Source organism: Pseudomonas putida, assembly GCF_028682475.1.
GTDB classification, from domain to species: Bacteria; Pseudomonadota; Gammaproteobacteria; order Pseudomonadales; family Pseudomonadaceae; genus Aquipseudomonas; species Aquipseudomonas putida_AG.
Genome location: NZ_JANHLE010000027.1, coordinates 1 through 55,797, shown reverse-complemented (window position 1 = coordinate 55,797; position 55,797 = coordinate 1). Strand labels below are relative to the sequence as shown.

The following is a 55,797-nucleotide window of genomic DNA, read 5'->3' as shown; positions in this document are numbered from 1 at the left end:
TCCTGATCCTGCTGGTAGTGCTCGGCCCGATGCTGCTGGCCACCGCCATGTACAAGTTGCAGTTCTGGGTGCCCGACAGCCGCAGCTATCACGGGGAAATGATCGGTAACGGTCAGAGCCGTGCCGATCTTGGCGTCAGTGCCGATGAGCAGCGCTGGCAGTTGCTGGTCAGCACGCCCAAGGACTGTGGGCTGGACTGTCAGCAACTGGTGTACCTGGCGCGGCAGATCCAGATCGGCCTGGGGCGTGATGCCAGCCGCGCCAGCCATGCCCTGGCCAGCGCGCAAGCGCTGGGGGCCGACTACCAGGCCCGGCTCGATCGTGAATACCCACAACTGCAGCGCTACCCGCTGGACCTGAGCAAGTACGCTGAGGTGAGCCAGGGCAAGCAGGATGCGCAACTGTGGATCGTCGACCCTCACGGCAATCTGGTGCTGCGCTACGACGCCAGGGTCAAGGGCAAGGATTTGCTCAATGACCTGCGCCACCTGCTGAAGCTGTCCAACATCGGCTAGGACATGACCATGGCCAGACCCGGATTTCGCCTTGCTGTGTTTGCCACCCTGCTGGCACTGGTGGTAGTCCTGCTCGGTGCCTACACCCGCCTGACCCATGCCGGCCTGGGCTGTCCGGACTGGCCGGGCTGCTACGGCTTCATCAGCGTGCCGAAGACCGAAGCGCAACTGGCGCATGCCGAGCGGCACTTCCCTGAGACACCGGTGGAGGCACACAAGGGCCGCAACGAGATGGTCCATCGTTACTTTGCCGGCACCCTGGCCTTGGTGATCACCCTGCTCGCCTGGCAGGCCTGGCGCCGCCATGGTCGTGACGGTCAGCCTTATCGCCTGCCCTTGCTGCTGCTCGGCGTGGTCTTCGCCCAGGCGGCCTTTGGCATGTGGACGGTGACCCTCAAGCTGTGGCCGCAGGTGGTCACTGCACATTTACTAGGCGGCTTTGCCACCTTGAGCCTGTTGTTCCTGCTGAGCCTGCGCCTGTCGCGGGCATTCGCGCCGTTGCCCAAGCTACCGCTGAGCGTGCGGCGGCTAGCGGCGCTGGCGTTGCTGGTGGTGATCGGCCAGATCGCCCTGGGCGGCTGGGTCAGTGCCAACTACGCAGCGGTGGCTTGTGTCGATCTCCCCACCTGTCATGGGCAGTGGTGGCCACAGGCGGATTTTGCCAATGGCTTTCACCTCACCCAGCACATCGGCCCCAACTACCTGGGCGGGCACCTGGACAGTGATGCCCGTACTGCAATTCATCTCAGCCACCGCATGGGCGCGTTGCTGGTGAGCGGTGTGCTGCTGATGCTGAGCTGGAAGCTGCATCGTCATGGATTAAGCCCACTCGCCCGCCTGGTGCTGCTGGCACTGGCCGTGCAGATAGGTCTGGGCATCAGCAATGTGCTGTTCCACCTGCCCTTGCCGGTGGCCGTGGCCCATAACGCCGGGGGCGCCATGCTGTTGCTGAGCATGGTGCTGGTCAATTACCGCATTCGCCTGGTGGCCAAGGCGAAGGCGCGTCGGGTCAGCCAGGGCTGGCGCCTGACACCGCTGGGCAGTGGCGGTGTCGTTCATTATCTGGGAGATAACTCATGGCGACGCTTTTAAGCGGACGCAGGCTGCAGGCGGGCTGGCGCGACTATCTCGAGCTGACCAAGCCCAAGGTCGTGGTGCTGATGCTGATCACATCCCTGGTCGGCATGTTTCTCGCCACCCGTGCGGGTGTGCCCTGGGCTGTGCTGCTGTTCGGCAACCTGGGTATTGCCTGCTGCGCCGGAGCCGCGGCGGTGGTCAACCATGTGGTGGACCGGCGTATCGATGCCTTGATGGCCCGCACGCACAAACGCCCCCTCGCCGAAGGCCGGGTAGCGCCTGCTGCCGCTTTGATCTTTGCCCTTCTGCTGGCGCTGCTGGGCATGGCCCTGCTGCTGGTCTTCACCAACGCCCTCACCGCCTGGCTGACCTTGGCCTCGCTGCTCGGTTATGCGGTGATCTATACCGGCTTTCTCAAGCGGGCCACGCCGCAGAACATCGTGATTGGCGGGCTGGCCGGCGCGGCACCGCCGTTGCTGGGCTGGGTGGCGGTCAGTGGTCATATCAGCGCCGAGCCGCTGCTGCTGGTGCTGATCATTTTCGCCTGGACCCCGCCGCACTTCTGGGCCCTGGCCATTCACCGCAAGGAAGAGTACGCCAAGGCGGATATTCCGATGCTGCCGGTGACTCACGGCGAGCCTTACACCAAGCTGCACATCCTGCTTTACACCCTGGTATTGCTCGCAGTCAGCCTGCTGCCCTACGTCATTCACATGAGCGGGGCGCTCTACCTGGCCTGTGCCGTGGCATTGGGTGCGCGCTTCCTGCAATGGGCCTGGGTGTTGTACCGTGGCAGTCGGCCGCACGCGGCGATCAAGACCTTCAAGTACTCTGTCTGGTACCTGTTGTTGTTGTTCATCGCCCTGCTTGTTGATCACTACCTACTGTTGAACCTATGACTCGAACCCAGAAAACCGTCTTCATCCTCGTTGCCGTGGTCGCCGTGATCCTCGGGCTTACTGTCAACAAGGTGCTCAATGGCCGCAGTGCCGGCAACCCGACCGAGCTGATCGATGCCGGCATCATCCTGCTGCCGCAGAGCCGCACGGTGCCGGCGCTGGAAATGACCGACGAGAACGGCCAGCCGGTCATGATGGATGAGCTCAAGGGCAAGTGGTCGCTGCTGTTTTTCGGCTACACCTTCTGCCCGGACATCTGCCCGACCACGCTGGCGCAATTGCGTCAGGTGAAAAGCGAGCTGCCTAAAGAGGCCGTGGAGCGGCTGCAGGTGGTGCTGGTCAGCGTCGACCCGAATCGGGATACACCGACGCAGCTCAAACAGTATCTGGGCTATTTCGACAAGGACTTCCGCGGCGTGACCGGTTCACTGGAGAACCTGCAGAAGCTGGCCAATGCGGTAAGCATTCCGTTCATTCCGGCCGATACCAGCAAGCCGAACTATACGGTGGATCACAGTGGCAACCTGGCGCTGCTGGGGCCGGATGGCAAGCAGCGTGGCTTTATTCGTGCGCCGTTCAACAACCAGAAGCTGGTGGCGCAACTGCCGGGATTGGTTAAACGCGATTGAAAGCATCGCGGGGCAAGCCCGCTCCCACCGGTTGTGCATAAACCTGGTGGGAGCGGGCTTGCCCCGCGATAGAGTATTGAATCAGAACGCCGGCTTGACCGCGCCCTTGTACTTCTCTTCGATGAACTTCTTCACTTCCGGGGTGTGCAGGGCTGCTACCAGCTTCTTCACCGCTTCGGCATCCTTGTTGTCTTCACGGGTGACCAGGATGTTCACGTAAGGCGAATCCGCACCTTCGATGACCAGCGCATCAGATTCAGGGTTCAGCTTGGCTTCCAGCGCGTAGTTGGTGTTGATCAGTGCCAGGTCGACCTGGGTCAGCACACGCGGGATGGTCGCCGCTTCCAGTTCACGGAACTTCAGGTTCTTTGGATTCTCGGTGATGTCTTTGACGGTCGAGAGGATGTTGGTGTTGTCTTTCAGCTTGATCACACCGGCCTTGTCCAGCAGCAGCAAGGCACGACCACCGTTGGTGGCGTCGTTGGGAATGACCACGGTAGCGGTCGAAGGCAGTTCTGCAAGCGCCTTGAACTTGCTCGAGTAGGCGCCCAGTGGCTCCAGGTGCACACCGGCAACGCTGACCAGTTTGGTGCCCTTGGCCTTGTTGAATTCATCCAGGTACGGCTGGTGCTGGAAGAAGTTGGCGTCCAGGCGCTTTTCGGCAACCTGTACGTTCGGCTGGATGTAGTCGGTGAAGACCTTCACCTTCAGGTCCACGCCTTCTTTGGCCAGGGCCGGTTTGACGAACTCGAGGATCTCGGCGTGTGGCACCGGGGTGGCAGCAACGGTCAGGGTCTCGGCCTGAGCGGAGAAGGCCGCGACGGCGGCGACAACAGCAAGCAGCTTTTTCATCAAATCACTCCTTGTGAGGGCCGGTCCGGCCCCCGGTGCGTCGGCAGCGCCGACCCATGGGGTTACTTACGGGAAAAATGCACAACCAGTTTGTCGCCCACGCTCTGCAGTACTTGAACCAGTATCAGCAGCAGGACCACGGTGACCACCATCACGTCGGTCTGGAAACGTTGGTAGCCAAAGCGGATCGCCAGGTCACCGAGACCGCCCGCTCCGACCACACCCGCCATGGCGGTGTAGGACACCAGGGTAATGGCAGTGACGGTGATCGCTGCGAAGATGCCCGGACGGGCTTCAGGCAGCAAGGCATTGATGATGATCTGTCGGGTCGTGGCGCCCATCGACTGGGTCGCCTCGATAATGCCGCGGTCGACTTCACGCAAGGCGGTTTCCACCAGGCGCGCGAAGAACGGCGTAGCACCCACCACCAGCGGTGGAATAGCCCCGGCGACGCCCAGCGAGGTGCCGGTGATCAGCACGGTGAACGGAATCATCACGATCAGCAGGATGATGAACGGCAGCGAACGCAGCACGTTGACCACAAACGACAGCAGCGCATACACGCCCTTCTGTTCGAACAGCTGGCGCGGGCCGCAGAGGAACAGCAGCACGCCCAACGGCAGGCCAAGCAGCACGGTGAACAGCAGCGAGCCGAACAGCATGATCATGGTGTCGATGGTCGCCAGCCAGATTTCGGCCCAGTCGACGTTGGCGAAGAAACTCAAGGCGTCCATTAACGCAGTACCTCCATATGTACATCAGCCGCCGTGAAGCGGGCGAAGGCCGCTTCCATGTCGCCGCCAGTCACGGCCAGGGTCAGCTGCCCATACGGGGTGTCTTTGATACGGTCGATGCGGCCGGCGAGGATGCTGTAGTCCACGCCGGTTTCGCGCGCAACGGTGCCCAGCAGCGGCGCGTAGGTGGAATCGCCCTGGAAGGTCAGGCGCACGATGCGGCCTGGTACATGGGCGAAGTCGTCGCGCTGTTCGTTCTCGTCGATCTGCTCGTCTTCCTGGACGAAGCGCTTGGTGGTCGGGTGCTGCGGATGCAGGAACACATCGGCCACCGGGCCGTGCTCGACGATCTGCCCGGCATCCATCACCGCCACCCGGTCACAGACCCGGCGGATCACGTCCATTTCATGGGTGATCAGCACGATGGTCAGCTTCAGCTCGCGGTTGATCTCCGCCAGCAGTTGCAGGACCGAAGCGGTGGTCTGCGGATCGAGCGCGCTGGTGGCTTCGTCGCAGAGCAGGATTTTCGGCTTGGTCGACAACGCGCGGGCAATGCCGACGCGTTGCTTCTGGCCGCCGGACAACTGCGCCGGGTATTTTTTCGCGTGCTCGGACAGGCCGACACGGGCCAGCAGTTCGCTGACGCGGAGGTTGATCTCCTTGCGCGACAGCTCGCCGGCCAGGGTCAGCGGCAACGCAACGTTGTCGGCCACGGTCTTGGACGCCAGCAGGTTGAAGTGCTGGAAGATCATCCCGACTTGCTGGCGGAAGCGCCGCAGGTCATTGGCGTTGAACGCGGTGACATCTTCACCGTCAACAATGATCTTGCCGCCGCTTGGGGCTTCCAGGCGGTTGATCAGGCGCAGCAGGGTACTCTTGCCGGCACCGGAGTGGCCGATCAGTCCGAACACCTGGCCGTTTTCGACACTCAGGTTGGTCGGGTGCAGCGCGGGGATGTCCCTACCGGCGACGCGGTAGGTTTTATGCACATTTTCAAACTCGATCACGTAGCGAACCTTGTGGGGCGCATGGAATTTGGGTCAGCGGTTAGCCGGGGCGCGCATTTTAGCCTGTTCGTATAGAGGTTCTTAGCATTTATTTCGCAATTGACCAATGCTACGGGAATAACGCGATCAGTGGTCGATCCGATTGAACGCTCGTGCAACCCGGCCAGTCCCTACTGAAAGGGCCCGCCGTGGGGCCGAACCGAGACTGATCGAGGAGAGCGTTCCAATGCCCAGCAAGAAGAATCCGCCCAAGGAAAGTCAACTGGCCGGCACCCAGACCCCCGACCGGGCCAATACCAATGCCAAGCTGCAAAGCCTGGAGGCCTTTCGCAGCGATGCCAGCGGCCAGGCCTTGCGTACCAACCAGGGCGTCAAGGTCGCCGACAACCAGAACACGCTGCGGGCTGGAGACCGCGGGCCGTCGCTGCTGGAAGACTTCATCATGCGTGAGAAAATCACGCATTTTGACCACGAGCGGATCCCCGAGCGCATCGTCCATGCCCGTGGCAGCGGCGCTCATGGTTACTTCCAGACTTATAAATCCCATGCAGCGCTGACCAAGGCCGGGTTCCTTCAGGAGCCGGAGAAGATCACCCCGGTGTTCGTGCGCTTTTCCACCGTGCAAGGACCACGAGGCTCGGGTGACACGGTACGTGACGTGCGCGGCTTTGCCGTCAAGTTTTTCACCGATGAGGGCAATTTCGACCTGGTTGGCAACAACATGCCGGTCTTTTTCATTCAGGACGCCATCAAGTTTCCCGACTTCGTTCACGCGGTAAAACCCGAGCCGCACAACGAAATGCCCACCGGTGGTTCAGCCCATGACACCTTCTGGGACTTTGTCTCGCTGGTGCCGGAGTCGGCGCACATGGTGATCTGGGCGATGTCTGACCGGGCCATTCCGAAGAGCCTGCGCACCATGCAGGGCTTTGGCGTGCATACCTTCAGACTGATCAACGCCGAAGGTAAGTCGAGCTTGGTCAAATTCCACTGGAAACCCAAAGCGGGCGTCTGCTCGCTGCTCTGGGACGAAGCGCAAAAGCTTGCCGGCAAGGACACCGACTACCACCGCCGTGACCTCTGGGAAGCGATCGAAACCGGCAATTACCCGGAGTGGGAGTTCGGTGTGCAGATCGTCGCCGAAGAAGACGAACACACATTCGACTTCGACCTGCTCGACCCGACCAAGCTCATCCCCGAAGAACTGGTGCCGGTGACGCCCTTGGGCAAGATGGTGCTCAACCGTAACCCGGACAACTTCTTCGCCGAAACCGAGCAGGTCGCGTTCTGCCCCGGGCATATCGTCCCGGGTATCGATTTCTCCAATGATCCGTTGCTGCAGGGCCGGCTGTTTTCCTACACCGATACCCAGATCAGCCGTCTCGGCGGGCCGAATTTTCACGAGATTCCGATCAACCGGCCGCTGGCACCGAACCACAATGGCCAGCGCGACGCACAGCATCGGGTCACCCTGGACAAGGGCCGGGCCTCGTACGAGCCCAACTCGATCGATGGCGGATGGCCGCAGGAAACCCCGGCGGCGGCCAGCGACGGTGGCTTCGAATCCTATCCAGAGCGGATCGAGGCACACAAGGTGCGGCAGCGCAGCCCGTCCTTTGCCGATCACTTCTCCCAGGCGCGGCTGTTCTTCCACAGCATGAGTGCGACCGAGCAGGAGCACATCATCAGCGCTTACAGCTTTGAGCTGGGCAAGGTCGAGCGGGCGTACATCCGCGAGCGCGAGGTGAACGAGATTCTCGCCAATATCGACCTGAAGCTGGCGGCACGGGTGGCGGCGAATCTCGGGCTGCCTGCGCCGAAAAAAGGCACGGTCGATGTGCCTGAGCCAGGCCTGAAGCAGTCGCCCGCCTTGAGTCAGATGAACCTGCTGGGTGAAGGCATCAAGGGGCGCAAGGTGGCGGTACTGGTGGCTGACGGTGTGGATGGCGACAGCGTCGACAGGCTGGTAAAGGCACTGCACGCCGAGAGTGCGCAGATTAAGCTGCTGGGGCCTGACTCGGCGCCGGTGAAGACTGCCCAAGGCCAGAGGTTGGCCGTGGATGCGTCGATGGAAGGCATGCCTTCGGTGGTGTTTGATGCGGTCTGGGTGCCGGCTGGCAAGCCCGCGCTGCAGACGCTGGCGGGTAACGGAGTTGCCCTGCACTTTCTGCTCGAAGCCTATAAACACCTGAAACCCATCGGCCTGGCCAGTGAAGCGCAGCCGCTGCTCGATAAGCTGGGGCTCAAGACCGATAGCGGCTTGCTGCTGGGTAACGATGACAAAGCCCACAAGGCTTTTATCACGGCGATTGCCAAGCATCGGGTATGGGAGCGTGAGGGTGCTGCGAAAGCCATTCCGGCTTGACGCAGGAGCCGGGTGCCCAGTTGGGCACCCGGTCACTCAAGGGCGGCGCGGAACCAGCACCGCCTGGGCAGGCTGGTTGCGATGGATCTCATGGGATTGCTGCAGGGCGAATTCACTGTCGAGCTTCTGTACGCGCTTGCTCAGCAAGGTCTTGAGCCACGGGGCGTCATCCTTGCGCGGTACCTGGAACACCACGTCGCACTGGAAATTCACCACATCAGCGGCGATATCATCCAGTTGCCGGCGCATTTCACGAATATTGCTGGTTTTCAATGCCACGACGGTGTTCGGCGCGGTCGGATCGATCAGCTTGGCCTTGGGACGTGCTTCGGCCGCCTTGAGGGCCGCTTCGGCTTTCTCCAGCTCAGCCTTGCGCGCCTGGGCGATGGCGCCGTTGACGCCGCCGGTCAATGCCGGAGCTTTGGGCATCAGCGCACGGGCGCGGCTCAGGGCAGTGGCGGCGGCATTGACGTCGCCCTTTTGCAGGACGATCTGACTGCGTTGCAGGTAGGCTTCGGCCAATTGCCGCTGGTGCTGCTCGACCCGGCTGTCATCGGGATATTGAGCCTGCAGGGCGGCCAGCTGATCTTCGGCGGTGGCCAGCTCACTGCTGGCGATACTTTGCTCCAACTGCTGCCAGGCATCGGCCTGGGCAGGTGTGCTGGCGTTATCGGCCGGGGTGCTGGAGCACGCAGCCAGGATCAGCGAAAACGCGGCAAGGAGCAGATAACGGGAGGAAAACGGCTTCATTCCTGCAACTCTCTATTTGCGCAAAAAGCGGCCAAGTCTACACCCAGTCCGCAGGCTCGAAAATAAATCTTCAGGGCCCTGCGAGATTTAACTGTCGCAGGGTGCAACCGCCTTGGCTGCACCCTGCGGCTCAGCGCCGGGGCCAGGCCAGGCTCAGCAAGAATAGCACTGCGGCGCAGACCACGATCGACGGGCCGGCCGGGGTGTCTTTGAACCACGACAACGCCAGGCCCCCGCACACTGCGGTAACCCCCAGCAGGCTGGCGCCCAGCGCCATCTGTTCGGGCGAGCGGGCGTGACGTTGCGCCGCAGCGGCCGGGATGATCAGCAGCGAGGTAATCAGCAGCACGCCGACGATCTTCATCGCCACGGCAATCACCACCGCGATCAGCAGCATCAATGCCAAGCGCAACGCCGCCACCGGCAGGCCTTCGACCATCGCCAGTTCTTCATGCACGGTCACCGCCAGCAACGGGCGCCACAGCGCCACCAGCAACAGCAACACCGCTGCGCTGCCGCCAAGGATCCAGGCCAGGTCGCCAGGGCTGATCGCCAGCAGGTCACCGAACAGGTAAGCCATCAGGTCGATGCGCACATCGTGCATGAAACTCAGCACCACCAGGCCGAGCGACAGGGTGCTCGGGGCGAGGATGCCCAGCAGGGTGTCGGAAGCCAGCGGCTGGCGCTGCTGCAGGGTAACCAGCAACAGCGCCAGCAACAGGCAGCCGACCGTTACCGCCAGCGCCGGGCTGATATCCAGCACGAAGCCGAGGGCCACGCCCAGCAGTGCGGCATGCGAAAGGGTGTCACCAAAATAGGCCATGCGCCGCCAGACCACGAAGGACCCCAAGGGGCCGGCGACCAGGGCCAGGGCCAGGCCTGCGAGCAGGGCGTAAAGCAGAAAATCAGCCATGCTTGCAGTGTTCTCCGTGTACGTGACCGCCTTGGGCCGGGGTAACCACCGAACCATGCAGGTCGTGGGCGTGGTCGTGATGGTGATGGTAGATCGCCAGGCTTGGCGCATTGCTGCCGAACAGTTCGACGAAGGCCGGATCGCCGCTGACCTGTTCCGGGTGGCCGGAGCAGCAGACGTGACGGTTCAGACAGACCACCTGGTCGGTGGTGCTCATCACCAGGTGCAGGTCGTGGGAGACCATCAGCACGCCGCAGCCGTGGCGGTCGCGCAAACGGGTGATCAGGCTGTACAGCTCGGCCTGGCCGGCCACGTCGACGCCTTGTACCGGCTCATCCAGCACCAGCAGTTCAGGCTCGCGCAGCAGCGCCCGGGCCAGCAGCACGCGCTGCATTTCGCCACCGGAAATACCCTGGATCGGGCTGTCGATCACCTGCTCGGCACCGACTTCCTGCAACGCACTGAGGGCGGCGGCGCGGTCGACACCGGGCACCAGGCGCAGAAAGCGCAGCACCGACAGCGGCAAGGTGGCATCCACGTGCAGTTTTTGCGGCATGTAGCCGATGCGCAGGCGCGGCTTGCGCCAGACCTTGCCGGTGTGGGGCTTGAGCAAGCCAAGCACGGCACGCACCAGGGTGGTTTTGCCAGCACCGTTGGGGCCGATCAGGGTAACGATCTGTCCGGGCTCGACGGCCAGGTCGATGCTGTCGAGCACGGGCTGTCCGGAGAAAGCCACGCCGACCTGTTCAAGGCGAATCAGCGCATTGCTCATCAGGCGCTCCGGCAGTTGCCGCACAAGCCGACCACTTCGACGGTTTGCGCTTCGACGCTGAAGCCGACGTCCTTGGCGCTGGCGACAATGGCGTTGCTGATGCTGGTCTGCTCCAGCTCGATCGCCACATGGCACTCCCGGCAGATCAGGAACTGCCCCTGGTGGGCATGCTCCGGGTGGCTGCAGCCGATGAAGGCGTTGAGCGAGGCGATGCGGTGCACCAGGCTGTTTTCCAGGAGAAAATCCAGCGCCCGGTAGACGGTTGGTGGCGCTGCGCGACGGCCGTCCTGCTCGCTCAGCACTGCGAGTATGTCGTAGGCGCCCAGGGGTTTATGGCTCTGCCACACCAGCTCCAGCACACGTCGGCGCAGGGCGGTCAGGCGCAAGCCTTTGCGCGCGCACAGCACATCGGCCTCGGCCAGGGCGCTGTGGACGCAATGGGAGTGGTCGTGGGGACGGTTGGCCAGCGGGGTTTTAGGCATGGGCGGCGACGGTTCTGAATAGAGACGTTATTATGTTACCTGTTCCTGCCCCTTTGAGTGGTCATCGTGTCCCGATTTTTTGCCCTTTTTGTCGCTTTTATCACCACCCTGGTGATGGCCCAGGCACAGGCCGAAGTCCGTGTCCTGACCAGTATCAAGCCCCTGCAACAGATCGCTGCGGCGGTGCAGGACGGCGTCGGCAGCCCTGAAGTGCTGCTGCCACCGGGCGCTTCACCGCATCACTATGCCCTGCGTCCCTCCGACGTACGGCGAGTCGGTGATGTCGAGCTGCTGTACTGGATCGGCCCGGACATGGAAGGTTTTCTGCCGCGGGTACTGAAAAGCCGCAGCAAACCCAGTGTCGCCGTGCAAGACCTGCCTGGCCTGCACTTGCGTCACTTTGGCGAAGATAGCCACTCACATGACGAAGAAGGCGACGAGCATGACCACGATCACCGCCCAGGCAGCCTCGATGCCCACCTGTGGCTGTCGTCGGTCAATGCCCGGGTGATCGCGGCGAAGATGGCCAGTGACCTGAGCGCTGCAGATCCAGCCAACGCGGCACGCTATCAGAGCAACCTCAAAGCCTTCGGCGAACGCCTGGATGCCCTGGATGCACGTCTGAAAAAGCGCCTGGCCGGTATCAGCGGCAAACCGTTCTTCGTGTTCCATGAGGCGTTCGATTACTTCGAGTCGGCTTATGGCCTCAAGCACGCCGGGGTGTTCAGCGTGGCGGCCGAAGTGCAGCCGGGCGCCCAGCATGTGGCGGCGATGCGCAAGCGCCTGCAGGACGTGGGCAAGACCTGTGTGTTCAGTGAGCCGCCGTTGCGTCCGCGCCTAGCTGAAACGCTGACGGCGGGTTTGCCGGTGACCCTGGCTGAGCTTGATGCGTTAGGTGGGACGGCGCCGGCCAGTGCTCAGGGGTATGAGCAGTTACTGGAGACGCTGGGGAATGATCTGGCGGGTTGCCTGGAGAAACTCTAGCGCCTGCAATCGCCGGCAAGGCCGGCTCCCACAGGATCTCACCGTGTGGGAGCCGGCTTTGCCGGCGATGCTTTTCCAGAATTACAAAGCAAACGGCAAAGCAATCTCCACCTGCTGACGCGCCGCCAGGCGCACTTCAAAATCGGCCGGATCGTGAATCAGCACGTCCATCCCGGCAAACGACTCGGCGGCGATCAGGCGCGACAGCCAGAAGCGCACGCAAGCAATGCGCAACATCACCGGCCACAGCTGCGCCTCAGCTGAAGTGAACGGCCGCAGCGCTGCATAGGCACCCAACAAGGCCCGCGCGCGCGCTCCATTGATCTGCCCGACATCGTCACAGCACCAGTCGTTGAGGGTGATCGCCAGGTCATACAGCATCGGCCCCGAGCAGGCGTTGTAGAAGTCGATCAGACCGGTCAGGTGGGTGCCTTCGAACAGCACGTTGTCGCGGAACAGGTCGGCATGCAGGTTGGCGCGTGGCAGCGCCATGATCTGCGCATGGTGTTCAGCGATCTCGTCCAGGCAAGCCTGCAGTAGCTGGCGTTGCGCGGCGTTCAGGCGCGGCATCAGCTCGGCGCCGGTTTCCAGCATCCAGTCCAGGCCGCGGTCGGTCTTGCGCTCCAGAACCTTGTCACGGGTGGCCAGGTGCAGGTGGCCGAGCAGCTCGCCGATCTGCACGCAGTGCTGGTTGTTGACGTCCTTGATGTGCTTGCCGGGCAGGCGCGGCTGCAGCAGCGCCGGTTTGCCGGCCAGCTCGCGCAGGGCCACGCCGTCCTTGCCACGCAAGGCGTAGGGCACCGGCAGATCGGCTTCGTGCAGCACATCGAGCAACTCGATGAAGAATGGCAGGTCCTGGATCGGCCCGCGTTCGACCAGCGTCAGCACGTACTCTCCCTGTTCCAGACTGACAAAGAAGTTGCTGTTCTCGGTGCCGGCGGCAATGCCCTGGAAGTCCCGCAGACGGCCCAGGCCGTAGGGCGCCAGAAAGGTTTCCAGCTCAGGCCGGGTCAGGGGGGTGAAGACTGACATGATCAAAAATTGCCCATACGGGCACTTCTGCAGGGAAGTGCCAGGTTGATGTAAAGGGTACGCCTTACCACTCGAAGATTTTCCACGACGGGATCAGCATGTCCGGATAGTCGGAGCGAATGAAATTGCCTTCCGAGCCATCAGCGCGTACCAGGAAATAAGGTTTTCCGCCTTTCGGGGTGACCTTGATTGCATACAGGAAACCATTTTGCCGGTATTCCTGGATGGTTTTGTCGCCTTCCGTGCGAATGGTTACTTCCGGATCAGCCGAGGGCGCGTCTTCCGCGGCCAGGGTGACGACCGGAGTGACTGCCAACAGACTGAGCAGCAACAGGCGATTTAGTGTACGCATGATAACCTTGTCCCTTTGTCGTCAATGTTCCGGACATTCTAGCGCCGGGCCCGCCGAAAAGGTTGATTCTGCTCATGAGCCAAGCTCCCCTCGTCCTGGTGGACGGTTCCTCATACCTCTACCGCGCCTTTCACGCGCTGCCGCCGCTGACCACCTCCAAGGGCCTGCCGACCGGTGCGGTCAAAGGCGTGCTGAACATGCTCAAGAGCCTGCGCCGGCAATACCCGGACAGCCTGTTCGCGGTGGTCTTTGACGCCAAGGGCGGGACCTTTCGCGACGAAATGTTCGCCGAGTACAAGGCCAACCGCCCAAGCATGCCGGACGATCTGCGCGTACAGATCGAGCCGCTGCATGCCAGCGTCCGCGCCCTGGGCTATCCCCTGCTGTGTGTTGAAGGCGTCGAAGCCGACGACGTGATCGGCACCCTGGCGCGCAGCAGCGCCGCCGCCGGCCGTCCGGTGATCATCTCCACTGGCGACAAGGACATGGCGCAGTTGGTCGACGGCCACATTACGCTGGTCAACACCATGACCGGTACGGTCCTCGATGTGCCTGGCGTGCACGAGAAATTCGGCGTCGGTCCTGAGCACATCATCGATTTTCTTGCGCTGATGGGCGACAAGGTCGACAACATCCCGGGTGTGCCTGGCGTCGGTGAAAAAACTGCCGTGGGCCTGCTGACCGGTATTGGTGGCGGCTTGCGCGAGCTGTACGAGAATCTCGACAAGGTGCCGGGCCTCGCCATTCGTGGCGCCAAGACCTTGCCTGCCAAGCTTGAAGAACACCGCGATGCGGCCTTCCTCTCCTATGAACTGGCGACCATCAAGATCGATGTACCGCTGGAGGTCGAGGTCGATGCGCTGGTCTGCGGCGAGCCGGACCGTGAAGCGCTGCTTGAGCTGTACACCGAGATGGAATTCAAGAGCTGGATCGACGAGGTGCAACGCGACGCCAAGCGGGCCGGTCAGGAAATCGTCGCCGACGAACCTGAGGTAGTGGTCGAGGCCAAGTACGAAACCATCCTCGACCAGGCGCGTTTCGATGCCTGGCTGGAAAAGCTGCGCAACGCGCCGCTGTTCGCCTTCGATACCGAGACCACCGGCCTGGATGCCCAGCAAGCCCAGCTGGTTGGCCTGTCGTTTGCCGTGCAGGCCCATGAAGCCGCTTATGTGCCGTTGACCCACAGTTACATGGGCGTGCCCGAGCAACTGGACCGCGACACCGTGCTGCTGGCGCTCAAGCCGCTGCTCGAAGACCCGAAAAAGCTCAAGGTCGGGCAAAACGCCAAGTACGACATGAATATCCTCGCCAACTGCGCCATCGGCGGCGATATCGCCAACGGCATCCTGATGCAGGGCGTGGCCTACGACACCATGCTTGAGTCCTATGTGCTCGACTCGACGGCCACCCGTCACGACATGGACAGCCTGGCGCTCAAGTACCTGAACCACACCACCATCGGTTTCACCGACATCGCCGGCAAAGGCGCCAAGCAGCTGACATTCGATCAGATCAGCCTGGAACAGGCCGGCCCCTACGCCGCTGAAGACGCCGACGTGACCCTGCGCCTGCACCAGGCGTTGCAACAGAAACTGGCCAAGACCCCGAGTGTGTTGCCAGTGCTGAACGATATCGAGATGCCGCTGGTGCCGGTACTGGCGAAGATCGAGCGCCAGGGTGCGCTGGTCGATGCTGGCCTGCTGGGTATCCAGAGTGTCGAGCTGGGCGAGAAGCTGGTGCAGCTGGAGCGCGAAGCCTTCGAGATCGCCGGTGAGGAATTCAACCTCGGCTCGCCCAAGCAACTGGGGGTGATTCTCTACGAGAAGCTCGGCATGCCGGTGCTCAACAAGACGGCCAAGGGCCAGGCTTCAACGGCCGAAGCGGTGCTGGCGGAACTTGCCGAGATGGACTTCCCGCTGCCCAAGGTGCTGATGCAGTACCGCTCCCTGAGCAAGCTCAAGAGCACCTACACCGACCGTTTGCCGGAGCAGATCAACCCGCGCACCGGGCGGATTCACACCTCTTACCAGCAGGCCGTGGCGGCTACCGGGCGTTTGTCGTCCAGTGACCCGAACCTGCAGAACATTCCAATCCGCACCGCCGAAGGCCGGCGGATCCGCCAGGCGTTCATCGCTGCGCCTGGCTACAAGCTGTTGGCGGCCGACTATTCGCAGATCGAACTGCGGATCATGGCCCACCTGGCCAAAGACGAGGGTCTGCTGCACGCCTTCCGTAATGACCTGGACGTGCACCGGGCCACGGCGGCCGAGGTGTTCGGCGTCGATCTGGGCGATGTCACCACCGACCAGCGGCGCAGTGCCAAGGCGATCAACTTCGGCCTGATCTACGGCATGAGCGCCTTTGGTCTGGCCAAGCAGATTGGCGTCGACCGCAAGCAGTCGCAGGCCTACATCGATCGCTATTTCGCACGTTACCCCGGGGTATTGGCGTACATGGAGCGCACCCGCGCGCAAGCCGCCGAGCAAGGTTTCGTCGAAACCCTGTTCGGCCGTCGCCTGTACCTGCCAGAGATCAACGCCAAGAACCCGGCCCTGCGCAAAGGTGCTGAACGCACGGCGATCAACGCGCCGATGCAAGGCACCGCGGCGGACATCATCAAACGCGCCATGGTGGCTGTGGATAACTGGTTGGCCGACTCGGGGCTGGACGCCCGGGTGATCCTGCAGGTACACGACGAACTGGTGCTGGAGGTACGCGAGGACCTGGTTGAGCAGGTGCGTGAACAGATTCGTCCGCACATGAGCAATGCCGCAGCACTCGATGTTCCGCTGCTGGTTGAGGTCGGTGTGGGGGCAAACTGGGACGAAGCGCATTAAAAATGCGGTTAAATGCGGGGAAAAGCTGCGGCATATCGTCGCGGCTTTTTGTCGCTGCAGGGCGTCGGTAGTAAAAAATTGCTGCCCTATCGCAAATAGTTTCTAAACCTGCGGAACTAAACCGGTGAACCACGACTCAGAGTAACTGAATGGCTGGTGAAGCCTTTCGATGCTCCTATGTTGTGTTAAGTGTTGGCAGATATCTGGACCCCGCCCTAGCGGTCCGGAGCTTGAACCCCGAACTTCCCCCTCCCCATACGAAGTCCGGGGTTTTTTTTGCCCGGCGTTTGCCGGGCAGCCCTTATTCTGCGGGCTTGTCCGCCAGTTCCATCCAGTTTGCCAAGACCCCGTAGGCTTCTTCCAGGCCCTGGCGCTTGGGCGCCGAGAACAGCTGGATGGTCACCGCATCGCCCCAACCCTTGCGGATTTCCGCCTGCACTTTGAGCAGGGTGTTCTTGGCGGCACCGAAGGTCAGTTTGTCGGCCTTGGTCAGCAGGATGTGCATCGGCATGCCGGCCGCCTGGGACCAGTCGAGCATCATCTTGTCGAAGTCCGTCATCGGGTGGCGCACGTCCATCATCAGGATCAGGCCCTTGAGGCACTCGCGGCTGCCCAGGTAGGCCTCCAGGTGCTTCTGCCAGTGCTGCTTGAGCGGAATCGGCACTTTTGCATAACCGTAGCCCGGCAAGTCGACCAAACGCCGTTCATCGTCCAGACTGAAGAAATTCAGCAGCTGGGTGCGCCCCGGGGTTTTCGAGGTGCGTGCCAGGCTAGCGTGGGTCAGGGTATTGAGTGCGCTGGACTTGCCGGCGTTGGAGCGGCCGGCAAAGGCCACTTCATAGCCCTGGTCGTCCGGGCACTGGTCGACCTTGGCAGCGCTGAGGGCGAATTTGGCCTGTTGGCAGAGACCGAGGATGGGGTTTTTGACTTGCATGGTTTATCCGGTTGGGCGTTGCGCGAGGGGGTCTCGGCAAGCGGTGTCGTTTCCGTTTCAGTAACGGGAGTATATAATGCCCCAGTTTTTGTGTGCGCATTATCCCGGCGTAGGAGGATGTGCACGGGGGCGGTTGATTCAAGCTTGCGCGGTAGAACGCAGTGCAACCCCCAACCCTGAAAGGTCGTTCGTATGACGAAATGGCTGCTTGCTGCAGGTGTCTTGATACCGTTGTTCAGCGCTCAGGCTACACAGGATCCCCAGGCAGTGTACAAGCGAGCATGTGCCGCTTGCCATGCCGGACAGCTACCGCAGGCACCGCAACCGGGTGACCGGGCAGCATGGGAGCCACGGCTGGCGCAGGGGATGGAGACGCTGGTGAAGCATGTCACACAGGGTTTCAAGGCTATGCCGCCGCGTGGATTGTGCATGGACTGCAGTGCCGAGGACTACCAGGCGATCATCCAGTGGATGAGCCGGAGTCCCGATACATAACTCTTTCACCCTTAGCCGTAGTTGGATTAGCTGATGAACAAACTACTCGTGAGTCTGCTGTTGACCTTGGGCGTCACCGGTGCAGCCAATGCCGCAGAGCCTATCAAAGGGGATGCCGCTGCTGGTCAGGCCAAAACTGCTGTATGTGGCGCATGTCACAATCCGGACGGCAACAGCCTGGCGCCGAACTTCCCGAAACTTGCAGGCCAGGGTGAGAAGTACCTGGAAAAACAATTGCACGACATCAAGTCGGGCAAGCGCACCGTGCTGGAAATGACCGGCATGCTCGCCAACTTCAACGACCAGGACATGGCCGACATCGCCGCCTACTTCTCCAGCCAGAAGGGCAGCGTCGGTGCAGCTGATCCGAAGCTGGTCGAACGCGGTCGTGCCCTGTTCAACGGTGGTGACGTCGAGAAAGGCCTGCCGGCCTGCACCGGCTGCCACTCGCCGAACGGCGCAGGTCTGGCTCTGGCTGGCTTCCCGCACCTGGGTGGCCAGCATTCGCAGTACGTGGCCAAGCAACTGACCGACTTCCGCGAAGGCAACCGCACCAACGATGGCGACGCCACCACCATGCGCACCATCGCGGCCAAGCTCAGCAACAAGGACATCGAAGCACTGTCCAGCTACATCCAGGGTCTGCACTGATCCGCGCTTTAACGCTGGGTTAATACTGCGGCGTAAAGATGAAAAGGGTGGCTTAGGCCGCCCTTTTTTGTGCCCGCTGCCGTTACACTAACGAACTCGGGCCCGCTTCGACCTGTCTTACGGCAGGTCGCGTCGAGGCGACCAAATAGATTGCTCAGGAGTGAAGCATGCGTAATTTGATTCTCAGCGCCACGCTGGTCGCCGCCAGTGTATTCGGTATGACTGCCCAGGCTGCGGAGCCGGTAGAGGGCAAGGAGTATGTGCAGCTGAGCAACGCGGTACCGGTGTCGGTGCCAGGCAAGATCGAAGTGGTCGAGCTGTTCTGGTACGGCTGCCCGCACTGCTACAGCTTCGAGCCAGTGGTTAATCCTTGGGCTGAGAAGCTGCCGGCCGACGTCAACTTCAAGCGCATTCCCGCCATGTTTGGCGGCCCATGGGACGCCCATGGCCAGATGTTCCTGACCCTTGAAGCCATGGGCGTGGAACACAAGGTTCATGCTGCTGTTTTCGATGCGATTCAGGTTCAACGCAAAAAACTGACTGATCCTGAAGAAATGGCCGAGTTCCTGACGACCCAAGGCGTCGACAAGGACAAGTTCCTGGCCACCTTCAACTCCTTCGCCATCAAAGGTCAGGTACAGAAGGCCAAAGAACTCGCCAAGAAGTATGAAATCACCGGCGTGCCAAGCATGGTTGTCAACGGCAAGTACCGCTTTGACCTCGGCAGTGCTCAAGGTTCTCAAGGTCCTCAAGGCGTCCTGAACGTCGCCGACTTCCTGATCGCCAAGGAGCGCGCCGCCAAGTAAGCGGCGACCACCATGCGCCGCTGGAGAGCTGAGCGAGGCGTTGGCCTGCGCGATCCGCAGGTCAACGAACATCACCTGCAGGCTAACGGCCTGCCAGAGGATGGCCGGCTGCGCCTGCTCAGTTTCAATATCCAGGTGGGCATCAGCACCGAGCGTTACCGGCATTACCTGACCAAGAGCTGGCAGCACCTGCTGCCGCACCCCGGGCGTGCCGGCAACCTGCAGAAGATCGGAGAGCTGCTGGGCGACTTCGACCTGGTGGCCCTGCAGGAGGCCGATGGTGGCAGCCTGCGCTCCGGCTACGTCAATCAGGTCGAACACCTGGCCCAGCTCGGTGCCTTTCCTTACTGGTACCAGCAGCTCAACCGCAACCTCGGGCGTTTTGCCCAACACAGCAACGGCGTGCTCAGCCGCCTCAAGCCGCAACTGCTTGAAGATCACCCCCTGCCCGGCCCGGCCGGACGTGGCGCGATCCTGGTGCGCTTTGGCGAGGGCGAAGATGCGCTGGTGGTGGTCATGATGCACCTGGCACTGGGCTCCAAGACCCGTGCCCTGCAGCTGGCCTACATCCGCGAACTGATTGGCGGTTACCGCCATCAGGTGTTGATGGGCGACATGAACACCCACGCCAATGACCTGCTTGAACACTCGCCCCTGCGCGATCTGGGTCTGATTGCGCCTCAGGTGCAAGCCACCTTCCCCAGTTGGCGCCCGCAGCGCTGCCTTGATCATATTCTGCTCAGCCCGAGCCTGACCCTGGAACGGGTCGAGGTGCTGGCCCAGCCTATTTCCGATCATCTTCCGGTCGCGGTTGAGATTCGTTTGCCTGATGCCCTCGCTGTGGATACGCTGCCCGCTGTGAGCTAATTGCCATCACCCCTCTGCGGACCCAGGCATGACCGAAGAAGCCCAGCGCTGGAAAGAAAAGTACCTCAAGAGTATCGAACAGCAAGAGAAGCTCGAGCGCCGTTGGGAAGCCCGCCTCGACCTGTTGCGCCGTGGTCTGGTGCGCAGCACCCTGGCCGCCGAAGGCAGCGACCGGGCGGTGGATCAGTGCATGAAGGAAATGCGCGAGGTCATCCGCACCGACAACATGGACGCCGCCCTCGCCGGGCTGATTCCGCGTCTGGAAAAAGCCGTGCTCGATTCCGAGCAACGCCGCGAGACCCGTATCGCCCAAGTCAGCACCGCCCTCACCTCGCTGGTTACCCAGTTGCAGACCCTGCCGTTGCCCAGTGACGTCAGCCGGCCCTTGAAGAAATTCGCCAAACAGGTCGAGGCCCGCGCCAGCCAGTCCCGCGAGGTGCCGTTGCTGCTCGGCGAGTTGAGTGGCTTGCAGGGCCAGGCCCTGTCTGCGCTTGAGCGCCCTGAAGAGGCGCAGCGTCCAGGGTTGCTGCAGCGCCTGTTCGGTCCCCGCGACGCCGAAGCGCAAGCGCTGCAACCGGCCATGGTGGACGTGCCTGGAGCAGTCGAGACGCCCGTCCCGGCAGTGCATTCGCAGAGGGAAGCCGAGCCACAAGCCGAGGCGCGGGAGGAGGTTGTAGTCGATGTCGACGAGCTGCAACCGCTGGAGGTTGTCCAGGAAGTTGTTGCCGAAACCTCGGTGCCCGCGACGATTGCAGCCGAGATCAGTGATGCAGCGGTTTTCGAGACGAGCCCGACGGTCGAGGTGACACCGACTCCAGCACTTGAAAACCAGGTGCCAGCAACCCTAGAGCTACCCGAGGCCGCGAACGAGGCACAATTGCCGGAACTGCCCGAGCAAAGCCCGGACGAGCCAGAGGATGATCAGCCTGAAGTTGTCCAGGCGCTTGAAGAGGACCCTCACTACGCCCTGCCCGACGGCACCGAGCCAACCTACAGTTCGGTCGCCGCGCATATCGAGGAAACCCTGCTGGGCCTGCTCGATGACCTGACCCTGCCTGAGCGCCACAAGGCCCAGGCGCAGTCGATGCGCGAACGCCTGGAACATGGCCTGAACTGGTACGAGTTGTTACCGGTACTCGATGACCTGGCCGTGCTGATGCTGGCGATCAACGACAGCGGTCAGCATGAGTTCGAAGCTTATCTGCAACAACTCAACGAGCGTCTGGAGTCGTTCCAGAGTCACTTGCATGAAGCCAGCGAAGGCCATGCCGACAACACGTCCGCGGCGCGCGACCTCGACAGCCAGCTGCGTGAACAGGTCGATGGCCTGCAAAGCAGTGTGCAGGGCGCTGCCGATCTGGACAGCCTCAAACACATCCTGGAAAACCGCCTCGAAGGCCTGCTCGGCACCATGGACGAGCATCAGCAGCAGCGTGACCAGCGCGAACAGGACATGGCCAACCGCCTGCAAGGCCTGGCGGAACGGGTGGCGAACATGGAGCAGGAAGCCATGGGGTATCGCGAGCATCTGGAGGAGCAGCGCCAGAAAGCCTTGATCGATCCCCTCACCGGCTTGCCCAACCGGGCCGCCTGGTCAGAGCGGGTGGACCAGGAAGTGCTGGAATGGCAGAAAAACGGTGGCCATCTGCTGATGGCGATCCTCGACCTCGATCACTTCAAACACATCAACGACAGCTACGGCCACCTGGCCGGCGACAAGGTCCTGAAGATTGTCGCCAACGTGTTGCGCAAACACCTGCGCAGCCGGGATTTCATTGCCCGTTTCGGTGGCGAAGAATTCGTCCTGCTGATCCCGCAGACGGCCCTGCCGATCGGTTATCAGCTGGCGCAAAGCCTGCGTGCGGCGATTGAGGCCTGCCCGTTTCACTTCAAGGGCGAGCGCGTGACCATTACCTTGTCGATTGGCATCAGTGCGTTTCGCAGCGGTGAGCGTAGCGAGGTGGTGCTCAAGCGCGCCGACGAAGCGCTGTACCGGGCCAAGCATCAAGGCCGCAATCGGGTTGAACAGGGATAAATAGTTACCGCATTCCTTGCCGCCAGGCGGCGGACACTGGTTTCGCGCGACTGTCCATCGATGTTGGCAGATTGACGCAGACAAACCTGTTGTTAATAAGGAATTCAACGATGAAAGCTAAAGGACTGGTCGTATTTTTAGCGCTGGGCATGCTGTTTCATACCGGCGTGCAGGCCAAGGAGAGCGTGCTGACAGCCCATATCGGCGCGGACGGTTCGATCCTGCGGCAATGGCCGAAATGGATCGAAAGCGTGCAGCGCGAGAAACACATCAATTATTACAGCGAGTACAAGTTGGCCTTGAATCCTCGCATCGTGCACCTCGATCCTGGCTTTTGCAGTGTGTCGCCCATCGATAACAGCAGTTACGAGCGCCTGTTGCATGGGCAGGCCAAGGTTATCGGCAAGCCTGCAGTCAGTCAGGTGACTGTCATGACTCAACTGGTGGATCTGAAGGGCAATAGCGACGACAATTCCCTTGAGTTCCAGCTGATGTGCACACAATGATCCGCTATTGATGTATTCATGCGCGGCTGTGGGGCACGTTATACTGTAGCGTCGCTACGCTGACCTGATAACGTGCCCTCTCAATGAAAAAGCTCTTCACCGCCATCCTTCTGCTGACCCTGGTGGGCTGTTCCACAGGCCTGCGCATCGACCGCAGCCATACCTCCGCCAACCAGGACGGCCGTATTCAGTTCGTTGTGTTGCACTACACCAACGCTTCGCTGGAGCAATCGCTTGCCTTGCTGACTCATGGTGAAGTCAGTAGCCATTACCTGATCGGTGACTCCCCGGCGACCGTCTATCAGCTGGTCGATGAAAGCCGTCGCGCCTGGCATGCCGGCGACAGTCAGTGGGATGGCCGGACCTGGCTCAATTCCAGCTCCATTGGCATCGAGATCGTCAACCCCGGTTTCACCGATACGCCGACAGGGCGGGTCTGGCAGCCGTACACCGAAGCGCAGATCGAAGCGCTGATCGCCTTGCTCAAGGACATTGTCAAACGCAACAACATCCAGCCCCGTTACCTCATTGGCCACAGTGATATTGCGCCGGCGCGCAAACTGGATCCGGGCCCGCTGTTCCCGTGGAAGCGCCTGGCCGATGCCGGACTGGGTGTCTGGCCGGATGCGCGGGCGGTGGCTCAGCAACAGGCGCGGTTCAACGTCAACCCACCGAGTATCAGCTGGTATCAGCAGCAATTGGCGCGCTTTGGATATGCCATCGAGCAGACTGGCGTGTACGACGTCAGTACCAAGCATGTGCTCGCGGCATTCCAGATGCGCTTCCGTCCGCAGCGATTTGATGGCGTGGCGGATGCGCAAACGGCAGCCATGCTGCAGGTGCTCAATAGCCGCTGAGTAACGGCACCGCCAAACGGCCAGGCTGACTTGTCCGGCAGTTGCTATACCTCTTGGTATTCAACGGGATGTTTTTAATGTCAGCTGCCCTCTCTGTGCTGCGCCACTTGCTCTACCGTCCCTGGTTACTGGCCACACTTGCGGCTTCGGCCAGCGCAGTGCTGTTGCTGGTCGCCAGCATCGGTGTAGCCATGCACCAGATGCAGCAAAGTGAAAGTGAGCAGATGAATGCCAAGGGCGAGCGGTTCCTTGAGCGTCTGGAGCAGATTTTCGGACAGTTGCGCGAAGGCGTCGATGAACTTCAGGCGCAACCCCTTCGTGGCTGTGATGCGGCGATGCTGGGTGTCCTGCAACAGATAGGCTTTCGCTACCGCTTCGTTTATGAAGCCGCTTATGTCGATGGCAACGTTGCCTGCTCCAACCGCATTGGCACGCGCACCATCAAACCGTTGCGACCCCCGGACATTCAGGGGCCGACGTACAGCTACTGGCTCAATACCACTACCGAACCGGATGACAATCTCGCCGCGTTGATGCTTGGCCGCGGCAAGTTTGTGGTCGCGACCTCACGTGGGCATTTGACGGATGTGGTCGACTTGCCGCCAGACGGCAGCTTGCTGGTGGTACTGGATAACGGTACGCGAGCAGTGCCGGTACTTGGCCCGCCTCAGACCTGGCCGCCCTCGGCCGATTGGCCACCGACTTCCAAAGATGCACTGCTGGAGTTGCCCGACCGCTTGATTTATCGCATGCCGACCAAATCACCGGACTATCAGTTGGTTCTGATCGCCCCGCGTGCCAGTTTGCCGTTGAAGATGAATGGCGTGCTGTGGTTATTGTTTCCCGGCAGCCTGGTGCTGGCCTGGTCCCTGGGTTGGTTGGTGCTGCAACTGGTGCGTCAACGTCGCTCGATGAGTTCCGAACTGCAGGGGGCGTTGCGCCGCGGCGAGTTGCAGGTGTTGTACCAGCCCATCTTCGAACTCAACAGCCGCCGCTGTGTCGGGGCTGAGGCCCTGGTGCGCTGGCGGCGGCCGGATGGCTCCCTGACCAGTCCTGATCTGTTCATCCCGTTGGCGGAAAATACCGGCCAGATTCGCCAGATAACCGACTTCGTCCTGCAGCGAGTGCTCGAACAGCTTGGGCAACTGTTGCGCTCCAACCGACAACTTTATGTATCGATCAACCTCGCGGCCTGCGATGTCATGGTGCCGCGGATTGGTCGGGTGGCGGCGCGCTTGCTGGCATTGCACCATGTCTCTGCCACCCAGATCGCGTTCGAGGTCACCGAGCGCGGGCTGATTGACGTGGTAGTCGCCCGCGACAACCTGCAAGCCTTGCGCGCGGTGGGCCACCAGGTATTGATCGATGACTTCGGTACCGGGTACTGCAGTCTGGCGTACTTGCAGACCCTGCCGGTGGACTGTCTGAAAATCGACAAGGCGTTTATCGACGCCCTGGGTCACGATGCAGCCAGCAGTGGTGTGGCGCCGCATATCATCCGCATGGCGCATGCCCTGCAGTTGCGGGTGATTGCCGAAGGCATCGAGTATGAAGACCAGGCCATGTTACTCAACAGCGAAGGGGTGAATTACGGTCAGGGATGGCTGTTTGCACATCCGCTCAGTGCCCGCCAGTTCGTTGAGCTGATTACCCGTGGACGGCGCATGGTGCCGCGACGGATCGACGATGAAGCTTGATACCGCGAAGCTTCAGACCGGCAGGGCCATGTAGAACTGCGTGCCTTGTCCAGGGCGCGAATAAACCCCCATGCGACCGCCATGCAACTGGACGATTTCCTTGCACAATGCGAGTCCCAGTCCAGCCCCGCCTTTCTTGCGTCCGACCTGGACGAACGGTTCGAAGATCCGTCCTTGCTGGCTGTAAGCAATGCCTTCGCCGCTGTCTTCAACGCTGATGATGACCCGTCCGGCATGCCAGCGTGCGTGCAGGCGGATGATGCCGGACACCGGGGTGTGGCGCACCGCATTGTCCAGCAGGTTATCCATGACCCGATCAAGTTGCGCTGCATCCGCCTGGATATGCGGCAGCGGTTTTGCCAGCGCCATCTGCAGCTCAATCTGTTTATCACCCACAGCTCCGGCAAAGCGTTCGCAGGCTCGCGTCAGCAGATCGTCGACGGCGCAGGGCGTCAGTTCGAGTTTTTGCTGGCCGCTCTGGTAGCGGGAAAAGTTCAGCAGGTCATTGATCAGTTGAGTCAGTCGCTGCATTTCCTCACCGACGGTGTCGAGCAGATCGGCCTCACGCGCCTGTGGCGGGAACTCCAGGCGCTCGCGCAACAGTCCGAAAGCCATGTGCATGCCGGTAACCGGGGTGCGCAGTTCATGCGAGGCGCGCAGGACGAATTCGCTGCGCACGCGCTCGAAGGCACGCTGCTCGGTGACATCGTGCAGAACCATGACAGCACCGAGTATCTGCCCGTCGGGGTGGCAGACCGGGGTCAGGCTGTAGGCCAGCAAACGAGGTTCTTCCTCTACTTCCAGGCTCAGGTCCTCTGGCACCCGGTCCAGGGGGGAACCACGCAGTACCAGACGCAGTTGTGCATCCAGCTCCGGGCGCTGCAACGCTTCACCCAGCCCACGGCCCAGATGGCTTTCGCTCCAGTTCAGCTGCCGTTGAGCGACGGGATTGATGTGTTCCAGGTGGCCCTGACGGTCGATGATCAGCAGGCCATCATCGATGCTATCAAGTACCGCCTGCAGACGTTGCTGGCCAGCGAGCAGTTCATCGACGTTGGTTGCTTGATGTTTGCGCAGTGCTTCCGCCATCAATCCAAAACGCCGCGTCAGCAGGTTCATTTCCACGGCGTGGGAGACCGGCAAGGTAACCTCGAAGTCACCCTGGCCTATCTGGTCGGCGGCCTTGGCCAGGGCTTCGATTGGCTGGCCAAAGCGTCGGGCGATGCCATGGGCGGTGACAAATCCGAGGATCAGCACGCTTAGGCCAACCAGACCGAGCAGGCCGGAAATCAACAACGCGCGATCGTAGCTCAGCTGTTCACTCAGGTTGATGTGTTCAAGCGCGCGCTTGTGGGCGTTGACGAGGTCGTGGCGCAGCAAGCCGAAGGCTTTGCCCAGTGGTTGCTCGGAGCCCAGGCCGCGAGCAGGCACAGGGGTGTCGCGAAAAGCCTGCAGGTAATGCTGATAATGGCGGTTGGTATCGGCGAAGTATTGATTGGCATCGTCTTCGCTTTGCTGGTTGATGCCTTGGTCCAGCAAGTCCTGAAACTGTGTCTGCAGGCCTTCCAGTGACTTCAGGTCCAGTGACTCGTTGAGCATCAAGGTCAGTTGTTCACCGAGGTTCTGCCGCAGCTTGAGCCCCAGGTCGAGGGTCGCAGTGTTGGCGCGGATCAGCGCCTGCTGCGAGCTGGCCATTTGCAAAACGCTGACCAGACCTAGCAACAAACCAAACAAGGCCACGGTAATCAGCGCCGAAATACTGAGAAAAAGCCGCGTACGCAGCTTCGCCGCCCATTTCATAGGTTGTACTGCTTGCGCTTGCGGTAGAGCGTCGAGGCATCGATTCCCAGGGTCTTGGCGGCCTGGTCGAGAGTTTCACTGGTGGCCAGCACCGCTTCGATATGGGCGCGTTCCAGTTCGTCCAGGCTCATCGCCGCGCCGATGCGCGGGGCATTGCTGATGGTCTGTTCGGCCATGCCCAGGTGGCCGATGTCGACCCGCTCCTGCGGGCAGATGATGCTGGCCCGCTCAACCACGTTACGCAGTTCGCGGATGTTTCCCGGCCAGCGGTAGTTGAGCAGCGCCGCCTGCGCTTCGTGGCTGAAGCCACGGGCGGGTCTTGAGTACTCTTTGACGAAACGTGCCAGGAAGCGGTCGGCCAGGGGCAGGATGTCTTCGCTGCGCTCGCGCAGCGGCGGCAGGTGCAAGGTGATGACGTTCAGGCGGTACAGCAGGTCCTCGCGAAAGCGCCCATCGCGGACCATGTCCTCAAGGTTGAGGTTGGTCGCGGCCAGAATGCGTACGTCGGCGCGGCGGGTGACCGGGTCACCGACCCGCTCGTATTCCTTGTCCTGGATGAAGCGCAGCAGCTTGGGCTGCAGGGTCAGTGGGAAATCGCCGATTTCGTCGAGGAACAGGGTACCGCCATCGGCCTGGTTGACCCGGCCCAGGGTGCTTTCGCTGGCCCCGGTAAACGCTCCGCGGCTATGCCCGAACAGCTCGCTTTCCATCAGCTCGGCGGTCAGTGAGGGGCAGTTGATGGTGACGCAGGCTTTGCGGGCGCGTTTGCTCCAGCCGTGAATCGCTCTGGCCAGCTCACCCTTGCCGGTTCCGGACTCTCCAAGAATGAGGATGTTGGCATCGGTAGTGGCAACCTGGCGCGCGGTTTCCAGCACCACCATCATCGCCGGGCTGTGCGAGTCCAGGCCGTCCTTGGGTTTGTTGACTTCACCTTCCAGGGCTTCCAGGCGTGCCGACAGCTGGCGAACTTCCAGCTGTTTGGCCGCTGCCAGGCGCAGTTGGTCGGGGCTGCAGGGTTTTACCAGGTAATCGGCGGCACCGGCCTGGATGGCGTCGACGGCGGTATCGACTGCCGAGTGGGCAGTGATGATGACGATCCGCATCCATGGCGCCTGAATCCGCATCTGCGCCAGTACATCCAGGCCGTTGTCTTCACCCAGGCGCAGATCGAGGAAGCACAGGTCGAAGACCTGACGCTGCAGCAAGGTATCGGCCTGGGCCGCACTGTTCGCCGTGGCCACGGTATAGCCTTGATCTTCCAGGCAGTAACGGAAGGTGCGCAGGATGGCAGATTCGTCGTCGACCAACAGGATACGGCCTTGATGTTCCTGGGTTGACTCCATTTCCTACGCTCCTTTTAAGAATGATCTCTATTAGTGCAGGAGAAATCGGGCAAGTTGCATGTTTTTTTCCGATTTATTCCGTTCACTGCAGGGTAGCTCATCATGCAAATCGCACGACCCTAGGCAGGGCATCGTGCAGGATGCGCTCCGACCAATGCTGATCTTATTTCTATCTATTTGATTTTATTGAATATTTTTTCAATGAAAGGCTGGCATGCACGCTGCAATGACTACTGCAGACAACAATCAAATGCAGCAGGAGGAGCTCGGCATGAACCGCCAAATCGCCACCCTGGCGCAGATTTCTCCACATCAGGTGCGTCAGGGCCTGCTCTTCAGTCTGGCGCTGCTGCTGACGCTCATTGCCGGGCATCTCCATCACAGCTGGCAGCTTGTACAGGATGCCCGCGCAGTAGCTGCCCAGGCCAGCCTGATGATCAGGATATCCGTACCTGCTCAGACAACGCTTATGCAGTCGCAGCCTGCAGTGGCCAGCAGCGTCCCGGCTGATGTCCGCGCGCCGAATGATCGTTGGGTGTTCTGAGCGTCACCAGAGGATTTCTTTCTACAACGGTAAGGAGAATCACCATGTTGAGTTGGGCTATCACCTTTCTGATTATCGCCATTGTCGCCGCAGTGCTGGGCTTCGGTGGTATCGCCGGCGCCGCTACCGGAATCGCGAAGATCCTGTTCATCGTCTTCCTGGTGCTGTTCGTGGCTTCTTTCTTCTTCGGCCGAGGTAGAGGCTGAGTCATAACAGGTACTGAATGCGTCTGAGCATTCACGTATATATATAGAAGCTGAACCTTTTTCCGTTCCAGGCTTCTATGTTGTGCCCACCTGAGGAAGGCCGGCACATGACCAAGGGGCCGGGCTGCTCTGATTGTTTCAGGATCGGAGGGGCCTAGGGGTACAAGGAGTGCCTCCGATGAGGGCCGGGTCGGGTGAAGCGGATGCGGAAGTTCCAGGTCGGGTGGTTCCTCTCACAGGGAAACGCTTGATCTGACTTCCGCCTCACTTTGGCAATCGTTCGCTTCCTACCTTTCCTTTCGAGATTTTTTCCTGGGCGCGCCGACGCATATTTCTGCGCGACCGTACATCGATATTTTTTCGCCCTGCCAGGGTGTTCGAATCGAGGCGTTTTCACGCATTCGGATTGTCGAACAATGGTCGTGTGCATTCAGCTGGATACGTCCAAATCTGCCGAAATGTGGCGCTTTGGCCATCGTCGGAATTCCGAACGGTTGTCGGGCAACCCATTGTGACGTACGTTTTGGCCGATAAACCTCATGCCGATTCGGCATGGGGTAGTCGTTTACGGCATTAGACGGACTCCCCCCACGTCGGAATAGTTGCGCCTTTTTTCGCTGGCCTGAGCGTTACTACGCTCGCTTGCGGTGACCTTTTACGGTGTCACCGGCAGATAGCCAAAAACGATACGGATTGCTGACAACAGCTCTGGATCGCGGTTATCAGCCTGGTGGCCGTTTCCACTTGAAGAAAAGGTAACGACATGAAGAAGGCAAAGCTAAGCCTCGCCTGGCAGATCCTCATCGGTCTGGTACTGGGGATTGCAATCGGCGCTTTACTGAACCATTTCAGTGCAGAAAAGGCATGGTGGATCAGCAACGTCCTGCAACCTGCAGGTGACATCTTCATTCGCCTGATCAAGATGATCGTCATCCCGATCGTGATTTCGTCGCTGATCGTGGGTATCGCCGGGGTTGGCGATGCGAAAAAACTCGGCAGTATCGGCCTGAAGACCATCATTTACTTCGAGGTGGTGACTACCATCGCGATCGTGGTCGGTCTGGTCCTGGCCAACCTGTTCCATCCGGGTGCCGGTATCGACATGAGTACCCTGGGTACCGTCGATATTTCCAAGTATCAGGCCACTGCGGCTGAGGTTCAGCATGAACACGCGTTCATCGAGACCATCCTCAACCTGATTCCGTCGAACATCTTCGCAGCGCTGATGCGTGGCGAAATGCTGCCGATCATCTTCTTCTCGGTGCTGTTCGGCCTGGGCCTGTCGAGCCTGCAGGCAGAGATCCGCGACCCGCTGGTGAAAACCTTCCAGGGCGTCTCCGAAGCCATGTTCAAGGTCACTCACATGATCATGAACTACGCGCCGATCGGTGTGTTCGCGCTGATCGCCGTGACCGTTGCCAACTTCGGTTTCGCCTCGCTGCTGCCCCTGGCCAAACTGGTCCTGCTGGTTTACTTCGCCATCGCCTTCTTCGGCTTCATGGTGCTGGGCCTGATTGCACGTCTGTTCGGCTTCTCGATCCTGAAGCTGATGCGCATCTTCAAGGACGAGCTGGTCCTGGCTTACTCCACCGCCAGCTCCGAAACCGTGCTGCCGCGCGTGATCGAGAAGATGGAAGCTTATGGTGCGCCGAAAGCTATCTGCAGCTTCGTGGTACCCACCGGTTACTCGTTCAACCTTGACGGTTCGACCCTGTACCAGAGCATCGCGGCGATCTTCATTGCCCAGCTGTACGGTATCGACCTGTCGATCAGCCAGCAGCTGCTGCTGGTGCTGACCCTGATGGTGACCTCCAAGGGTATCGCCGGTGTTCCGGGTGTGTCCTTCGTGGTGCTGCTGGCCACCCTGGGCAGCGTTGGCATCCCGCTGGAAGGCCTGGCGTTCATCGCCGGTGTCGACCGCATCATGGACATGGCCCGTACTGCCCTGAACGTTATCGGCAACGCCCTGGCCGTGCTGGTTATCGCTCGCTGGGAAGGCATGTACGACGATGCCAAAGGCCAGCGCTACTGGAACTCGCTGCCGCACTGGCGCAGCAAAGAAGCGGCTCCTGCTGGCAAGACTGCCAACCACTAAGGTGCAGCTTGCCTGAACGAAAAGCCCCGACCTGGTCGGGGCTTTTTTGTTTATCGCGGGGCAAGCCCGCTCCCACCGGGTTGGTACTGCACCAGTGGGAGCGGGCTTGCCCCGCGATTTTCAGTGTCGGTGCATTGCGCCACTGCTACCGCTATCATTCGTCGCAACTTTGTGGGGGAACAACGGATGCTCAACGGCCTTTGGCTTGGTTTTTTCTTGGTCGCGGCCGTTTCCGCGCTGGCGCAATGGCTGGTAGGCGGCAATGCCGGGATCTTTGCCGCGATGGTCGAGAGCATCTTCGCCATGGCCAAGCTGTCGGTCGAAGTGATGATCCTGCTGTTCGGCACCCTGACCCTCTGGCTGGGCTTTCTGAAGATTGCGGAAAAGGCCGGTATCGTCGAATGGCTGGCCAAGGTGCTCGGCCCGCTCTTCGCCCGCCTGATGCCGGAAGTGCCGCCCGGCCACCCCGCCCTGGGCCTGATTACCCTGAACTTCGCCGCCAACGGCCTGGGCCTGGACAACGCCGCCACGCCAATCGGCCTCAAGGCCATGCGCGCCCTGCAGGAGCTCAACCCCAGCTCGACCACCGCCAGCAATGCGCAGATCCTGTTCCTGGTACTTAACGCGTCTTCCCTGACCCTGCTGCCGGTGACCATCTTCATGTACCGCGCCCAGCAAGGCGCCACGGATCCGACCCTGGTGTTCCTGCCGATCCTGCTCGCCACCAGTGCCTCGACCCTGGTCGGCCTGCTGTCGGTGGCGGTGATGCAGCGCCTGCGACTGTGGGATCCGGTGGTGCTGGCTTATCTGGTGCCGGGGGCTCTGCTGCTGGGCGGCTTCATGGCGTTTCTGGGCACCCTGTCGGCTACCGCTCTGGCCGGGTTGTCGTCGATCCTGGGCAACCTGACGCTGTTCGGTCTGATCATCCTGTTCCTGGTGATTGGCGCGTTCAAGCGGGTGAAGGTCTATGAAACCTTCGTAGAGGGCGCCAAAGAGGGCTTTGACGTCGCCAAGAGCCTTTTGCCGTATCTGGTCGCCATGCTCTGCGCAGTCGGCGTGTTGCGCGCCTCAGGCGCTCTGGAGCTGAGCCTGGACGGTATCCGCCATGTGGTGGAGTGGCTGGGGATGGATACGCGCTTCGTCGAGGGGCTGCCTACCGCGCTGGTCAAACCGTTCTCGGGCAGCGCGGCCCGGGCCATGCTGATCGAGACCATGCAGACCCACGGCGTTGACAGCTTCCCGGCGCTGGTGGCGGCGACCATCCAGGGCAGCACCGAAACCACCTTCTATGTGTTGGCGGTCTATTTCGGTGCGGTCGGTATTCAGCGCGCCCGCCATGCGGTGGGCTGCGCCCTGCTCGCTGAGCTGGCCGGGGTGATCGCCGCGATTTGCGTCTGCTACTGGTTCTTTGCCTGAGCCTGGGCTTGGTTGGCCTGGGCCAGCGTCCAGGCCACCAGTTGCGCCATCAGTTGGTCGCTGGCGCTACCGAAACCGTTGACCACTGCCGGTACCTGCTTGTCGCTCAGCGGCTGGCGCACTTCAAAGCGGCGGCTGGCGAGGATGCGCTGGCTGCGTCCCTGCACCAGGCGAGCGTCATAGCGGATCACCACCGCCAGGCCATCGGCGCTGTACTCGCTCTGGAATGCCTGTAGCTCGCCAGCCAGTTCATAGTCAGCTTGCAGGTTGCTGTCATCGGCACTGAGCCGGGGTACGCGCCCATCGCGCTGGAAGGCGTCGAGCATGCGGTTGCGCAGCAGCAACGGCGCCGGATCGCTCCAGCGCGCGCCCTTGTAGTGACTGATCAGGTTGCCGTCGGGGACCACGGCAATTTTCGGGTTGTTGAGGGCATCGCTGGCCAACGGCTTGTTCAGCCGCAGCGACCAGCCGACGACACTGCTTGACGGGGCAGCCTGGCGGGCTTGCGCCGCAGGCAGGCGATAGACATCGGCAGGATCGGCCTGTGGCAGGATCGAGCAGGCACTGCCCAGGCTCAACGCCACAGCCAGGGCCAGGTAGCGGCAGGTACGACTCATGGCGTGAACTCCTTGTTAGTGTCACGGCCGAGCAGGTAGCCGCTGGGGTTGGCTTCCAGGCGCTGGGAAATCGCCTTCAGCGAATTGAGCGTCTCGCGCAGCTCACGAATGGCCGGGGCCAGCTGGTTCAGGCCCTGGGCGCCACCGTCGAGGGCTTCGCGGTTGTCGTTGAGCAGGCTGTTGATGGTCGCGGTACTTTGCGCCAGCGACTGCATGGCCTGTTCGGCGCTGCCGAAGGCCTGCTTGCCCTGGTTGCTGAGCAGGCCATTGGCATTGCGCATCAGTTCGCTGGTCTGCTCGAGCATGGCGCTGGCCTGGTTACCGACTTGGGCCAGTTGCTCGATTGCAGTGCGAATATCCCCGCGTTGCTCGCTGAACGCTGCCGAGGTTTGCTCCAGATGGTTGAGGGTGTTGCTCAGGCTCTTGGCATTGTCTTCGGAGAACAGCTGGTTGGCGTTATGCACCAGCATGTTGATGTTGGTCAGCAGGTCGCTGCCGTCGTCGAGCAGGCGGGCAATCGGTGAAGGCGAGGCGACGATCACCGGCAGTTTGCCGTCCTTGCCCTTGAGCTCCGGGCTTTGCGGGGTACCGCCACTGAGCTGGATGAAGGAGGTACCGGTGATGCCGGTCAGGGTCAGTTTCGCCCGCGTGTCTTCCTTGACCGGGGTATCGGCGCTCAGGCGTATCTGAGCCAGGACACGGCGCGGGTCCTTGGGGTCCAGGCGCAAGCTGGTGACGTCACCTACCTTGATACCGCTGTATTGCACCGAGCTGCCCCGGGACAAACCCGAGACCGCCTCGTTGAACACCACCTGGTAATCCTTGAAGGTGCTGTCGACACTGGATTTGGTCAGCCACAGGCCGAACAGCATGGCAGCGGCGACCACAATGACCGTGACCAGGCCGATCAGCACATGATGTGCACGGGTTTCCATCTCAGAGCTCCTTTGCTGCTGTGGCGGCCTGATACGCCGCACGGCCACGCGGGCCATGAAAGTATTCGTGAATCCAGGCGTCGTCGGTGTCTTCGACCTGGGCGATGGGGCCGGCCACCAGGACTTTTTTCTGCGACAGCACCGCCACCCGGTCGGTGATGGTGTAGAGGGTGTCGAGGTCGTGGGTGATCAGGAACACACTCAGGCCCAAGGCATCGCGCAGGGTCAGAATCAACTGGTCGAAGGCGGCCGCACCGATCGGGTCGAGGCCCGCGGTGGGTTCATCGAGAAACAGAATGTCCGGGTCCAGGGCCAGGGCCCGGGCCAGCGCGGCGCGTTTGATCATGCCGCCGGACAGCGATGAGGGGTATTTGTCGGCAGCGGAAATCGGCAAGCCGGCCAGGGCCAGCTTGACCCCGGCCAGGTGCTCGGCGTCGGCGCGGGACAGGCCGGCATGTTCGATCAGCGGCAAGGCGACGTTCTCGGTTACCGTCAGCGAAGAGAACAGCGCACCCTTCTGGAACAGCACGCCAAAGCGTCGTTCGACCTTCGAGCGCTGTTCGTCGCTGACACCGCTGAGGTCCTGGCCGAACACCTTGACCTGCCCTTCATTCGGTCGCCGCAAGCCGACAATGCTGCGCAGCAGCACCGATTTGCCACTGCCCGAGCCACCGACCACGGCGAGAATCTCGCCGCGGTACAGGTCCAGGTCCAGCTGTTCGTGCACGCTTTGTGTACCGAAGCGGTTGCAGATGCCGCGCGCTTCGATCACCGCCTCGCGGCGCTCAGGGGTTGTCTGGCTCACCAGCCCATCTCCATGAAGAACAACGCAGCCACCGCATCGAGGACGATCACCACGAAAATCGACTGCACCACGCTGGAAGTGGTGTGGGCCCCCACCGACTCGGCGCTGCCGCTGACTTTGAAGCCTTCCAGGCAGCCAATGGCCGCGATCAGGAAGGCAAAGAACGGCGCCTTGGCCAGGCCGACGAGGAAATGCTGCACGCCGATATCGCTTTGCAACAAGGACAGGAACATGGCGGGCGAGATATCCAGCGCCAAGGCGCAGACCACGCCGCCACCGATGATGCCGCAGATCATCGCGAGGAAGGTCAGCAGCGGCAGTGCAATCAGCAGCGCCAGCACTCGCGGGACTACCAGCAATTCGACCGGATCCAGGCCCAGGGTACGGATGGCGTCGATCTCTTCATTGGCCTTCATCGAACCGATCTGTGCGGTAAAGGCACTGGCGGTGCGCCCGGCCATGAGGATGGCGGTCAGCAACACGCCGAATTCGCGCAGGAAGGAGAACGCCACCAGGTCGACGGTGAAGATACTGGCGCCAAAGCTGGCGAGCACGGTGGCGCCAAGGAAGGCCACTACCGCCCCGACCAGAAAGGTCAGCAGGGCGACGATGGGCGCGGCATCCAGGCCGGTCTGTTCGATGTGCGCGACGACCGCCGTGACCCGCCAGCGCCGTGGCTGAAACAGGCGCAGCAGCAGGGTTTGCAGGATCAGGCCGACGAAACCGAGGACCTGCAGGGTATCCTGCCAGAGCGTGTCGACCGCGCAGCCAATGCGGCTGAGCAGCTGGATCAGTACCGACTTTTCGGGCTGCTTTTGCGGGATGCAGAAGTCCTGCACCGAGCAGTACACCGTCTGCAGCAGGGCCCGACTGGCCTCGGGCAGTTGGGCGCTCTCGGTCAGGCGCGACAGACGCTCGGCACCGAGCAGTTCAGCCAGCAGCGACGCGCCAGCGGTATCCAGTTGACCGAGCTGGTCGAGGTCGACCTCAGTGCTCTGGTCATACTGGTCGGCCAGTTGCTCGCTGCTGCGTTTGAGGCTGGCGTAATTGGCCAGGGTCCAGTCACCGACAATCCGCAGGCGCGCCGGATTGCTCGTGGTGTCCAGGGTTGCGCTGGCTGGTGTAGTCATAGGCTCCATGCAGTCGACCGACAGTTTCGCAGCCTCAGAGCATAGCGTTACTCGGCCTTCGGCGCTTGACCATCGTCAACCACCCGGAAACGCAGTACCCCGATGACCTGGCCATCTTCGGTCAGCACCCGCACCTGCCAGCGCCCTACCGGGTTGCCGGGGAAGTTCTGCTTGTGCGTCCAGGCCCGGTAGCCTTCCTTGCGTCCGCCATGGATGTCCAGGGCGATGCGGTCGACTTCTTTGCCGTCGAACTGCCAGACATGATAAATCCGCTCGTTCAACCCGCGCGGCGCATTGATCGCGGTAAAGGCATAGAGCCCGGCGCGGATTTCGCTGGCCTTGATCTCGCTCAGGCTCTTGCCTGGCGTGCGGTTTTCCAGCTGGGTGCTGACGGCCACTTCAGTCATCCATAACGTCGCCGGTGGCACCCAGGAGCGCAGCATCCAGCCGCTGGCGCCGACGGCCAGGGTCAGCACCACCAGCATGATCCCGCGTCGCCAGTGCTGAATGGGAAAACTGCTGGCCAGGCTTGGGAATGACAGCAGCATGGCGGCCACCAAGGCCAGTTTGAAGCTTTGCGAGGTGGTCAGGTGCAGAATGATTGGTAGCGCGGTGAGCAATGCGGCGAACAGGGTCAGGGTATGCAGCGCGAGGAACAGCCAGCGGCGCGGGGCCAGCCATTTGTAGTACAACGGATCGATGATCGCTATCAGCCCGGCGGCGCCGAGCAGGCCGGTGAACACCAGCTGGCCGCTGTTCCAGGTGGTGGTGACGAAAAAGAACGGCAGGACGAAAAACAGGCTTTCCTGATGGATCATCTGCGTGGCATAGCGCAGCAGCGGCTGCGGGATCTCACGTTTGAAGACTTTTGCGAAGACCTTGGTGAAGGTGTTTTCCAGCATCAGCCAGATCCAGCTGATCAGCATCACGATGGCGATCCAGCTGGCCAGGCTGTCCTGGCGGTCGACCAATATGAAGCTGGCGATCCCGGAGATAAAACCGCCGAGGGCGATGACGCCGGGGTAGCGCTTGATCAGTTCGATCAGCCGCTGGAGATAGTGAGGCATGAAGGTGTTCGCAGGGTGAGGTTAAACCTGCACAGGATACGCTGGTTTGGGTTTGCAGGCAGGCCTCAATCGCGGGGCAAGCCCGCTCCCACCGGGAATGGAGCCACTGTGGGAGCGGGCTTGCCCCGCGACAGCGTCAGCGCCGACGCCGCCAGTGCCAGACCAGTCCGCCAGCGAGTAACAAGCCCGATAGCAACACCAGTCCATACAACGCGTTGTAACTGATCAAAGGCTCTTCGACGCGCACATACCCCGGTTCCGCCAGCAACTGATGCAAGGCCTGGTTGGCATCCTCCAGGCTGACCCGGCGCAGGGTGCGCGCCGGGTCGGCAAAGCGCCCGTCGAGGTAATCGTTCAGCGCCCCCCAATAGTAGTCCGCCAGCGCCGCATTGCCCTGGGTGGTCCAGGCCTCGCGATCGATCGCTGCCTGCTTGACCCGCGCGAAGGTGGCCGGGTCCAGGCCGTGCTTGCGCAACTGCTCGAGCATGTCGCTCAAGGCCTGTTCGGCCTCCTTGATGTCGGCACGGTCGAGGTCGGCATTGAGGCTCATCACGCCGGTGTCGCCGAAGCTTTCGCGTTGGCTGAAAGGCCCGTAGGAAAGGCCGTGCTTGAGCCGTAATTGTTCGTACAGCGCCCAGTCCAGGTAGCGCTGCAGCAGGTCGTAGGTCTGGCCGTGGTCGTTGTCCAGTACCGGCTCGAGGAACAACCAGTGCAGACGGGCACTGTCGCCCAGCCAGCCGCGGGTCAGTATGCGACGGGCTTCGGCCTTGTGGGTAATGCCGTCCAGTGCGCGGCGCTTGCCGGGCTCGGCGGGCTGCAGCTCGCCATAGCTGCGCTCCAGGTAGGCCGGCAACAGGCGGTCGAGGCCGCCCACCACGATCAGGCTCATGTTGTTGGCGGCGTACCAGTGCTGACGCACATCCTTGACCTGTTCCACGGTCATGTCGGCCACCGCCGAACGTTCGGCGCACTTGAGCCCCAGTTCCACCGCCAGCTGGTCGCTGGCGCGGTGGCCAAGGTCCTGGCGGTCCAGCCAGCGCTGCAGATGGGAATAGTGCCCGCCATCTTCGCGTTCGACGATCTTCTTCGACAGCGCCAGGGCCTTCTCGTCGATCTCGGTGTCCTTGATCACGGCCAGCAGCAGGTCGAGCACCTTGCGCTGGTTGCGCGCCGGCGCCTCGATGACAAAGGTGGTGTCGGCACTGCTGGTGTAGGCATTCCACTCACCGCCCAGGGCCTGCATGCGCGCCTCCAGCCCGCCTTCGCCGCTGCCGTCCAGGCCACTGAACAGTACGTGCTCGAGCAAATGCGGCAGCTCTTGTTGCTCACAGGGAAAATCGTCGAAGCCAACCCCGACCACCAGGCGAATCGACACATGATTGCGTTCGTAGCCGGACTTGAGCAGCACCTGCAAACCATTGGGCAGCAGGTAGCCTTCGACCTGCGAGCGGTCGAGGGCAAAGCCGGGCATGGCCCCCAGCAGCAGGCACAGGAACATCAGGCAACGCATGGCGAGCGTCCTTGCGAGCATTGTGCAGTGGTCAAGGTGAATGGGCATCGTCCGGGACACCGTCGAGCAGCAAACCGCCGGTATCGGAACCACCCAATACTACATAGGCACTGCTGCAGAACAAGGAGTTCAGTCGTTTCATATCGGCAATCAGTTCCAGGTGCAAGGCGCTGGTCTCGATACTTTGCACCACTTTACGTTGCAGGCGGCTGACATGGGCATGGGCCAGGCGCCGTTCCTGGGCGCGGAAGCGGCGTTTTTCCCGCAGCAACTGACGGGCACTTTCCGGGTCGGCGCTGAGGAAGACCGACAGACCCAGGCGCAGATTGGCCAGCAACTGGGCGTGCAGCCCGGTCAACTCTTCCAGGCCGACATCAGAGAATTCCCGGCGCTGGGAGGTTTTCTGCTGCTGCACCTTGCGCAGCATGCGTTCAATCAGGTCGCTGGCCAGCTTGAGGTTGATCGCCAGTTCGATGATTTCTGCCCAGCGCTTGCTGTCCTGACCGCTCAAGTCCTCGCGGGGCATCTGCGCCAGGTACAGTTTGATCGCGTTGTTCAGCGCTTCGACGTCTTCGCCGAGGCTGCGCACCTGCTGCGTCATCGCCGTGTGGATGCCCAGCAGCACACCGTGCATGGCGTCGAGCATGTTGTCGATCAGGTCGCCCACGCGCAGGGTCTCACGCACGGCGTTGGCCAGGGCCAGACTCGGGGTGCTCAGCGCCGCCGGATCCAGGTGCCGCGGCCGCGCCCGGCCATTGGCTTCTGCCCGCTCCGGCAGCAGCCAGCTGCAGACGCGGGCCATGGGTGTGACCGTCGGCAGCATGATCAGGCAGCGCAAGCTGTTGTAGAGCAGGTGAAAACCGATCACCAGCTCCTGGGCGCTGAACGTCAGGCTGTCCATCCAGCGCACCAGCGGGTCAAGCACCGGGATAATCAGAATCAGGCCGATCAGCTTGTACAGCAGGCTGCCCAGGGCCACCTGGCGTCCGGCCGCGTTCTGCATGCTGGTACTGAGGAAGGCCAGCAGCCCGCTACCGATATTGGCGCCAATGACCAGGCCGATGGCCACTGGCAGGCTGATCAGCTCGGCGCCGGCCAGGGTTGCGGTGAGCAGCACGGCAGCCAGGCTTGAATAGGAAATCAGCGCGAACAGCGCACCGACCAGCGCGTCGAGCAAGATGTCGCCGGTCAGTGAGGCGAACAGCACTTTCACGCCCTGGGCCTGGGTAATCGGTGCGGCGGCTTCGACGATCAATTGCAGGGCGAGAATGATCAGGCCCAGCCCGATACCGACACGGCCTAACTGCCCGGCACGGGTCTGCTTGCGCGAAAGAAAGAAGATCACCCCGAGGAAGATCAACAGCGGCGACAGCCACGACAGGTCGAAGGTCAGCACCCGCGCCATCAGCGCGGTACCGACATCGGCGCCGAGCATGATCGCCAGCGCCGGGGTCAAGGACATCAGCCCCTGACCGACAAAGGAGGTCACCAGCATCGCTGTCGCGTTGCTGCTCTGCACCATGGCGGTCACCAGAATCCCGGCGAGGAACGCCAGGGGCCGCTGGGACATGTTCTGGCTCAGCACGCGCCGCAGGTTGGAACCGTACACCCGCAGAATGCCGGTACGCACAATGTGCGTGCCCCAGATCAGCAGCGCCACGGCGGAAAGCAGATTGAGCAGGGTCAGCATTGAACAGGCCCCCTGTTGATCGTGCCCCAGTGGGGCAAATGGGTGGTGCCGTGAGCCCGGCCTGATCGCAGGCGGTTTTTCCCGGTGCTCACTTAAGCTGTAGTCGGCCCAAGGGCTTGGCGCCAGCATCGCATAGCCAGCGCGAGCTTTGAAACAATACCGTCATGAAATCAAATGAAAAAAGGGCCCCGCAGGGCCCTTTCAACAGATGCTCCAGGTTTACTGACCCGGAATGTCCTTGCGAAGTTTCACCGGCTCGCCTTGTTCCTGGTTTTTCTTGCGGGCCATGGCGGTGCGCATCTTGATGTTGATGGCTTCCACCGCCAGCGAGAAGGCCATGGCGAAGTAGACGTAGCCTTTCGGTACATGCACTTCAAAGGCTTCGGCGATCAGGACGGTACCGACGACGATCAGGAACGACAGGGCGAGCATCTTCAGCGAAGGATGCTTGTCGATGAAGTTACTGATGGCACCGGCACAGAGCATCATCACCAATACCGCGACAACGATGGCGGCGATCATCACCGGAACGTGGGAAACCATGCCGACGGCGGTGATCACCGAGTCCAGGGAGAACACGATGTCGATGATGGCAATCTGGATGATGGTGTAGAGGAACTTGCCGCCTTTGCCGGCAGGCTCGTCGTGGGTTTCATCCTCGCCTTCCAGGCCGTGGTAGATCTCTTGCGAGCTTTTCCACAGCAGGAACAGGCCACCGAAGAACAGGATCAGGTCGCGACCGGAAATGCCCTGGTCGAACACCACGAACAGATCGGCCGTCAGGCGCATCACCCAGGTGATCGACAGCAGCAGCAGAATACGGGTAACCATGGCCAGGGCCAGGCCGAAAATCCGGGTGCGCTGCTGCATGTGCTTGGGCATGCGGCTGACCAGGATCGAGATCATGATGATGTTGTCGATGCCGAGAACGATCTCAAGAGCCGTCAGGGTAAAAAAGGCAACCCAGATTTCTGGGCTGGTCAGCCATTCCATGTGTATTCCTTCGTACGATAAATGCAGAGCGCCCGGGCAAGGGGCGCGCTGCGGTTGTATGAAACTGTTGTCTTATAGGCTGCTGAACAGAGGGAAAATTCCCATGAGCAGCGCGGCGAGCATTATGCACAGGCAGACCAGCACTGCCCACTTCAAGGTGAAGCGCTGATGATCGCCGAAGTCGATGCCGGCCAGGGCCACCAGCAGATAGGTAGAGGGTACCAGCGGGCTGAGCAGGTGTACCGGTTGGCCGACGATCGACGCGCGGGCCATTTCCACTGGCGAGATGCCGTAGTGGCTGGCGGCTTCGGAGAGTACCGGCAGTACCCCGTAGTAGAAGGCGTCGTTGGACATGAAGAAGGTGAACGGCATGCTCACGATCGCAGTGATCACCGCCAGGTAAGGGCCCAGCGCTTCAGGAATCACTGCCAGCAGGCTCTTGGACATGGCCTCGACCATGCCGGTACCCGACAGGATGCCGGTGAAGATACCCGCGGCGAAAATCAGCCCGACCACCGCCAGCACGCTGCCGGAATGCGCGGCAACGCGATCTTTCTGCATTTGCAGGCAAGGATAGTTGACGATCATGGCGATACTGAAGGCGACCATGAACAGCACCGGCAGCGGCAGCAGGCCAGCGACCAGGGCAACCATCAGCGCGCTGGTCAGGGCACCGTTGAACCAGATCATTTTCGGCCGGCGCGCATCGGGGAACTGCGAAACGCTGATTTCGCTGTGGTCGATTTCGTCACCTGGCAGGTGCAGTTCGCCCAGGCGAGCGCGTTCACGCTTACCGTACATGTAGGCAATCACCAGGATCGCCACCACCCCTGCGAGCATCGCCGGGATCATCGGGACGAAGATGTCCGAAGGATCGACATGCAGGGCGCTGGCCGCACGCGCGGTCGGGCCGCCCCAAGGAGTCATGTTCATGACCCCGCCGGCGAGAATGATCAGGCCGGCCATGATCCGTGGGCTCATGCCCAGGCGGCTGTACAGCGGCAGCATGGCCGCCACGCAGATCATGTAGGTAGTGGCGCCGTCGCCGTCCATCGACACGACCAGGGCCAGTACAGCAGTGCCCACCGAGACTTTCAGCGGGTCGCCTTTGACCATCTTGAGAATTTTGCGCACGGCCGGATCGAACAGGCCGGAATCGATCATCAGACCGAAATACAGGATGGCGAACATCAGCATCACCCCGGTCGGGGCCAGCTTGGTGATGCCTTGCAGCATCATCGGTCCGATATCGCCCGAGAAGCCACCGAACAGGGCGAAAATGATCGGTACCAGGATCAGGGCGATCAAGGCCGACAGGCGCTTGGTCATGATCAGGTACATGAAGGTGATGACCATGGCAAAGCCGAGGAAGGTCAGCATAGGAGTACTCCAGGCGTATCGCGTCGAAAAAGGAACGAGTCGGGCGGATCAGCGCACGAGGCGCGGCGCATGGAATAGCGGAGGGCGTGCTGCGGGGAGGCGGTTGTAAGCAAACATCAGAATCACCATTGTTGTTGTTAATTGGGCCGGGCGCTGTACGGGAAGTCAGGTGCCCTGGCTGACCGGTCTGTGCCGGTAGTGGAGGCAATCCTAAGGCGGCAAGCTTTCAGCCAGCTTTCGCTGGCCCAAAGACGACGAGAGGTGCATTGTTGGCGTTAAGCACAGGCGCAGGAGGACAAACGATGGGCGATACATACGAAGGCGGCTGCCATTGCGGTGCCTTGCGCTACCGGGTTCGAGGGCCGATGACAGATGTTGCCCACTGTCATTGCTCGGTGTGCCGACGTGTCAGTGGCGGGCTGCTGGTGACCTGGGCGACCCTGCCCTGCGCGGATTTCCAGTGGCTGAGCGGTACGCCGCAACGCTACGACTCTTCTCCCAGCTGCGTGCGCTACTTCTGCAGTCGATGCGGGGCGCAAGTGGCGCTGACCACCGACCTGAGCCCGGAAACCATCGACATTACCATCACCACGCTGGATCAGCCGGAGCTGGCCCGGCCGCAACGGCATATCTGGACCAGTAGCCGTCTGCCCTGGCTGCATCTGGATGAGCATTTGCCGGGGGAGCCCGAAGAAACCCTCTAGGGTTGATCAGGGCAGCTGCAGGCCTCCCGCAGCCTTGTGCAGGGCACGCAAATGTTCGCCAACCTGCTTGATGTTGGCTTCGACTGCGGCGATTTCTGCAGCTCTGGCCGGGCCGAGCAGCGCACGTACTTCTTTGTCCAGATCGGCGCTGAGGCTTTGCAGCTGCTTCTGTCGCTGGCTGGACTCGCTGATCAACAGCTTGCGTTCCCCTGCCTGTGGCAAGCCGTAGCCACTGCTGCCCAGCAGTTCTGCCGGCCGGCTGAGAAAACCGCTGTTGGCAAGAATCTGCTGCAGCGTGCCATTGGCCTTGGCCACGCTCCCATCATTCGCGGCCCGACCGGTCAGGTAGCGCTGTTTAACCTCGTCCTGGGCCAGCAGCAGTTGCTGGCGCAAGCTCGCCTGCTCAAGTAGAAGCAGCGCTGCACTGGTGCGCAGATCAGCCTGTGCGAACCATTGCTGGCGTTGTTTGGCAGATTGGTCCAGCCAGGCTTCGACACTGTCCTGCGGGATCGGCAGTTGCTGTTTAAGCACCAGGAACATGGCCTGGTAACGGTCGCGGTAGGAATCGAAACGGTAACCCAGGCGCAGCGCCTCGCGCGGATCATCGAGCACGCTGACATCGGCCAGTCCGCGTCCCTGCAGCACTTCCAGCAAACCATTGGGCACGATGCTGTCCAGATCGCTCAGGCGCGGGTTGGCGGTACCACTGCGCAACAGCTTGAGGGTTTCCACTGCACAGTTGTTGGACAGGAAGTAATAGTTGCCGTCGTAGCTCCAATGCATCTCGGCGGCCTGGCGTACCAGGCTTTCCAGCTCGTTGCGCTCGAACTTGAGGGGAATCGAGGCGAGACTGCGCAATTCGGTCTTGGTGTACTCGTCGATGACCTGGGCCAGTGGCAGGACGAACAGCCGTGATGGGTAGGCCCCGGTCAGGCCGTCCCAGCTCGATAGCTGCACATCGTTGACGAAGGCGCGGTACGACAGCACCAGGTGCTGGTCGAGGTCGAGCCGGCAGTCAGGTCCACGCGGGCGTCCGGGGGCGCAAATGACCAGACGCAGCATACTGTGGCCCCAGCGGCTGACCCAGTTCTGGTTGGCCTCGGCCAACAGGTAGTCCACGGCGTACACACGCTCCGGATCGATTTCGCCCAGTGGCGTCTTGGCAAAATCATTACCGGCATTGAGAAACGGCAGCGCTTGCGGGCAGGCCGGATGTTCCGGCGCCCAGTCGAAATGCGCTTTCAGATAACCCTGCAGCGCCGGCCGCCGGCAGGCGAAGCTCGGGTCAAGGAGGAAATACTCCATGTTGACCGCGATGAATTCCTTCGGACTGCTCAGCTCGTAACTGTCGGGGCTGCGAGCAACCTGGCGGTTGTGCTGTTCGCGCTCCCCTCGCCTGCCGACATACTGCGGCCAGCCGGCCAGGTCGAGAAGGCGCGGGTCATCGCTGAGAGTAAAACGCCGTTCGCTCTGGCCGCGGCACTGTTCAGGCAGGCCGACTTTACCCTGGCTGTCGAGGTGTCGCGCACACTGGGTGATCAGGCGTCGTTCGCTGCCCTGCCAGAGGCGGGCGCGATCGTAGATATGCGTCAGCTCGTGCAGCACGGTGGCCAGCAGCTCCTGGCGCACGGTGCCGTGGGGGCGGCCGGTCTTGCGGGTAGCTGCGCTGCCATCGGTGAGGCCGGGCAGCAACCGGCGATTGAGCTCGAGGGTTGATACCAGCGACGCCTGGCCGTAGGCGTCTTCAGGCATTTTCGTGCTCCAGCTGACCCGGACACGGCGATCCAGGCGTGCCTTGAAGCTCGGCGGCAGTGCCTGCATGGCTTCGTCCAGCAGCGCCTGGCTGGCTCGTTGCTGGGCCGGTTCAAGCCCCTCGGTCTGCAGTTGCAACTGCAGGTCGGCCAGGGCTGGGCTGCCCAGTAGCGTCAGCAGGCCACCCAGCAACCAGGCGCGCAGGGTGTTCACAGGGCGAGAATGGCTTCAGCCAGGGCTTGATCGCTGGCCTGGCGTGCTTCAGGTACACGCTGGCGCAAGGTATCGAAGGCGGCTTCCAGCTGGGCGCCACGGATTTCACCGCTGCTGGCGACGTAACTGGCCGCATCGTCACGGGCTTCACGGACGACTTTGGAGTCACGGATCGAAGTGGTGGTATCTGAGGTGAAGTCGATCGAACGGCCGAACGCGCGCACGATGATATTGCTGGTGGCCACCAGGGTTTGCGCCTGGGCTACATCGGCCAGCAACAGAAGGCCAAGGGTGGCGGCAATCAGCGGGTTACGCATGGAACATCTCCGGGAGAACGAGGGTAATCATTGGACGAGAATTGCCTGCGCCAGTTCAAGGTCGGCGACAGCAAGTTCGGGGTTGCTCTCGCGCAACCGGTTCAGGGCAGCCTGCAGTCGGGCACCGTTTATCCGGCCGTCGCTGGCGACAAACGCGGCGGCATCATCCTGGGCATTGCGCAGCAGTTTGCGATCGAAGGGCGCCGAGGTCACCTTGCTGGTGACGTAACCGCTGACGACAAGATTGTTGGTAGTGAGGTCCAGGGCGTGGGCGCTACTGGTCCAGCAGCACACAAGCAACAGCAATGGCAGATAACGCATGGGTCTCGTAGGGCTGGCAAATCAAACGGCAAAGGCTATCCCAATGCGCTGGCAAGGACCAGCGCAGGGTACCTGGCTTCATTGCATGTTGTTACATGATGAAGCCAGAAACAGACGAACTCAGAGCGCCAGGATGGCCTGGGCCAGTTGTGCGTCGCTGGCCTGCAGGCTGGGTGCCTGCTGACGGATGTGGGCGAAGGCACTTTCCAACTTCACGCCGCGAATCTCGCCGTGGCTGGCAACGAAGCTGGCAGCGTCGTCACGGGCGGCGCGCACGATCTTGTCGTCACGGAACGACGAGGACACATCGGAGGTGGCATCGGTGGAAGCGGCAACGCCGCGAACAATGGTGTCGGTGGTGACGACGAAGCTGGTGGCGTTGGCAGTGGAAGCCAGAGCCAGTACCAGTGCGGCGCCAAACAAGCGAGTACGGAACATGGTCGATCTCCTGGATATAGGCGGTTCTGTGTGTCAGACGCACGCTCAGCCGGTTGCGCTACTTTTTACCAAGCTGGGTGCGCTAAGGGTATCACGCGATCAGCGTCTGCGAGTTGGACAAGATTGCGGCACGATTTATCAACTGTATCTATAAAAAATAACTCTTTGATAACTGTACCTGTCGCTTTCGCAGCCGCTCTATTCCGCGGATTCAGAACGAAAAAACCCGTCAGCAGTCACCTGCGACGGGTTTTCGGAATTCGAGGTGCCGGCCTTGGCCGGCGAGCCCTGCATTAACGCCAGAACGGCTTGCTCAGCTCTTCGTAGCGTTGTGCTTCGCTGATCCCGGCGTCGGCCAGCAGGCGCGAATCCAGACGGGCCAGTTGGTGGCGGCTGGCGATGCGGCGTTGCCACAGCATCAGGTTGGCCAGCAGGCGCAGTGGCAGCGCGGCCTTGGATTGTTCGTTGGTGCTTTCGAAAACCAAATCGGAACTGAGGGTACGTTCCATGATGTCATCCTTCCGCTTGTGGCGGCATTAGGTAGTGATTTAACTGATGCCAATGATCCTCCTCTGTCGTCCATAACAGTAGATACAGTTCACCTACATTGTGATGGGCCAGTTAACTGTTTTAGAGCACTGTTGCACACCGAATAGGCGCAACTGTACTGGTCAGCACTAAAGTGGTGCATTTTTGCTTGGGAGTTGAACGCGGGGAGGGAAAATCAGGGTGAAAGCACCGGTACAGTAGAACAGTTTTTGCAGCGTAATGTTTGCCAACTGTTCAGCCGGTGAGCATTGCGCACCACCGGCTGAAAACTGTGCGGCTTAGCTGGCGAGCATGCGCCCGGTTTCTTCCAGGTTTTCGTGCCAGGCCAGGGCTTCGCGCAAGATGTGCGGTGTATGGCCACCCTTCTCGCAGGCGCGGGTGAAGTAGTCGTTCAGCGCTTCGCGATAGTCAGGGTGCACGCAGTTGTCGATGATCACCCGTGCACGCTCGCGCGGCGCCAGGCCACGCAGGTCGGCCAGACCTTGCTCGGTGACGAGGATATCGACGTCATGCTCGGTATGGTCCACATGGCTGACCATTGGCACCACGCTGGAGATCGCCCCGCCTTTGGCAATCGACTTGGTGACGAAGATCGCCAGGTGAGCGTTGCGGGCGAAGTCGCCGGAGCCGCCGATGCCGTTCATCATCCGCGTGCCGCAGACGTGCGTGGAGTTGACGTTGCCATACAGGTCGAACTCAAGGGCGGTGTTGATGCCGATGATGCCCAGGCGGCGTACCACTTCAGGGTGGTTGGAGATTTCCTGAGGACGCAGGACCAGTTTGTCCTTGTAGCGCTCCAGGTTGCCGAACACGTCGGCATTGCGACGGCTCGACAGGGTGATGGAGCTGCCCGAGGCAAAGCTCAGCTTGCCGGCGTCGATCAGGTCGAAGGTCGAGTCCTGCAGTACTTCGGAGTACATGGTCAGGTCTTCGAACGGCGAATCGATCAGGCCGCACATCACCGCGTTGGCGATGCTGCCGATACCCGCCTGCAGCGGGCCGAGCTTGTTGGTCATGCGCCCTGCGTCTACTTCCTGTTTGAAGAAGTTGATCAGGTGGTTGGCGATGCCCTGGGTTTCATCATCCGGCGGCAACACAGTGGACGGTGAGTCCGGTTGCTCGGTGATGACGATGCCGACAATCTTGGCCGGATCGATCGGAATCGCGGTGCTGCCGATGCGGTCGTCGACTTTGACCAGCGGGATCGGCGTGCGGGTTGGCCGGTAGGTCGGGATGTAGATGTCGTGCAGGCCTTCCAGGTTGGCGTTGTGGGCCATGTTGATCTCGACGATCACCTGTTTGGCGAAGATCGCGAAGCTGGCCGAGTTGCCCACCGAAGTGGTCGGCACGATGTGGCCTTGCTCGGTGATGGCGACCGCTTCAATGACGGCAATGTCCGGCAGTTTCAGTTGCTGGTTGCGCAGCTGTTCCACGGTTTCCGACAAGTGCTGGTCGATGAACATGACCTTGCCATCGTTAATGGCCTTGCGCAGCGTGCTGTCGACCTGGAATGGCATGCGACGGGCCAGAACACCGGCCTCGGTCAGTTCCTTGTCCAGGTCGTTGCCCAGGCTGGCGCCGGTCATCAGGCTGATTTGCAGCGGAGATTGCTTGGCTCGTTCGGCCAGTGCATGCGGCACCGCCTTGGCTTCGCCGGCGCGGGTGAAGCCGCTCATGCCGACGGTCATGCCGTCCTCGATCAGGCCAGCGGCATCAGCCGCACTCATTACCTTGCTGTGCAGGGAGGACAAGCGGATACGATCACGGTACATGGATTGTTATCTCAGGCTACTAAAGCTAGATGCGCAGTCTAGTGATTTAGGCGCCCGGCGTCCCGCGACCAAGGTCGAATGCGAAGCCATGAAATAGAGCCTTCTGTCGGCTGGCCGGGCATTAAAAAGCCCCAGCCGGTACCGCGCTGGGGCTAATTGTCACAGCCTGACAAAGACTTAGTCGACGGCTTTGACCATGTCCTCGATGACCTTCTTGGCGTCGCCGAAAACCATCATGGTTTTGTCCAGATAGAACAGTTCGTTATCAAGACCGGCATAGCCACTGGCCATGGAGCGCTTGTTGACGATGATGGTCTTGGCCTTGAACGCTTCCAGGATCGGCATGCCGGCGATTGGCGACTTCGGATCGTTCTTCGCCGCCGGGTTGACCACGTCGTTGGCACCGAGCACCAGCACCACGTCGGCCTGGCCGAACTCGGAGTTGATGTCTTCCATCTCGAACACCTGGTCGTACGGTACTTCGGCTTCCGCCAGCAGTACGTTCATGTGACCAGGCATGCGTCCTGCCACCGGGTGAATCGCATACTTCACGGTGACGCCGTTGTGGGTCAGCTTCTCGGTCAGTTCCTTGAGTGCGTGCTGGGCACGGGCCACCGCCAGGCCATAGCCCGGAACGATGATCACGGTGTCGGCGTTGCTCAGCAGGAAGGTGGCGTCGTCGGCCGAACCGGACTTCACCGGACGAGCCTCCTGCGCACCGGCTGGACCGCCAGCATCTGTGGCGCCGCCGAAACCGCCGAGGATCACGTTGAAGAACGAACGGTTCATCGCCTTGCACATGATGTACGAGAGGATGGCACCCGACGAACCCACCAGCGAGCCGGCAATGATCAGCATCGAGTTGTTTAGCGAGAAGCCGATACCGGCCGCTGCCCAGCCCGAGTAGCTGTTGAGCATCGACACCACCACCGGCATGTCGGCACCGCCAATCGGGATGATGATCAGCACACCCATGATGAACGCCAGGATCAGCATCAGGGCAAAGGCGCTGTAGCTACCGGTGAAGGTGAAGACCAGGCCCAGGCCGATGGTTGCCAGGCCCAGAATCAGGTTCAGCTTGTGCTGGCCGGTGAACTGTACCGGTGCGCCCTGGAACAGGCGGAACTTGTACTTGCCAGAGAGCTTGCCGAAGGCGATGACCGAGCCGGAGAAGGTGATCGCACCAATGGCGGCACCGAGGAACAGCTCCAGGCGGTTACCGGTCGGGATCGGGTCGCTGATGCTGGAGACGATACCCAGCGACTGCGGCTCGACCACCGCGGCAATGGCAATGAACACCGCGGCCAGACCGATCATGCTGTGCATGAAGGCCACCAGCTCGGGCATCTTGGTCATTTCCACGCGCTTGGCCATGATCGAGCCAGCGCTGCCGCCGACCAGCAGGCCGACAATCACATAGCCGATACCATCAGTGGCCAGCTCCGCGCCGAGCTTGTAGATCAGTCCGACGGTGGTGACGATCGCCAGAGCCATACCGAGCATGCCGAACAGGTTGCCGCGCCGCGAGGTGGTCGGGTGCGACAGACCCTTGAGCGCCTGGATGAAGCAGATCGAGGCGACGAGGTAGAGAAGTGTTACCAGGTTCATGCTCATGTTTACTGCTTCCCCTCAGCCTTTACGGCTTTCTTCTTGAACATCTCCAGCATGCGCCGGGTGACGAGGAAACCACCGAATACGTTGACCGCTGCCAGGGCCACCGCGAGGGTGCCCATGATCTTGCCCAGCGGTGTTACGGTCAGCGCGGCGGCCAGCATGGCGCCGACGATGACGATGGCGGAAATGGCGTTGGTAACCGCCATCAGAGGGGTATGCAGTGCCGGGGTGACGTTCCACACCACGTGGTAACCGACATAGATCGCCAGCACGAAAATGATCAGGTTATAGACGCCGTGAGAGATCAGCATGTCTTCCATTGTCTGGCTCCTTATCCGTTCTTGCGGATGATCTGGCCGTCGCGGCACATCAGGCACGCGGCGACGATATCGTCTTCGAGGTTGATCACAAGCGCACTGTCCTTGTCGAACAGCAGCTTCATGAAGTCGAGCAGGTTGCGGGCATACAGGGCCGAGGCGTCGGCACCTACCTGCGCGGGCAGGTTGGTCGGGCCGACAATGGTCACGCCCTGCTCTACCACCACCTGATCGGCGACGGTCAGCGGGCAGTTGCCGCCCTGGGCCGCCGCCAGGTCAATGACCACCGAGCCCGGCTTCATTTGCGCAACGGTCTCGGCGCTGAGCAGGGTCGGCGCCTTACGGCCGGGAATCAGCGCGGTGGTGATAACGATATCAGCCTGTTTCGCACGCTCGTGCACGGCCTGGGCCTGACGCTGCATCCAGCTGGCGGGCATTGGGCGGGCATAGCCGCCGACACCTTCGGCACATTCGCGTTCTTCATCGGTCTCGTAAGGGACGTCGATGAACTTGGCGCCCAACGACTCGATCTGCTCCTTCACCGCCGGACGCACGTCTGAGGCTTCGATCACCGCACCCAGGCGCTTGGCCGTGGCGATGGCCTGCAGCCCGGCCACGCCGGCGCCGAGAACCAGCACGCGAGCGGCTTTCACGGTGCCGGCTGCGGTCATCAGCATCGGCATGAAGCGCGGATAGTGATGAGCCGCCAGCAATACCGCTTTGTAACCGGCAATGTTGGCCTGCGAAGACAGCACGTCGAGGCTCTGCGCCCGGGAGGTGCGCGGCGCCGCTTCAAGGGCGAAGGCGGTTATGCCGCGCTCGGCCATCTTGGCGATGATGTCGTTGTTGAACGGATTGAGCATGCCCACCAGTACGGTGCCGCTCTTGATCTGGGCCAGTTCGCTATCGTCGGGAGCCACAACTTTCAGAACAAGCTGTGCCCCAAACGCATCGGCAGCGCTGCCAATGGTAGCGCCTGCTGCTTCATAGGCACTGTCCGGAACGCTGGCGTTGATGCCGGCGCCGCTCTGGACGGTGACCTGATGCCCCTGACCAATCAGTTTCTTGATGGTTTCCGGGGTTGCAGCAACCCGTGTTTCGCCCGTCTGCGTTTCGAGAGGAACACCAATGTGCACGTCAAATCTCCTGCGTGATCTTTTGTAGGTAAGCCAGTGCACTGCGGATGGTGCGTCTGGGGCGGCCGATCAGCACGATCCCGCCGAATTCTGGCGGGGCGCGGCATTTTGCAGGTGATTCCTGAATTGCTTCAACCAGTTTTGAAGGGTGACGCTAATCAAACTACAAGTCACCCTGTGACCGAATGTCGCAAGAACAGGCCTGAAGCCCGCAAACTATGGGCTTCAGGGAGATTACGGTAAATTTTGAAAAAATTCCGCCGAATTCTCTGAATGCGCTGAACAAAACGCGATTTATGCAGTGAAAGCCGCATAAACAGCAGGGTTAAGGGGTGTTGGAGGAGGTGGTGAAACAGTTGTGCAAAATGCGACATTTCCGTACATCTGTAGGGATCCTTTTTTGCTGACTACGGGGTCAGGTTATAGCTGTCGTCCTTGTGTGCTGCGGCATAGCGCTCGGCTTCAATCACCAGCCAATCGCGAAAAGCGCGCAGCGACGCGGATTCGACCTTGCGCTCCGGGATCATCAGGTAATACGCCTTGATGCTCGAAAGCCCATGTCGGTTGGCTACAACCAGACGCCCTTCTGCCAGTTCACGCTGGATCAGGAACGGTGGAATAAGCGCCACACCCATCTCATGCATGGCGGCCTGTGCCAACATCGAGAATAGCTCATAGCGCGGGCCAGTCATGTCGCGGGCAACGTTCATCTCCAGGCTGTTGAACCATTGACGCCAGGCGTACGGGCGTGTGGTTTGCTGGAGCAGCGGCAACTGGGCGATCTGTTCGCCGTCCAGCTGCCCTGCCCCACCCAGCAAGCCTGGGCTGCAGACCGGTACCGGGTTCTCGCCCATCAGTCGATGGGAGTGCGTGCCGGACCAGTCGGCATCCCCGAAATAGATGGCGGCATCGAACGGGGTGTCGGCAAAGAGGAAAGGCCGGGTGCGGTTGGTCAGGTTGACCGTGACTTCCGGATGGCGCTGCTGGAAGTCCTTGAGCCGGGGCAGCAGCCATTGGGTGCCGAAGGTTGGAACCACGGCGAGTTCAATGACGTTGGCGCCCTGCTGGCCCATCACCGACAAGGTATCGCGCTCCACGGCGTCGAGCTGCGTGGCCACCCGGCGGCTGTAAGAAAGACCGGCTTCGGTGAGTTTCACGCCGCGGCGTGAGCGGCGAAACAGTTCGACATTGAGAAACTCCTCGAGCCCGGCAATTTGCCGACATACGGCACCCTGAGTGAGGGACAGCTCGTGTGAAGCCTTGGTGAAGCTCTCGTGGCGGGCGGCTGCTTCGAAGCAGACCAGGGCCGCGGTGCTGGGGATCTTCCGTCGCATGTACGTCAATCTCACTAATAACGCGTAAAGATGGGCTTTCTGCCCGCTACGGAGTGAGAAATTATCACAACACTATGCGGATTCCTCGTTTGTCTCGTCGGCTGATCAGGCCTAGGATCAATGCACAACAACTCTGGTCCCATTTTTCGAGGATTCGCTCATGGCCGGTAAAGCAAGCTTCAACTGGATCGACCCGCTGTTGCTCGACCAGCAGCTCACTGAAGAAGAGCGCATGGTGCGTGACAGCGCGTATCAGTTCGCCCAGGACAAGCTGGCCCCGCGCGTGCTGGAAGCCTTCCGTCATGAGCAGACCGATCCTGCGATCTTCCGCGAAATGGGCGAAGTCGGCCTTCTCGGCGCGACCATCCCTGAGCAGTACGGTGGCAGCGGCCTGAACTACGTTTGCTACGGTTTGATCGCCCGTGAAGTGGAGCGCATCGACTCGGGCTACCGTTCGATGATGAGTGTGCAGTCCTCTCTGGTGATGGTGCCGATCAACGAGTTCGGTTCTGAAGCAACCAAGCAGAAGTACCTGCCCAAGCTTGCCAGCGGCGAATGGATCGGTTGCTTCGGCCTGACCGAGCCTGATCATGGTTCCGATCCAGGCTCGATGATTACCCGGGCGAAAAAAGTCGACGGTGGCTATCGCCTGACCGGCAACAAGATGTGGATCACCAACAGCCCGATCGCCGATGTGTTCGTGGTCTGGGCCAAGGACGATGCCGGCGATATCCGCGGCTTCGTGCTGGAGAAAGGCTGGCAGGGTCTCAGCGCTCCGGCCATTCACGGCAAGGTCGGCCTGCGCGCCTCGATCACCGGTGAAATCGTCATGGACAACGTTTTCGTGCCGGAAGAGAACATCTTCCCGGATGTGCGTGGCTTGAAAGGTCCGTTCACCTGCCTGAACTCGGCCCGCTATGGCATCTCCTGGGGCGCGCTGGGTGCTGCCGAAGCCTGCTGGCATACCGCCCGCCAGTACACCCTGGACCGCAAGCAGTTCGGTCGCCCACTGGCCGCCAACCAGCTGATCCAGAAAAAGCTGGCCGACATGCAGACCGAAATTACCATGGCCCTGCAAGGCTGCCTGCGTCTGGGCCGGATGAAGGATGAAGGCACCGCTGCGGTGGAAATCACTTCGATCATGAAGCGTAACTCCTGCGGTAAAGCGCTGGATATCGCCCGCATGGCGCGCGACATGCTCGGCGGCAACGGCATCTCCGATGAATTCGGTGTAGCCCGTCACCTGGTCAACCTGGAAGTGGTCAATACCTATGAGGGTACCCACGACGTGCACGCGCTGATTCTCGGTCGCGCACAAACCGGCATCCAGGCCTTCTACTAATAAGGAGCCAGCCCATGGGCGCGCTATCTCATCTGCGGGTGCTGGATCTGTCGCGAGTGCTGGCCGGGCCGTGGTCCGGGCAGATCCTCGCTGACCTTGGGGCCGAAGTGATCAAGGTCGAGCGCCCGGGAACCGGCGATGACACGCGTGCCTGGGGGCCGCCCTTCCTCAAGGACGCCTATGGCGAGAACACCAGTGAGGCGGCGTATTACCTGTCGGCCAACCGCAACAAGCGCTCGGTGACCATAGACTTCACTCAACCTGAAGGCCAGCGCCTGGTGCGCGAGCTGGCGGCAAAGTCCGATGTGGTCATCGAGAACTTCAAGGTAGGTGGCCTGGCTGCCTATGGGTTGGACTATGAAAGCCTGAAGGCAATCAACCCACAGCTTATCTATTGCTCGATCACCGGCTTCGGCCAGACCGGGCCGTATGCCAAGCGCGCGGGCTACGACTTCATGATCCAGGGCCTGGGCGGGCTGATGAGCCTGACCGGGCGCCCCGAGGGTGACGAAGGCGCCGGGCCGGTCAAGGTCGGTGTGGCGCTGACCGATATCCTTACCGGTCTGTACTCCACCGTGGCGATCCTGGCTGCCCTCGCCCATCGTGACCATGATGGCGGTGGTCAGCATATCGACATGGCGTTGCTCGATGTCCAGGTCGCTTGTCTGGCCAACCAGGCGATGAACTACCTGACAACCGGCACGCCGCCTCGGCGCCTGGGCAATGCCCATCCCAATATCGTGCCTTACCAGGACTTCCCTACTGCCGACGGCGATTTCATTCTTACCGTGGGCAACGATGGGCAGTTCCGCAAGTTCGCCGAAGTGGCCGGGCAACCGCAGTGGGCTGACGATCCGCGCTTTGCTACCAATAAGCAGCGGGTAGCCAATCGTGCCGAGCTGATTCCGCTGATCCGCCAAGCTACGGTGTTCAAGACCACGGCCGAATGGGTGGCGCAGCTGGAGAAAGCCGGTGTGCCCTGCGGGCCGATCAACGATCTGGCGCAGATGTTTGCCGACCCGCAGGTCAAGGCGCGTGGCCTGGCTATCGAGATTCCGCATCCGCTGGCCGGCAAGGTGCCGCAGGTGGCAAGCCCTATACGCCTTTCCGAGACGCCGGTGGAGTACCGCAATGCGCCACCGCTGCTGGGTGAGCATACCGAGCAGGTGCTGGGTGAAGTGCTGGGGTTGGCGGCGGCAGAAATTGAGCGGCTACGTGGTGCCAGCGTGTTGTAAGGATCCTTCCCTTCTATATAGAAGCGGCGTAAAAATGGCGCCTCGGGGGCTTATTGTCATAAGTTTGAAATAAGTCCTTGACGCCCCGTTTAATCTCTCTATAATTCGCCCCACTTCCGGCGCAGTCGGAACGGAAAACTCCTTGAGATTCAACGAGTTAGATGTTCCAGGTAG

53 protein-coding genes (1 of these 53 only partly in view) are annotated in these 55,797 nt (G+C 61.3%); 22 read left to right on the top strand and 31 right to left on the bottom strand.

Features of this window, described 5'->3' with window-relative positions; all coding sequences use genetic code 11:
* The 4 genes in view from NPS47_RS20150 to NPS47_RS20135 are tightly spaced (at most 9 nt apart) and all read left to right on the top strand, a layout consistent with a single transcriptional unit that may run on beyond the window.
* Nucleotides 1–515 carry the 3' portion of a hypothetical protein gene (locus NPS47_RS20150; protein ID WP_274296538.1) on the top strand. 79 nt of this gene lie to the left of the window's left edge, so only the last 515 of its 594 coding nucleotides appear in the window; its start codon lies off the left edge, out of view; it ends in the stop codon at nucleotides 513–515.
* A 9-nt stretch (nucleotides 516–524) separates the two neighbouring features.
* The gene (locus NPS47_RS20145; RefSeq protein WP_425313533.1) at nucleotides 525–1,607 is read left to right on the top strand and encodes a COX15/CtaA family protein; all 1,083 of its coding nucleotides are present in this window, start codon (nucleotides 525–527) and stop codon (nucleotides 1,605–1,607) included.
* Nucleotides 1,592–2,491, top strand: a complete 900-nt coding sequence (cyoE, locus tag NPS47_RS20140; RefSeq protein ID WP_274296536.1) for a heme o synthase — start codon at nucleotides 1,592–1,594, stop codon at nucleotides 2,489–2,491. Before NPS47_RS20145 ends, cyoE begins: the two co-directional genes overlap by 16 nt.
* Nucleotides 2,488–3,120 (top strand): SCO family protein, encoded by a 633-nt coding sequence (locus tag NPS47_RS20135; protein ID WP_274296535.1) that lies wholly within the window; start codon nucleotides 2,488–2,490, stop codon nucleotides 3,118–3,120. Before cyoE ends, NPS47_RS20135 begins: the two co-directional genes overlap by 4 nt.
* Before the next feature lie 81 nt (nucleotides 3,121–3,201).
* Here NPS47_RS20135 and NPS47_RS20130 read toward each other — a convergent pair whose 3' ends face one another.
* From NPS47_RS20130 to NPS47_RS20120, 3 genes are all read right to left on the bottom strand, one after another.
* On the bottom strand, nucleotides 3,202–3,972 hold the full coding sequence (locus NPS47_RS20130) for a MetQ/NlpA family ABC transporter substrate-binding protein (protein WP_274296534.1): 771 nt from the start codon (nucleotides 3,970–3,972) through the stop codon (nucleotides 3,202–3,204).
* A gap of 62 nt (nucleotides 3,973–4,034) precedes the next feature.
* A complete protein-coding gene (locus NPS47_RS20125; protein WP_274296533.1) occupies nucleotides 4,035–4,706 on the bottom strand; it encodes a methionine ABC transporter permease in 672 nt (223 codons plus the stop codon).
* On the bottom strand, nucleotides 4,706–5,713 hold the full coding sequence (locus NPS47_RS20120) for a methionine ABC transporter ATP-binding protein (protein WP_274296532.1): 1,008 nt from the start codon (nucleotides 5,711–5,713) through the stop codon (nucleotides 4,706–4,708). Before NPS47_RS20120 ends, NPS47_RS20125 begins: the two co-directional genes overlap by 1 nt.
* 226 nt (nucleotides 5,714–5,939) lie before the next feature.
* On the opposite strand from NPS47_RS20120, the gene katE reads away from it, so the two are divergent.
* Nucleotides 5,940–8,078: a catalase HPII gene (katE, locus tag NPS47_RS20115; RefSeq protein ID WP_274296531.1), complete on the top strand. Its 2,139-nt coding sequence runs from the start codon at nucleotides 5,940–5,942 to the stop codon at nucleotides 8,076–8,078.
* A gap of 36 nt (nucleotides 8,079–8,114) precedes the next feature.
* Here the strand turns inward: katE and NPS47_RS20110 are convergent, their stop codons facing one another.
* The 4 genes from NPS47_RS20110 to zur all read right to left on the bottom strand — a co-directional run bounded on the left by NPS47_RS20110 (nucleotide 8,115) and on the right by zur (nucleotide 10,995).
* Nucleotides 8,115–8,828 carry a PA5502 family lipoprotein gene (locus NPS47_RS20110; RefSeq protein WP_274296530.1) on the bottom strand — a complete coding sequence of 238 codons (714 nt, stop codon included), beginning with the start codon at nucleotides 8,826–8,828 and terminating at the stop codon, nucleotides 8,115–8,117.
* A gap of 130 nt (nucleotides 8,829–8,958) precedes the next feature.
* The gene (znuB, locus tag NPS47_RS20105; protein WP_274296529.1) at nucleotides 8,959–9,741 is read right to left on the bottom strand and encodes a zinc ABC transporter permease subunit ZnuB; all 783 of its coding nucleotides are present in this window, start codon (nucleotides 9,739–9,741) and stop codon (nucleotides 8,959–8,961) included.
* A complete protein-coding gene (gene znuC / locus NPS47_RS20100; RefSeq protein ID WP_274296528.1) occupies nucleotides 9,734–10,513 on the bottom strand; it encodes a zinc ABC transporter ATP-binding protein ZnuC in 780 nt (259 codons plus the stop codon). The genes znuB and znuC overlap by 8 nt, the downstream gene beginning before the upstream one ends.
* A complete protein-coding gene (zur, locus tag NPS47_RS20095) occupies nucleotides 10,513–10,995 on the bottom strand; it encodes a zinc uptake transcriptional repressor Zur (protein ID WP_038605245.1) in 483 nt (160 codons plus the stop codon). The genes znuC and zur overlap by 1 nt, the downstream gene beginning before the upstream one ends.
* Nucleotides 10,996–11,061: 66 nt before the next feature.
* Here zur and NPS47_RS20090 point away from each other — a divergent pair, with 66 nt between their 5' ends.
* The gene (locus NPS47_RS20090) at nucleotides 11,062–11,979 is read left to right on the top strand and encodes a zinc ABC transporter substrate-binding protein (protein ID WP_274296527.1); all 918 of its coding nucleotides are present in this window, start codon (nucleotides 11,062–11,064) and stop codon (nucleotides 11,977–11,979) included.
* An 81-nt stretch (nucleotides 11,980–12,060) separates the two neighbouring features.
* Here the strand turns inward: NPS47_RS20090 and NPS47_RS20085 are convergent, their stop codons facing one another.
* Both NPS47_RS20085 and NPS47_RS20080 read right to left on the bottom strand, forming a co-directional pair.
* Nucleotides 12,061–13,011 (bottom strand): homoserine kinase, encoded by a 951-nt coding sequence (locus NPS47_RS20085; protein ID WP_274296526.1) that lies wholly within the window; start codon nucleotides 13,009–13,011, stop codon nucleotides 12,061–12,063.
* A gap of 64 nt (nucleotides 13,012–13,075) precedes the next feature.
* Nucleotides 13,076–13,363, bottom strand: coding sequence for a DUF2782 domain-containing protein (locus NPS47_RS20080; RefSeq protein ID WP_274296525.1), 288 nt, complete (start codon nucleotides 13,361–13,363; stop codon nucleotides 13,076–13,078).
* A 74-nt stretch (nucleotides 13,364–13,437) separates the two neighbouring features.
* Between NPS47_RS20080 and polA the strand changes: the two genes are divergently transcribed.
* A complete protein-coding gene (gene polA / locus NPS47_RS20075) occupies nucleotides 13,438–16,200 on the top strand; it encodes a DNA polymerase I (RefSeq protein WP_274296524.1) in 2,763 nt (920 codons plus the stop codon).
* A gap of 301 nt (nucleotides 16,201–16,501) precedes the next feature.
* On the opposite strand, the gene yihA is transcribed toward polA, so the two are convergent.
* Nucleotides 16,502–17,134, bottom strand: coding sequence for a ribosome biogenesis GTP-binding protein YihA/YsxC (gene yihA, locus NPS47_RS20070; protein WP_274296523.1), 633 nt, complete (start codon nucleotides 17,132–17,134; stop codon nucleotides 16,502–16,504).
* A gap of 192 nt (nucleotides 17,135–17,326) precedes the next feature.
* Between yihA and NPS47_RS20065 the strand changes: the two genes are divergently transcribed.
* The 8 genes from NPS47_RS20065 (at nucleotide 17,327) to NPS47_RS20030 (ending at nucleotide 25,048) form a co-directional block, all read left to right on the top strand.
* Nucleotides 17,327–17,629, top strand: coding sequence for a c-type cytochrome (locus NPS47_RS20065; protein WP_038605254.1), 303 nt, complete (start codon nucleotides 17,327–17,329; stop codon nucleotides 17,627–17,629).
* A gap of 33 nt (nucleotides 17,630–17,662) precedes the next feature.
* The gene (locus tag NPS47_RS20060) at nucleotides 17,663–18,280 is read left to right on the top strand and encodes a c-type cytochrome (protein WP_274296522.1); all 618 of its coding nucleotides are present in this window, start codon (nucleotides 17,663–17,665) and stop codon (nucleotides 18,278–18,280) included.
* 167 nt (nucleotides 18,281–18,447) lie between these two features.
* Nucleotides 18,448–19,086 (top strand): thiol:disulfide interchange protein DsbA, encoded by a 639-nt coding sequence (gene dsbA / locus NPS47_RS20055; protein ID WP_274296521.1) that lies wholly within the window; start codon nucleotides 18,448–18,450, stop codon nucleotides 19,084–19,086.
* Between the two features lie 12 nt (nucleotides 19,087–19,098).
* Nucleotides 19,099–19,953, top strand: coding sequence for an endonuclease/exonuclease/phosphatase family protein (locus NPS47_RS20050; RefSeq protein ID WP_274296520.1), 855 nt, complete (start codon nucleotides 19,099–19,101; stop codon nucleotides 19,951–19,953).
* Nucleotides 19,954–19,981: 28 nt separating this feature from the next.
* On the top strand, nucleotides 19,982–21,988 hold the full coding sequence (locus NPS47_RS20045; RefSeq protein ID WP_274296519.1) for a diguanylate cyclase: 2,007 nt from the start codon (nucleotides 19,982–19,984) through the stop codon (nucleotides 21,986–21,988).
* A gap of 110 nt (nucleotides 21,989–22,098) precedes the next feature.
* Nucleotides 22,099–22,494 carry a hypothetical protein gene (locus NPS47_RS20040; RefSeq protein ID WP_274296518.1) on the top strand — a complete coding sequence of 132 codons (396 nt, stop codon included), beginning with the start codon at nucleotides 22,099–22,101 and terminating at the stop codon, nucleotides 22,492–22,494.
* An 83-nt stretch (nucleotides 22,495–22,577) separates the two neighbouring features.
* Nucleotides 22,578–23,351, top strand: a complete 774-nt coding sequence (locus NPS47_RS20035; protein WP_274296517.1) for an N-acetylmuramoyl-L-alanine amidase — start codon at nucleotides 22,578–22,580, stop codon at nucleotides 23,349–23,351.
* A 77-nt stretch (nucleotides 23,352–23,428) separates the two neighbouring features.
* Entirely contained in the window at nucleotides 23,429–25,048 is a 1,620-nt protein-coding gene (locus NPS47_RS20030) for an EAL domain-containing protein (protein ID WP_274296516.1), read from the top strand.
* Nucleotides 25,049–25,060: 12 nt separating this feature from the next.
* Here the strand turns inward: NPS47_RS20030 and NPS47_RS20025 are convergent, their stop codons facing one another.
* Together NPS47_RS20025 and algB are read right to left on the bottom strand one after the other, a co-directional pair.
* The gene (locus NPS47_RS20025) at nucleotides 25,061–26,848 is read right to left on the bottom strand and encodes a KinB sensor domain-containing domain (protein ID WP_274296515.1); all 1,788 of its coding nucleotides are present in this window, start codon (nucleotides 26,846–26,848) and stop codon (nucleotides 25,061–25,063) included.
* The gene (gene algB / locus NPS47_RS20020; protein WP_274296514.1) at nucleotides 26,845–28,191 is read right to left on the bottom strand and encodes a sigma-54-dependent response regulator transcription factor AlgB; all 1,347 of its coding nucleotides are present in this window, start codon (nucleotides 28,189–28,191) and stop codon (nucleotides 26,845–26,847) included. The genes NPS47_RS20025 and algB overlap by 4 nt, the downstream gene beginning before the upstream one ends.
* A 214-nt stretch (nucleotides 28,192–28,405) precedes the next feature.
* On the opposite strand from algB, the gene NPS47_RS20015 reads away from it, so the two are divergent.
* The 4 genes from NPS47_RS20015 (at nucleotide 28,406) to NPS47_RS20000 (ending at nucleotide 32,452) form a co-directional block, all read left to right on the top strand.
* Nucleotides 28,406–28,735 (top strand): hypothetical protein, encoded by a 330-nt coding sequence (locus NPS47_RS20015; protein WP_274296513.1) that lies wholly within the window; start codon nucleotides 28,406–28,408, stop codon nucleotides 28,733–28,735.
* A gap of 44 nt (nucleotides 28,736–28,779) precedes the next feature.
* Nucleotides 28,780–28,941, top strand: coding sequence for a DUF1328 domain-containing protein (locus tag NPS47_RS20010; protein ID WP_003252966.1), 162 nt, complete (start codon nucleotides 28,780–28,782; stop codon nucleotides 28,939–28,941).
* 763 nt (nucleotides 28,942–29,704) lie between these two features.
* Complete coding sequence (gene gltP / locus NPS47_RS20005) at nucleotides 29,705–31,036, top strand: glutamate/aspartate:proton symporter GltP (protein WP_038605269.1); 1,332 nt, start codon at nucleotides 29,705–29,707, stop codon at nucleotides 31,034–31,036.
* Between the two features lie 186 nt (nucleotides 31,037–31,222).
* Nucleotides 31,223–32,452 carry a nucleoside recognition domain-containing protein gene (locus NPS47_RS20000; RefSeq protein ID WP_274296512.1) on the top strand — a complete coding sequence of 410 codons (1,230 nt, stop codon included), beginning with the start codon at nucleotides 31,223–31,225 and terminating at the stop codon, nucleotides 32,450–32,452.
* Here NPS47_RS20000 and NPS47_RS19995 read toward each other — a convergent pair.
* From NPS47_RS19995 to NPS47_RS19955, 9 genes are all read right to left on the bottom strand, one after another.
* Nucleotides 32,434–33,069, bottom strand: coding sequence for an ABC-type transport auxiliary lipoprotein family protein (locus NPS47_RS19995; RefSeq protein WP_274296511.1), 636 nt, complete (start codon nucleotides 33,067–33,069; stop codon nucleotides 32,434–32,436). The genes NPS47_RS20000 and NPS47_RS19995 overlap by 19 nt on opposite strands.
* Entirely contained in the window at nucleotides 33,066–34,004 is a 939-nt protein-coding gene (locus tag NPS47_RS19990) for an MlaD family protein (protein WP_274296510.1), read from the bottom strand. Before NPS47_RS19990 ends, NPS47_RS19995 begins: the two co-directional genes overlap by 4 nt.
* A gap of 1 nt (nucleotide 34,005) precedes the next feature.
* Nucleotides 34,006–34,776, bottom strand: coding sequence for an ABC transporter ATP-binding protein (locus NPS47_RS19985; protein WP_425313534.1), 771 nt, complete (start codon nucleotides 34,774–34,776; stop codon nucleotides 34,006–34,008).
* Between the two features lie 29 nt (nucleotides 34,777–34,805).
* A complete protein-coding gene (locus tag NPS47_RS19980; RefSeq protein ID WP_274296508.1) occupies nucleotides 34,806–35,948 on the bottom strand; it encodes an ABC transporter permease in 1,143 nt (380 codons plus the stop codon).
* 38 nt (nucleotides 35,949–35,986) lie between these two features.
* On the bottom strand, nucleotides 35,987–37,006 hold the full coding sequence (locus NPS47_RS19975) for a DUF5924 family protein (protein ID WP_274296507.1): 1,020 nt from the start codon (nucleotides 37,004–37,006) through the stop codon (nucleotides 35,987–35,989).
* Nucleotides 37,007–37,142: 136 nt separating this feature from the next.
* Nucleotides 37,143–38,516, bottom strand: a complete 1,374-nt coding sequence (locus tag NPS47_RS19970; RefSeq protein ID WP_274296506.1) for a M16 family metallopeptidase — start codon at nucleotides 38,514–38,516, stop codon at nucleotides 37,143–37,145.
* Between the two features lie 31 nt (nucleotides 38,517–38,547).
* A complete protein-coding gene (locus NPS47_RS19965; RefSeq protein WP_274296505.1) occupies nucleotides 38,548–40,206 on the bottom strand; it encodes a Na/Pi cotransporter family protein in 1,659 nt (552 codons plus the stop codon).
* 219 nt (nucleotides 40,207–40,425) lie between these two features.
* Nucleotides 40,426–41,199, bottom strand: a complete 774-nt coding sequence (locus NPS47_RS19960; RefSeq protein ID WP_157190687.1) for a TerC family protein — start codon at nucleotides 41,197–41,199, stop codon at nucleotides 40,426–40,428.
* 72 nt (nucleotides 41,200–41,271) lie between these two features.
* Nucleotides 41,272–42,579: a CitMHS family transporter gene (locus NPS47_RS19955; protein ID WP_274296504.1), complete on the bottom strand. Its 1,308-nt coding sequence runs from the start codon at nucleotides 42,577–42,579 to the stop codon at nucleotides 41,272–41,274.
* Between the two features lie 302 nt (nucleotides 42,580–42,881).
* Between NPS47_RS19955 and NPS47_RS19950 the strand changes: the two genes are divergently transcribed.
* Nucleotides 42,882–43,283 carry a GFA family protein gene (locus NPS47_RS19950; protein ID WP_274296503.1) on the top strand — a complete coding sequence of 134 codons (402 nt, stop codon included), beginning with the start codon at nucleotides 42,882–42,884 and terminating at the stop codon, nucleotides 43,281–43,283.
* 6 nt (nucleotides 43,284–43,289) lie between these two features.
* Here the strand turns inward: NPS47_RS19950 and NPS47_RS19945 are convergent, their stop codons facing one another.
* From NPS47_RS19945 to NPS47_RS19900, 10 genes are all read right to left on the bottom strand, one after another.
* Nucleotides 43,290–45,248: a DUF4105 domain-containing protein gene (locus NPS47_RS19945; RefSeq protein ID WP_274296502.1), complete on the bottom strand. Its 1,959-nt coding sequence runs from the start codon at nucleotides 45,246–45,248 to the stop codon at nucleotides 43,290–43,292.
* Nucleotides 45,245–45,565 (bottom strand): DUF2388 domain-containing protein, encoded by a 321-nt coding sequence (locus NPS47_RS19940; RefSeq protein ID WP_274296501.1) that lies wholly within the window; start codon nucleotides 45,563–45,565, stop codon nucleotides 45,245–45,247. Before NPS47_RS19940 ends, NPS47_RS19945 begins: the two co-directional genes overlap by 4 nt.
* Before the next feature lie 27 nt (nucleotides 45,566–45,592).
* Nucleotides 45,593–45,886, bottom strand: coding sequence for a DUF2388 domain-containing protein (locus tag NPS47_RS19935; protein ID WP_274296500.1), 294 nt, complete (start codon nucleotides 45,884–45,886; stop codon nucleotides 45,593–45,595).
* A gap of 120 nt (nucleotides 45,887–46,006) precedes the next feature.
* Nucleotides 46,007–46,324 (bottom strand): DUF2388 domain-containing protein, encoded by a 318-nt coding sequence (locus NPS47_RS19930; protein WP_157190692.1) that lies wholly within the window; start codon nucleotides 46,322–46,324, stop codon nucleotides 46,007–46,009.
* A gap of 293 nt (nucleotides 46,325–46,617) precedes the next feature.
* A complete protein-coding gene (locus NPS47_RS19925; protein ID WP_274296499.1) occupies nucleotides 46,618–46,833 on the bottom strand; it encodes a DUF1127 domain-containing protein in 216 nt (71 codons plus the stop codon).
* Between the two features lie 318 nt (nucleotides 46,834–47,151).
* Nucleotides 47,152–48,645, bottom strand: coding sequence for an acetyl-CoA hydrolase/transferase family protein (locus tag NPS47_RS19920; RefSeq protein ID WP_274296498.1), 1,494 nt, complete (start codon nucleotides 48,643–48,645; stop codon nucleotides 47,152–47,154).
* 177 nt (nucleotides 48,646–48,822) lie between these two features.
* Nucleotides 48,823–50,259, bottom strand: a complete 1,437-nt coding sequence (locus tag NPS47_RS19915) for an NAD(P)(+) transhydrogenase (Re/Si-specific) subunit beta (protein ID WP_274296497.1) — start codon at nucleotides 50,257–50,259, stop codon at nucleotides 48,823–48,825.
* 2 nt (nucleotides 50,260–50,261) lie between these two features.
* Nucleotides 50,262–50,579 (bottom strand): NAD(P) transhydrogenase subunit alpha, encoded by a 318-nt coding sequence (locus NPS47_RS19910; RefSeq protein WP_274296496.1) that lies wholly within the window; start codon nucleotides 50,577–50,579, stop codon nucleotides 50,262–50,264.
* An 11-nt stretch (nucleotides 50,580–50,590) separates the two neighbouring features.
* Nucleotides 50,591–51,712, bottom strand: coding sequence for a Re/Si-specific NAD(P)(+) transhydrogenase subunit alpha (locus NPS47_RS19905; protein ID WP_274296495.1), 1,122 nt, complete (start codon nucleotides 51,710–51,712; stop codon nucleotides 50,591–50,593).
* A 407-nt stretch (nucleotides 51,713–52,119) separates the two neighbouring features.
* The gene (locus tag NPS47_RS19900) at nucleotides 52,120–53,046 is read right to left on the bottom strand and encodes a LysR substrate-binding domain-containing protein (protein WP_274296494.1); all 927 of its coding nucleotides are present in this window, start codon (nucleotides 53,044–53,046) and stop codon (nucleotides 52,120–52,122) included.
* Nucleotides 53,047–53,206: 160 nt separating this feature from the next.
* On the opposite strand from NPS47_RS19900, the gene NPS47_RS19895 reads away from it, so the two are divergent.
* Nucleotides 53,207–54,388: an acyl-CoA dehydrogenase gene (locus tag NPS47_RS19895; RefSeq protein WP_274296493.1), complete on the top strand. Its 1,182-nt coding sequence runs from the start codon at nucleotides 53,207–53,209 to the stop codon at nucleotides 54,386–54,388.
* 14 nt (nucleotides 54,389–54,402) lie between these two features.
* Nucleotides 54,403–55,623, top strand: a complete 1,221-nt coding sequence (locus NPS47_RS19890) for a CaiB/BaiF CoA transferase family protein (protein ID WP_274296492.1) — start codon at nucleotides 54,403–54,405, stop codon at nucleotides 55,621–55,623.
* Nucleotides 55,624–55,797: the final 174 nt, after the last annotated feature.

Excerpts from the sequence above, each read along its gene's own strand:
- NPS47_RS20065 (WP_038605254.1), top strand. The coding sequence starts at position 17,327 with ATGACGAAATGGCTGCTTGCTGCAGGTGTCTTGATACCGTTGTTCAGC.
- NPS47_RS20025 (WP_274296515.1), bottom strand. The coding sequence starts at position 26,848 with ATGAAATGGGCGGCGAAGCTGCGTACGCGGCTTTTTCTCAGTATTTCG.
- znuC (WP_274296528.1), bottom strand. The coding sequence starts at position 10,513 with ATGAGCAATGCGCTGATTCGCCTTGAACAGGTCGGCGTGGCTTTCTCC.
- dsbA (WP_274296521.1), top strand. The coding sequence starts at position 18,448 with ATGCGTAATTTGATTCTCAGCGCCACGCTGGTCGCCGCCAGTGTATTC.
- NPS47_RS20080 (WP_274296525.1), bottom strand. The coding sequence starts at position 13,363 with ATGCGTACACTAAATCGCCTGTTGCTGCTCAGTCTGTTGGCAGTCACT.
- NPS47_RS20060 (WP_274296522.1), top strand. The coding sequence starts at position 17,663 with ATGAACAAACTACTCGTGAGTCTGCTGTTGACCTTGGGCGTCACCGGT.
- gltP (WP_038605269.1), top strand. The coding sequence starts at position 29,705 with ATGAAGAAGGCAAAGCTAAGCCTCGCCTGGCAGATCCTCATCGGTCTG.
- NPS47_RS19895 (WP_274296493.1), top strand. The coding sequence starts at position 53,207 with ATGGCCGGTAAAGCAAGCTTCAACTGGATCGACCCGCTGTTGCTCGAC.
- NPS47_RS19915 (WP_274296497.1), bottom strand. The coding sequence starts at position 50,259 with ATGAGCATGAACCTGGTAACACTTCTCTACCTCGTCGCCTCGATCTGC.
- NPS47_RS19960 (WP_157190687.1), bottom strand. The coding sequence starts at position 41,199 with ATGGAATGGCTGACCAGCCCAGAAATCTGGGTTGCCTTTTTTACCCTG.
- znuB (WP_274296529.1), bottom strand. The coding sequence starts at position 9,741 with ATGGCTGATTTTCTGCTTTACGCCCTGCTCGCAGGCCTGGCCCTGGCC.
- NPS47_RS19975 (WP_274296507.1), bottom strand. The coding sequence starts at position 37,006 with ATGCCTCACTATCTCCAGCGGCTGATCGAACTGATCAAGCGCTACCCC.
- NPS47_RS19955 (WP_274296504.1), bottom strand. The coding sequence starts at position 42,579 with ATGCTGACCTTCCTCGGCTTTGCCATGGTCATCACCTTCATGTACCTG.
- NPS47_RS20135 (WP_274296535.1), top strand. The coding sequence starts at position 2,488 with ATGACTCGAACCCAGAAAACCGTCTTCATCCTCGTTGCCGTGGTCGCC.
- NPS47_RS20085 (WP_274296526.1), bottom strand. The coding sequence starts at position 13,011 with ATGTCAGTCTTCACCCCCCTGACCCGGCCTGAGCTGGAAACCTTTCTG.
- NPS47_RS20015 (WP_274296513.1), top strand. The coding sequence starts at position 28,406 with ATGCACGCTGCAATGACTACTGCAGACAACAATCAAATGCAGCAGGAG.
- NPS47_RS20030 (WP_274296516.1), top strand. The coding sequence starts at position 23,429 with ATGTCAGCTGCCCTCTCTGTGCTGCGCCACTTGCTCTACCGTCCCTGG.
- NPS47_RS20040 (WP_274296518.1), top strand. The coding sequence starts at position 22,099 with ATGAAAGCTAAAGGACTGGTCGTATTTTTAGCGCTGGGCATGCTGTTT.
- NPS47_RS19925 (WP_274296499.1), bottom strand. The coding sequence starts at position 46,833 with ATGGAACGTACCCTCAGTTCCGATTTGGTTTTCGAAAGCACCAACGAA.
- NPS47_RS19995 (WP_274296511.1), bottom strand. The coding sequence starts at position 33,069 with ATGAGTCGTACCTGCCGCTACCTGGCCCTGGCTGTGGCGTTGAGCCTG.
- NPS47_RS20035 (WP_274296517.1), top strand. The coding sequence starts at position 22,578 with ATGAAAAAGCTCTTCACCGCCATCCTTCTGCTGACCCTGGTGGGCTGT.
- algB (WP_274296514.1), bottom strand. The coding sequence starts at position 28,191 with ATGGAGTCAACCCAGGAACATCAAGGCCGTATCCTGTTGGTCGACGAC.
- NPS47_RS19900 (WP_274296494.1), bottom strand. The coding sequence starts at position 53,046 with ATGCGACGGAAGATCCCCAGCACCGCGGCCCTGGTCTGCTTCGAAGCA.
- NPS47_RS19920 (WP_274296498.1), bottom strand. The coding sequence starts at position 48,645 with ATGTACCGTGATCGTATCCGCTTGTCCTCCCTGCACAGCAAGGTAATG.
- NPS47_RS19970 (WP_274296506.1), bottom strand. The coding sequence starts at position 38,516 with ATGCGTTGCCTGATGTTCCTGTGCCTGCTGCTGGGGGCCATGCCCGGC.
- NPS47_RS19965 (WP_274296505.1), bottom strand. The coding sequence starts at position 40,206 with ATGCTGACCCTGCTCAATCTGCTTTCCGCCGTGGCGCTGCTGATCTGG.
- NPS47_RS20050 (WP_274296520.1), top strand. The coding sequence starts at position 19,099 with ATGCGCCGCTGGAGAGCTGAGCGAGGCGTTGGCCTGCGCGATCCGCAG.
- NPS47_RS19930 (WP_157190692.1), bottom strand. The coding sequence starts at position 46,324 with ATGTTCCGTACTCGCTTGTTTGGCGCCGCACTGGTACTGGCTCTGGCT.
- cyoE (WP_274296536.1), top strand. The coding sequence starts at position 1,592 with ATGGCGACGCTTTTAAGCGGACGCAGGCTGCAGGCGGGCTGGCGCGAC.
- katE (WP_274296531.1), top strand. The coding sequence starts at position 5,940 with ATGCCCAGCAAGAAGAATCCGCCCAAGGAAAGTCAACTGGCCGGCACC.
- NPS47_RS19950 (WP_274296503.1), top strand. The coding sequence starts at position 42,882 with ATGGGCGATACATACGAAGGCGGCTGCCATTGCGGTGCCTTGCGCTAC.
- NPS47_RS20130 (WP_274296534.1), bottom strand. The coding sequence starts at position 3,972 with ATGAAAAAGCTGCTTGCTGTTGTCGCCGCCGTCGCGGCCTTCTCCGCT.
- NPS47_RS19890 (WP_274296492.1), top strand. The coding sequence starts at position 54,403 with ATGGGCGCGCTATCTCATCTGCGGGTGCTGGATCTGTCGCGAGTGCTG.
- NPS47_RS19935 (WP_274296500.1), bottom strand. The coding sequence starts at position 45,886 with ATGCGTTATCTGCCATTGCTGTTGCTTGTGTGCTGCTGGACCAGTAGC.
- NPS47_RS19980 (WP_274296508.1), bottom strand. The coding sequence starts at position 35,948 with ATGGAGCCTATGACTACACCAGCCAGCGCAACCCTGGACACCACGAGC.
- NPS47_RS20000 (WP_274296512.1), top strand. The coding sequence starts at position 31,223 with ATGCTCAACGGCCTTTGGCTTGGTTTTTTCTTGGTCGCGGCCGTTTCC.
- NPS47_RS20110 (WP_274296530.1), bottom strand. The coding sequence starts at position 8,828 with ATGAAGCCGTTTTCCTCCCGTTATCTGCTCCTTGCCGCGTTTTCGCTG.
- NPS47_RS19940 (WP_274296501.1), bottom strand. The coding sequence starts at position 45,565 with ATGCGTAACCCGCTGATTGCCGCCACCCTTGGCCTTCTGTTGCTGGCC.
- zur (WP_038605245.1), bottom strand. The coding sequence starts at position 10,995 with ATGCCTAAAACCCCGCTGGCCAACCGTCCCCACGACCACTCCCATTGC.
- NPS47_RS19910 (WP_274296496.1), bottom strand. The coding sequence starts at position 50,579 with ATGGAAGACATGCTGATCTCTCACGGCGTCTATAACCTGATCATTTTC.
- NPS47_RS20145 (WP_425313533.1), top strand. The coding sequence starts at position 525 with ATGGCCAGACCCGGATTTCGCCTTGCTGTGTTTGCCACCCTGCTGGCA.
- NPS47_RS20010 (WP_003252966.1), top strand. The coding sequence starts at position 28,780 with ATGTTGAGTTGGGCTATCACCTTTCTGATTATCGCCATTGTCGCCGCA.
- NPS47_RS20045 (WP_274296519.1), top strand. The coding sequence starts at position 19,982 with ATGACCGAAGAAGCCCAGCGCTGGAAAGAAAAGTACCTCAAGAGTATC.
- NPS47_RS19990 (WP_274296510.1), bottom strand. The coding sequence starts at position 34,004 with ATGGAAACCCGTGCACATCATGTGCTGATCGGCCTGGTCACGGTCATT.
- yihA (WP_274296523.1), bottom strand. The coding sequence starts at position 17,134 with ATGCAAGTCAAAAACCCCATCCTCGGTCTCTGCCAACAGGCCAAATTC.
- polA (WP_274296524.1), top strand. The coding sequence starts at position 13,438 with ATGAGCCAAGCTCCCCTCGTCCTGGTGGACGGTTCCTCATACCTCTAC.
- NPS47_RS20125 (WP_274296533.1), bottom strand. The coding sequence starts at position 4,706 with ATGGACGCCTTGAGTTTCTTCGCCAACGTCGACTGGGCCGAAATCTGG.